The sequence below is a fragment of the Pseudomonas monsensis genome (assembly GCF_014268495.2).
GTDB classification, from domain to species: domain Bacteria; phylum Pseudomonadota; class Gammaproteobacteria; order Pseudomonadales; family Pseudomonadaceae; genus Aquipseudomonas; species Aquipseudomonas monsensis.
The window spans coordinates 4,437,798-4,494,251 of sequence record NZ_CP077087.1 but is presented as its reverse complement, the minus strand read 5'-3'; the positions used below and the strand labels follow the sequence as shown (position 1 = coordinate 4,494,251).

55 protein-coding genes and 1 pseudogene (1 of these 56 cut by a window edge) are annotated in these 56,454 nt (G+C 57.8%); 33 read left to right on the top strand and 23 right to left on the bottom strand.

Annotated elements, in window-relative coordinates; all coding sequences use genetic code 11:
- Positions 1-101 precede the first annotated feature (101 nt).
- On the top strand, positions 102-1,046 hold the full coding sequence (locus HV782_RS19750) for an FAD:protein FMN transferase (protein ID WP_225931031.1): 945 nt from the start codon (positions 102-104) through the stop codon (positions 1,044-1,046).
- 197 nt (positions 1,047-1,243) lie between these two features.
- A complete protein-coding gene (sthA, locus tag HV782_RS19745) occupies positions 1,244-2,638 on the top strand; it encodes a Si-specific NAD(P)(+) transhydrogenase (protein WP_064117858.1) in 1,395 nt (464 codons plus the stop codon).
- A 42-nt stretch (positions 2,639-2,680) separates the two neighbouring features.
- Here sthA and HV782_RS19740 read toward each other — a convergent pair whose 3' ends face one another.
- Positions 2,681-3,403: a glycerophosphodiester phosphodiesterase gene (locus HV782_RS19740; RefSeq protein WP_186748425.1), complete on the bottom strand. Its 723-nt coding sequence runs from the start codon at positions 3,401-3,403 to the stop codon at positions 2,681-2,683.
- Positions 3,404-3,417: 14 nt separating this feature from the next.
- Positions 3,418-3,999 (bottom strand): PilZ domain-containing protein, encoded by a 582-nt coding sequence (locus tag HV782_RS19735; protein WP_128614502.1) that lies wholly within the window; start codon positions 3,997-3,999, stop codon positions 3,418-3,420.
- A 94-nt stretch (positions 4,000-4,093) separates the two neighbouring features.
- Between HV782_RS19735 and HV782_RS19730 the strand changes: the two genes are divergently transcribed.
- The 3 genes from HV782_RS19730 to HV782_RS19720 all read left to right on the top strand — a co-directional run bounded on the left by HV782_RS19730 (position 4,094) and on the right by HV782_RS19720 (position 7,343).
- The gene (locus tag HV782_RS19730) at positions 4,094-5,344 is read left to right on the top strand and encodes a lipoprotein-releasing ABC transporter permease subunit (RefSeq protein WP_123461954.1); all 1,251 of its coding nucleotides are present in this window, start codon (positions 4,094-4,096) and stop codon (positions 5,342-5,344) included.
- Positions 5,337-6,035: a lipoprotein-releasing ABC transporter ATP-binding protein LolD gene (gene lolD / locus HV782_RS19725; RefSeq protein ID WP_123461955.1), complete on the top strand. Its 699-nt coding sequence runs from the start codon at positions 5,337-5,339 to the stop codon at positions 6,033-6,035. Before HV782_RS19730 ends, lolD begins: the two co-directional genes overlap by 8 nt.
- Before the next feature lie 63 nt (positions 6,036-6,098).
- Complete coding sequence (locus HV782_RS19720; RefSeq protein WP_123461957.1) at positions 6,099-7,343, top strand: lipoprotein-releasing ABC transporter permease subunit; 1,245 nt, start codon at positions 6,099-6,101, stop codon at positions 7,341-7,343.
- Between the two features lie 122 nt (positions 7,344-7,465).
- Here the strand turns inward: HV782_RS19720 and HV782_RS19715 are convergent, their stop codons facing one another.
- On the bottom strand, positions 7,466-8,815 hold the full coding sequence (locus HV782_RS19715; protein WP_186748628.1) for a heavy metal sensor histidine kinase: 1,350 nt from the start codon (positions 8,813-8,815) through the stop codon (positions 7,466-7,468).
- Positions 8,815-9,495: a heavy metal response regulator transcription factor gene (locus tag HV782_RS19710; protein WP_128614505.1), complete on the bottom strand. Its 681-nt coding sequence runs from the start codon at positions 9,493-9,495 to the stop codon at positions 8,815-8,817. Before HV782_RS19710 ends, HV782_RS19715 begins: the two co-directional genes overlap by 1 nt.
- Positions 9,496-9,650: 155 nt before the next feature.
- Here HV782_RS19710 and copI point away from each other — a divergent pair, with 155 nt between their 5' ends.
- Both copI and queF read left to right on the top strand, forming a co-directional pair.
- Complete coding sequence (copI, locus tag HV782_RS19705) at positions 9,651-10,184, top strand: copper-resistant cuproprotein CopI (RefSeq protein ID WP_123461963.1); 534 nt, start codon at positions 9,651-9,653, stop codon at positions 10,182-10,184.
- Between the two features lie 61 nt (positions 10,185-10,245).
- Positions 10,246-11,076 (top strand): NADPH-dependent 7-cyano-7-deazaguanine reductase QueF, encoded by an 831-nt coding sequence (gene queF / locus HV782_RS19700; protein WP_186748629.1) that lies wholly within the window; start codon positions 10,246-10,248, stop codon positions 11,074-11,076.
- 106 nt (positions 11,077-11,182) lie between these two features.
- On the opposite strand, the gene HV782_RS19695 is transcribed toward queF, so the two are convergent.
- Positions 11,183-11,446: a DUF4404 family protein gene (locus HV782_RS19695; RefSeq protein ID WP_128614507.1), complete on the bottom strand. Its 264-nt coding sequence runs from the start codon at positions 11,444-11,446 to the stop codon at positions 11,183-11,185.
- Between the two features lie 109 nt (positions 11,447-11,555).
- Entirely contained in the window at positions 11,556-12,176 is a 621-nt protein-coding gene (gene pcrP / locus HV782_RS19690; RefSeq protein ID WP_186748630.1) for an HAD superfamily inactivated hydrolase PcrP, read from the bottom strand.
- A gap of 197 nt (positions 12,177-12,373) precedes the next feature.
- Between pcrP and HV782_RS19685 the strand changes: the two genes are divergently transcribed.
- Positions 12,374-13,063, top strand: coding sequence for an MlaA family lipoprotein (locus HV782_RS19685; protein WP_123461971.1), 690 nt, complete (start codon positions 12,374-12,376; stop codon positions 13,061-13,063).
- A 53-nt stretch (positions 13,064-13,116) separates the two neighbouring features.
- On the opposite strand, the gene HV782_RS19680 is transcribed toward HV782_RS19685, so the two are convergent.
- The gene (locus HV782_RS19680; RefSeq protein ID WP_128614509.1) at positions 13,117-13,416 is read right to left on the bottom strand and encodes a PilZ domain-containing protein; all 300 of its coding nucleotides are present in this window, start codon (positions 13,414-13,416) and stop codon (positions 13,117-13,119) included.
- 274 nt (positions 13,417-13,690) lie between these two features.
- Here HV782_RS19680 and rssB point away from each other — a divergent pair, with 274 nt between their 5' ends.
- Positions 13,691-14,872, top strand: a complete 1,182-nt coding sequence (rssB, locus tag HV782_RS19675) for a two-component system response regulator RssB (RefSeq protein ID WP_123462941.1) — start codon at positions 13,691-13,693, stop codon at positions 14,870-14,872.
- Positions 14,872-15,354 carry an anti-sigma factor antagonist RssC gene (gene rssC / locus HV782_RS19670; protein WP_042560140.1) on the top strand — a complete coding sequence of 161 codons (483 nt, stop codon included), beginning with the start codon at positions 14,872-14,874 and terminating at the stop codon, positions 15,352-15,354. Before rssB ends, rssC begins: the two co-directional genes overlap by 1 nt.
- Before the next feature lie 202 nt (positions 15,355-15,556).
- Here rssC and tal read toward each other — a convergent pair whose 3' ends face one another.
- A complete protein-coding gene (tal, locus tag HV782_RS19665) occupies positions 15,557-16,483 on the bottom strand; it encodes a transaldolase (RefSeq protein ID WP_123461976.1) in 927 nt (308 codons plus the stop codon).
- Positions 16,484-16,691: 208 nt separating this feature from the next.
- Positions 16,692-17,642, bottom strand: coding sequence for a glycosyl hydrolase family 5 (locus tag HV782_RS19660; RefSeq protein WP_186748631.1), 951 nt, complete (start codon positions 17,640-17,642; stop codon positions 16,692-16,694).
- A gap of 290 nt (positions 17,643-17,932) precedes the next feature.
- On the opposite strand from HV782_RS19660, the gene HV782_RS19655 reads away from it, so the two are divergent.
- From HV782_RS19655 to HV782_RS19620, 8 genes are all read left to right on the top strand, one after another.
- Complete coding sequence (locus HV782_RS19655) at positions 17,933-18,373, top strand: low molecular weight protein-tyrosine-phosphatase (protein ID WP_186748632.1); 441 nt, start codon at positions 17,933-17,935, stop codon at positions 18,371-18,373.
- Positions 18,374-18,412: 39 nt separating this feature from the next.
- The gene (locus tag HV782_RS19650) at positions 18,413-20,641 is read left to right on the top strand and encodes a polysaccharide biosynthesis tyrosine autokinase (RefSeq protein ID WP_186748633.1); all 2,229 of its coding nucleotides are present in this window, start codon (positions 18,413-18,415) and stop codon (positions 20,639-20,641) included.
- Positions 20,642-20,672: 31 nt separating this feature from the next.
- The gene (locus tag HV782_RS19645; RefSeq protein WP_123461984.1) at positions 20,673-21,755 is read left to right on the top strand and encodes a glycosyltransferase family 4 protein; all 1,083 of its coding nucleotides are present in this window, start codon (positions 20,673-20,675) and stop codon (positions 21,753-21,755) included.
- A gap of 14 nt (positions 21,756-21,769) precedes the next feature.
- Positions 21,770-22,882 (top strand): polysaccharide pyruvyl transferase family protein, encoded by a 1,113-nt coding sequence (locus tag HV782_RS19640; protein WP_123461986.1) that lies wholly within the window; start codon positions 21,770-21,772, stop codon positions 22,880-22,882.
- A complete protein-coding gene (locus tag HV782_RS19635; RefSeq protein WP_186748634.1) occupies positions 22,879-24,111 on the top strand; it encodes an MATE family efflux transporter in 1,233 nt (410 codons plus the stop codon). The genes HV782_RS19640 and HV782_RS19635 overlap by 4 nt, the downstream gene beginning before the upstream one ends.
- A complete protein-coding gene (locus HV782_RS19630) occupies positions 24,102-25,205 on the top strand; it encodes a hypothetical protein (protein ID WP_186748635.1) in 1,104 nt (367 codons plus the stop codon). Before HV782_RS19635 ends, HV782_RS19630 begins: the two co-directional genes overlap by 10 nt.
- Before the next feature lie 12 nt (positions 25,206-25,217).
- Positions 25,218-26,264 carry an acyltransferase family protein gene (locus HV782_RS19625; RefSeq protein ID WP_128614885.1) on the top strand — a complete coding sequence of 349 codons (1,047 nt, stop codon included), beginning with the start codon at positions 25,218-25,220 and terminating at the stop codon, positions 26,262-26,264.
- A gap of 128 nt (positions 26,265-26,392) precedes the next feature.
- Positions 26,393-27,523, top strand: coding sequence for an SGNH/GDSL hydrolase family protein (locus HV782_RS19620; protein ID WP_186748636.1), 1,131 nt, complete (start codon positions 26,393-26,395; stop codon positions 27,521-27,523).
- Positions 27,524-27,566: 43 nt separating this feature from the next.
- Here HV782_RS19620 and HV782_RS19615 read toward each other — a convergent pair whose 3' ends face one another.
- Together HV782_RS19615 and galU are read right to left on the bottom strand one after the other, a co-directional pair.
- Positions 27,567-27,980 (bottom strand): phosphohexomutase domain-containing protein, encoded by a 414-nt coding sequence (locus HV782_RS19615; protein ID WP_123461997.1) that lies wholly within the window; start codon positions 27,978-27,980, stop codon positions 27,567-27,569.
- 29 nt (positions 27,981-28,009) lie between these two features.
- Positions 28,010-28,843 (bottom strand): UTP--glucose-1-phosphate uridylyltransferase GalU, encoded by an 834-nt coding sequence (gene galU, locus HV782_RS19610; RefSeq protein ID WP_123461999.1) that lies wholly within the window; start codon positions 28,841-28,843, stop codon positions 28,010-28,012.
- Positions 28,844-29,236: 393 nt separating this feature from the next.
- Between galU and galE the strand changes: the two genes are divergently transcribed.
- From galE to HV782_RS19580, 6 genes are all read left to right on the top strand, one after another.
- On the top strand, positions 29,237-30,253 hold the full coding sequence (galE, locus tag HV782_RS19605) for a UDP-glucose 4-epimerase GalE (RefSeq protein ID WP_123462001.1): 1,017 nt from the start codon (positions 29,237-29,239) through the stop codon (positions 30,251-30,253).
- A gap of 232 nt (positions 30,254-30,485) precedes the next feature.
- On the top strand, positions 30,486-30,722 hold the full coding sequence (locus HV782_RS19600; protein WP_007910552.1) for a hypothetical protein: 237 nt from the start codon (positions 30,486-30,488) through the stop codon (positions 30,720-30,722).
- A 90-nt stretch (positions 30,723-30,812) separates the two neighbouring features.
- Positions 30,813-31,928, top strand: a complete 1,116-nt coding sequence (locus HV782_RS19595; protein WP_185015755.1) for a polysaccharide biosynthesis/export family protein — start codon at positions 30,813-30,815, stop codon at positions 31,926-31,928.
- Between the two features lie 11 nt (positions 31,929-31,939).
- Positions 31,940-32,605 carry a YjbF family lipoprotein gene (locus HV782_RS19590; RefSeq protein ID WP_186748637.1) on the top strand — a complete coding sequence of 222 codons (666 nt, stop codon included), beginning with the start codon at positions 31,940-31,942 and terminating at the stop codon, positions 32,603-32,605.
- Positions 32,605-33,363: a capsule biosynthesis GfcC family protein gene (locus HV782_RS19585; RefSeq protein ID WP_186748638.1), complete on the top strand. Its 759-nt coding sequence runs from the start codon at positions 32,605-32,607 to the stop codon at positions 33,361-33,363. The genes HV782_RS19590 and HV782_RS19585 overlap by 1 nt, the downstream gene beginning before the upstream one ends.
- Positions 33,360-35,438, top strand: a complete 2,079-nt coding sequence (locus tag HV782_RS19580) for a YjbH domain-containing protein (protein WP_186748639.1) — start codon at positions 33,360-33,362, stop codon at positions 35,436-35,438. Before HV782_RS19585 ends, HV782_RS19580 begins: the two co-directional genes overlap by 4 nt.
- A gap of 1,287 nt (positions 35,439-36,725) precedes the next feature.
- On the opposite strand, the gene HV782_RS19575 is transcribed toward HV782_RS19580, so the two are convergent.
- From HV782_RS19575 to HV782_RS19565, 3 genes are all read right to left on the bottom strand, one after another.
- A complete protein-coding gene (locus tag HV782_RS19575) occupies positions 36,726-38,120 on the bottom strand; it encodes an undecaprenyl-phosphate glucose phosphotransferase (RefSeq protein ID WP_123462011.1) in 1,395 nt (464 codons plus the stop codon).
- Positions 38,121-38,512: 392 nt separating this feature from the next.
- Positions 38,513-39,172 (bottom strand): winged helix-turn-helix domain-containing protein, encoded by a 660-nt coding sequence (locus HV782_RS19570; protein WP_123462013.1) that lies wholly within the window; start codon positions 39,170-39,172, stop codon positions 38,513-38,515.
- Positions 39,173-39,452: 280 nt separating this feature from the next.
- Positions 39,453-40,193, bottom strand: a complete 741-nt coding sequence (locus tag HV782_RS19565) for a winged helix-turn-helix domain-containing protein (protein WP_186748760.1) — start codon at positions 40,191-40,193, stop codon at positions 39,453-39,455.
- Between the two features lie 589 nt (positions 40,194-40,782).
- On the opposite strand from HV782_RS19565, the gene HV782_RS19560 reads away from it, so the two are divergent.
- A complete protein-coding gene (locus tag HV782_RS19560; RefSeq protein ID WP_186748761.1) occupies positions 40,783-41,616 on the top strand; it encodes an undecaprenyl-diphosphate phosphatase in 834 nt (277 codons plus the stop codon).
- Here the strand turns inward: HV782_RS19560 and HV782_RS19555 are convergent, their stop codons facing one another.
- The 4 genes from HV782_RS19555 to HV782_RS19540 form a co-directional block, all read right to left on the bottom strand.
- Entirely contained in the window at positions 41,617-41,988 is a 372-nt protein-coding gene (locus tag HV782_RS19555) for a DUF2388 domain-containing protein (RefSeq protein WP_186748762.1), read from the bottom strand.
- A gap of 76 nt (positions 41,989-42,064) precedes the next feature.
- Positions 42,065-43,060 carry a tRNA dihydrouridine(20/20a) synthase DusA gene (gene dusA, locus HV782_RS19550; RefSeq protein WP_186748763.1) on the bottom strand — a complete coding sequence of 332 codons (996 nt, stop codon included), beginning with the start codon at positions 43,058-43,060 and terminating at the stop codon, positions 42,065-42,067.
- A 316-nt stretch (positions 43,061-43,376) separates the two neighbouring features.
- The gene (locus HV782_RS19545) at positions 43,377-44,627 is read right to left on the bottom strand and encodes a hypothetical protein (protein ID WP_186748627.1); all 1,251 of its coding nucleotides are present in this window, start codon (positions 44,625-44,627) and stop codon (positions 43,377-43,379) included.
- 251 nt (positions 44,628-44,878) lie between these two features.
- The gene (locus tag HV782_RS19540; RefSeq protein ID WP_186748626.1) at positions 44,879-45,868 is read right to left on the bottom strand and encodes a DUF4062 domain-containing protein; all 990 of its coding nucleotides are present in this window, start codon (positions 45,866-45,868) and stop codon (positions 44,879-44,881) included.
- Between the two features lie 470 nt (positions 45,869-46,338).
- Here HV782_RS19540 and HV782_RS19535 point away from each other — a divergent pair, with 470 nt between their 5' ends.
- Positions 46,339-46,701 carry a DUF6124 family protein gene (locus tag HV782_RS19535; protein WP_186748625.1) on the top strand — a complete coding sequence of 121 codons (363 nt, stop codon included), beginning with the start codon at positions 46,339-46,341 and terminating at the stop codon, positions 46,699-46,701.
- 121 nt (positions 46,702-46,822) lie between these two features.
- Here the strand turns inward: HV782_RS19535 and HV782_RS19530 are convergent, their stop codons facing one another.
- The gene (locus HV782_RS19530; RefSeq protein WP_186748624.1) at positions 46,823-47,227 is read right to left on the bottom strand and encodes a DUF7079 family protein; all 405 of its coding nucleotides are present in this window, start codon (positions 47,225-47,227) and stop codon (positions 46,823-46,825) included.
- A 591-nt stretch (positions 47,228-47,818) separates the two neighbouring features.
- On the opposite strand from HV782_RS19530, the pseudogene HV782_RS29005 reads away from it, so the two are divergent.
- The 3 genes and pseudogenes from HV782_RS29005 to rimA form a co-directional block, all read left to right on the top strand.
- Positions 47,819-48,895: pseudogene (locus tag HV782_RS29005) on the top strand (methyl-accepting chemotaxis protein); the annotation flags it as partial.
- Positions 48,881-49,753 carry a methyl-accepting chemotaxis protein gene (locus HV782_RS29000; RefSeq protein WP_437180222.1) on the top strand — a complete coding sequence of 291 codons (873 nt, stop codon included), beginning with the start codon at positions 48,881-48,883 and terminating at the stop codon, positions 49,751-49,753. The pseudogene HV782_RS29005 and the gene HV782_RS29000, both read left to right, overlap by 15 nt.
- 140 nt (positions 49,754-49,893) lie before the next feature.
- Positions 49,894-50,673, top strand: coding sequence for a S6 modification regulatory phosphodiesterase RimA (rimA, locus tag HV782_RS19520; RefSeq protein ID WP_186748622.1), 780 nt, complete (start codon positions 49,894-49,896; stop codon positions 50,671-50,673).
- Positions 50,674-50,679: 6 nt separating this feature from the next.
- On the opposite strand, the gene pseH is transcribed toward rimA, so the two are convergent.
- Positions 50,680-51,231 (bottom strand): UDP-4-amino-4,6-dideoxy-N-acetyl-beta-L-altrosamine N-acetyltransferase, encoded by a 552-nt coding sequence (gene pseH / locus HV782_RS19515; RefSeq protein WP_123462133.1) that lies wholly within the window; start codon positions 51,229-51,231, stop codon positions 50,680-50,682.
- A gap of 143 nt (positions 51,232-51,374) precedes the next feature.
- Here pseH and HV782_RS19510 point away from each other — a divergent pair, with 143 nt between their 5' ends.
- Entirely contained in the window at positions 51,375-51,590 is a 216-nt protein-coding gene (locus tag HV782_RS19510) for a hypothetical protein (RefSeq protein WP_186748621.1), read from the top strand.
- A 78-nt stretch (positions 51,591-51,668) separates the two neighbouring features.
- Here the strand turns inward: HV782_RS19510 and HV782_RS19505 are convergent, their stop codons facing one another.
- Positions 51,669-52,454: a transporter substrate-binding domain-containing protein gene (locus tag HV782_RS19505; protein WP_186748620.1), complete on the bottom strand. Its 786-nt coding sequence runs from the start codon at positions 52,452-52,454 to the stop codon at positions 51,669-51,671.
- A gap of 93 nt (positions 52,455-52,547) precedes the next feature.
- Positions 52,548-53,192, bottom strand: a complete 645-nt coding sequence (locus HV782_RS19500; RefSeq protein ID WP_186748619.1) for an FMN-dependent NADH-azoreductase — start codon at positions 53,190-53,192, stop codon at positions 52,548-52,550.
- A 102-nt stretch (positions 53,193-53,294) separates the two neighbouring features.
- On the opposite strand from HV782_RS19500, the gene HV782_RS19495 reads away from it, so the two are divergent.
- Positions 53,295-54,149 carry a LysR substrate-binding domain-containing protein gene (locus HV782_RS19495; RefSeq protein ID WP_186748618.1) on the top strand — a complete coding sequence of 285 codons (855 nt, stop codon included), beginning with the start codon at positions 53,295-53,297 and terminating at the stop codon, positions 54,147-54,149.
- 5 nt (positions 54,150-54,154) lie between these two features.
- Here HV782_RS19495 and HV782_RS19490 read toward each other — a convergent pair whose 3' ends face one another.
- Entirely contained in the window at positions 54,155-54,625 is a 471-nt protein-coding gene (locus HV782_RS19490) for a hypothetical protein (RefSeq protein ID WP_123462150.1), read from the bottom strand.
- A 165-nt stretch (positions 54,626-54,790) separates the two neighbouring features.
- Between HV782_RS19490 and HV782_RS19485 the strand changes: the two genes are divergently transcribed.
- Together HV782_RS19485 and HV782_RS19480 are read left to right on the top strand one after the other, a co-directional pair.
- Positions 54,791-55,456: a ribonuclease T2 gene (locus tag HV782_RS19485; protein ID WP_186748617.1), complete on the top strand. Its 666-nt coding sequence runs from the start codon at positions 54,791-54,793 to the stop codon at positions 55,454-55,456.
- A 349-nt stretch (positions 55,457-55,805) separates the two neighbouring features.
- Positions 55,806-56,454, top strand: the start of a protein-coding gene (locus HV782_RS19480; protein ID WP_186748616.1) for a sensor domain-containing diguanylate cyclase. 923 nt of this gene lie beyond the right edge of the window; only the first 649 of its 1,572 coding nucleotides appear in the window; its start codon is at positions 55,806-55,808; its stop codon lies off the right edge, out of view.

The following is a 56,454-nucleotide window of genomic DNA, read 5'->3' as shown; positions in this document are numbered from 1 at the left end:
CCGTCGCGGTTTTACGGAGAGATGAATAATTGTTCACTAGACGGTTGCTTGGGCTTGTGATTCTGGCTGGCTTATTGGCAGGCTGCGGCAATGGCGATTCCATGGAAAGCCTTGGTGGGGCGACCATGGGCAGCACGTATTCAATCAAGTATGTGCGCCGCGCCGGCTTGCCCGAACCGAAGCAAGTTCGCGGTGAAGTGGAGGGGATCCTCGGCGAAGTCGATCGGCAGCTATCCACCTATCGCAACGATTCGGACATCGAGCGCTTCAACGCTTTACCCGCCAATAGCTGTCAGAAAATGCCTGCAGCGGTACTCGAATTGGTCCGCACGGGCGAACAACTGTCAGCGCAAAGCGAAGGCTCCTACGACCTGACTGTCGAACCGCTGATGAATCTCTGGGGGTTCGGCCCGCAGGGGCGCGAAGAGAAAGTCCCTGGCGCCGCCGCACTCGCCGAGGTGATGTCGCGCGTCGGTTATCAGCACTTGCGCATCAATGGCGAGCAGTTGTGCAAGGACGCCGCTGTCGAAGTCGACTTCAACAGCATCGCCGCCGGGTATGCCGTCGACACCATTGCCGCCAGACTCGAAGCCATGGGTATCCATGACTATCTCGCTGAAGCCACGGGCGAACTGAAGGCCAAGGGCAAAAAACTCGACGGCTCGGCATGGCGCATCGCGCTGGAAGAACCTCGTGACGATCAACAGGTCGCCGAGCGCATCATTAATGTCGATGGCTACGGTGTGTCCACGTCCGGGGATTACCGTAACTATTTCCTGCAGGACGGTCGGCGTTATTCCCACACTCTCGATGCGCGCAGCGGGGCGCCGGTCCTGCACAACCTGGCGTCAGTCACGGTGATTCATCCTTCAGCGTTGATGGCCGATGGACTATCGACGCTGTTGCTGATTCTCGGGCCGGAAAGGGCGTGGGACTATGCCGAAAAACATGGGATTGCTGCATTCTTCGTGATTCGTGCCGATACAGGTTTCGTCATCCGCACCAGTCGGGCGTTCGAGCGGCTCAATGGCGCAAAAGTTGACTGAAAACAGTACGAAGGCTGGCGTTGTAGTGCAGGCAAAAGTAGCCTACGACGCGACCAAGGGTTAATGTGCGCGGCGTTGACGCTTCTATAGACTGTGTCCGGGTTCTTCATTGGCCCCCAATTGTTCCTTCGCGCCGCGATTCGGCGTGATTTAGCCGTCGGTGCTGCTGGCATCGCGGCCTGTTCTGAGGAGTACGCATGGCTGTCTACAACTACGACGTGGTGGTGTTGGGTTCCGGCCCGGCGGGAGAAGGCGCGGCAATGAACGCCGCCAAAGCAGGGCGCAAGGTCGCGATGGTCGACAGCCGTCGCCAGGTCGGCGGTAACTGCACCCACCTCGGTACCATCCCGTCCAAGGCCCTGCGTCACTCGGTGCGGCAGATCATGCAGTTCAACACCAACCCGATGTTCCGGGCGATCGGCGAACCGCGCTGGTTCTCCTTCCCGGACGTGTTGAAAAGCGCCGAGAAAGTCATTTCCAAACAAGTCGCTTCGCGTACCGGCTACTACGCCCGTAACCGCGTCGACGTGTTCTTTGGCACCGGCAGCTTCGCCGACGAGCAAACCATCGAAGTGGTCTGCGCCAACGGCGTGGTCGAGAAACTGGTGGCCAAGCACATCATCATCGCCACCGGTTCGCGCCCGTATCGCCCGGCGGACATCGATTTCCACCACCCGCGCATCTACGATAGCGACACCATCCTCAGCCTCGGCCACACCCCGCGCAAACTGATCGTTTACGGCGCCGGCGTGATCGGTTGCGAATACGCCTCGATCTTCAGTGGCCTTGGGGTATTGGTTGAGCTGGTGGACAACCGCGGTCAGTTGCTGAGCTTCCTCGACTCGGAAATCTCCCAGGCGCTGAGCTACCACTTCAGCAACAACAACATCACCGTGCGCCACAACGAAGATTACGATCGCGTTGAAGGCGTCGATAACGGCGTGATCCTGCACCTCAAATCCGGCAAGAAGATCAAGGCCGACGCCTTGCTCTGGTGCAACGGCCGTACCGGTAACACCGACCAGCTCGGTCTGGAAAACATCGGCGTCAAGGTCAACAGCCGTGGCCAGATCGAAGTCGACGAGGCCTACCGCACCTGCGTGCCGAACATCTACGGTGCCGGCGATGTGATCGGCTGGCCGAGCCTGGCCAGTGCCGCCCACGACCAGGGTCGTTCGGCAGCCGGCAGCATTGTCGATAACGGCAGCTGGCGCTTTGTGAATGACGTGCCGACCGGTATCTACACCATTCCGGAGATCAGCTCGATCGGCAAGAACGAGCAGGAGCTGACCCAGGCCAAGGTGCCGTACGAAGTCGGCAAGGCGTTCTTCAAGAGCATGGCGCGTGCACAGATCGCCGGCGAGCCGCAAGGCATGCTGAAGATCCTGTTCCACCGTGAAACCCTGGAAGTACTGGGCGTGCACTGCTTCGGTTATCAGGCGTCGGAGATCGTGCACATCGGTCAGGCAATCATGAGCCAGCCGGGTGAGTTGAATACGCTGAAGTACTTCGTCAACACCACGTTCAACTACCCGACCATGGCCGAAGCCTATCGGGTAGCGGCGTACGACGGCCTCAACCGGCTTTTTTGACGGGCTCCGGCCGGTGGCCTGAGCCGGCCGGGGAGACCGATTTCAGCAATTCTCGAGGGTGGCAGTGGCCAAACCGGGAAAGTCTGTAATCAGGCTGTCAACGCCGAAGTCGGCGAGTCTGCGCATCAGCGCAGGCTCGTTGACGGTCCACACCGACACATGCAGCCCCTGACGCTGCGCCTTCTGCAGGCGTTCCGGCGTACACAGCGTCCAGTTCAGCGCCAGAATCTCACAGCCATAGTTGGCCGCGACCTTCAACGGGTCGAGCCAGGCGTATTCGGCTACCAGTCCGCGTGACACGTCCGGCACCAGGTCCAGTGCCGCTTTCAGCACTTCTCGCGAACTCGAAGTAATGGTCACCTTGTCGAGCAAGCCATGGCGCTGGGCCATTTCGCGAATCGTCAGCACGGTGGTTGCAGCGCGGGTGCGCGACGCACTTTTGACTTCCAGTTGCCAGTGCTCGAAATCACACTGCTCAAACAATTCTTCCAGCGTTGGAATCGGGCACGGCTTGATCCAGCCCGGGCCGCCCTTGCGCGCGTCGTAGGTCACAAGTTCCGCGGCGGTGTGCTCGACGACCTTGCCACGGCGGTCGGTGGTGCGCTTGAGGGTCGGGTCGTGGATGACCATCAACTCGCCGTCCTTGGACAGGTGCAGGTCCAGTTCGCAACGGCGCACGCCGTGTTTGAGACATTCCTGAAAACTGGTCAGGGTATTTTCCGGTGCTTCGCCCTTGGCGCCGCGGTGGCCGTAGATGAGGGTCACGGTGCTTCCTTAAATTAGATGCCAGATTCGTTCTGTTCGCGGGCCAGGCGTCGTTCCTGGGCCTGCTTCTGCAAGATATAGCGCGCGAGCAACTGGCGCTGGGCGTCGGTCAAGTGTTCGAACTCGGTGCCGACGTCGTAGCCGTCGCCCTTGCGATCGCAATGGGTGACGCGGGCGCGCAGCAACAGGCCGAGCGCCTGCGGCATCAGCACCAGTTTCACCGACAGGTGCGCGCCAGTGGCAAGCGCGGTCGGGTGCTGAAAGTCGATCCCGCCTTCGGAGATGATCACCGGTTGCGGCTCGCCGATGTGGCCGAGCACGGTCAGGGCGACCACCTGGCTGAGCAGGTCGATGCGTTTGTTCTGGGATTTGAGGAACGCGGCGATGGCCCGGTCGCGCTCGCTGATCTGGCGCAACAGGTGTTGCGACTCGAATTCACTCAGGTGCAGTTCACTGAGCAGGTTGAAGAGCGGGGAAGCATCCTGCAACACTTCCTGGCCTGCGGCTTCGGGAGCGGACAGGGGCTGAATTTCCAGTGCGATCGTGTCCTCGATACGGTAGTATTCGCGGCGATCTTCTTCATCTAATGTCGACATGGCGAACCCATGGTAGCGGCGGTGGTCTGAGTGTAAAGCTGGTTATCGACCCCCGCCACAAGGACGTTCCTTTTCCCTCCGAACAAGCCCCGACATGTTCAGACCTCTCTTCGTATTTATCGGCACGCGTTATACCCGTGCAAAGCGTCGCAATCATTTTGTGTCATTCATTTCCCTGACTTCGATGATCGGGCTCGCCCTTGGCGTGGTCGTGATGATCGTGGTGCTCTCGGTGATGAACGGCTTCGATCATGAGATGCGCACCCGTGTGCTGGGCATGGTGCCCCACGCGACCATCGAATCCACCGAGCCGATCAACGATTGGCAAGGCCTGGCCGCCAAGGTCAAGCAGAACCCGCAGGTGACGGCCGTTGCGCCATTCACCCAGATGCAGGGCCTGCTGACCAATAACGGTCAGGTGTCCAAGGTGTTGCTCAACGCCATCGACCCTGCGCTCGAGCGCAATGTGTCGATCATCGACAACTTCATGCAGCAGGGCAAACTCGACGATCTGACGCCGGGCAGCTTCGGCATTGTGATCGGCGACAAGGCCGCGACCAAGCTCGGGGTGGGCATCGGTGACAAGATCACCTTCGTCGCACCGGAGGTCAGTCTGACCCCGGCGGGGATGTTCCCGCGTATGAAGCGCTTCACCGTGGTCGGCATTTTCCATGTCGGCGCTGGTGAGCTCGACGGTTACCTCGGCGTGACCAACCTGCAGGATCTGGCGAAGATGCACCGCTGGAAACCTGATCAGGTGCAGGGCATCCGCCTGAAGTTCGACGACCTGTTCCAGGCGCCGCGTGTGGCGTGGAACATCGCCCAGCAACTCGGTGAAGACCATTATTACGCCCGCGACTGGACCCGTACCCACGGCAATCTGTATCAGGCCATCCGCATGGAAAAAGCCATGATCGGCCTGTTGTTGCTGCTGATCGTCGCCGTGGCTGCGTTCAACATCATTTCCACGCTGGTGATGGTGGTCAACGACAAGAAGGGCGACATCGCCATTCTGCGCACATTGGGCGCCACGCCGGGCACGATCATGCGCACGTTCATGGTGCAGGGCACTGTGATCGGCGTGGTCGGCACGGCGATCGGTGCCGTGGTGGGGATTTTCGCCGCGCTCAACGTCAGCGCGGCGATCTCGGCCCTCGAAGGGCTGATCGGCCATAAATTCCTGAATGCCGACGTGTATTTCATTGATTACCTGCCGTCGCAGGTGCAGAGCCAGGACGTGGTCATGGTCTGTGCCGCTGCGTTGGTCCTGAGTTTCCTCGCCACCCTGTATCCCGCCTGGCGTGCCGCGCGCACCCAGCCGGCGGAGGCGTTACGTTATGAGTGAGTCGGGCATGAGTGAACAAGCAATCCTGAGCTGTCGCAACCTGGGCAAATCCTACGAGGAAGGCCCGGAATCGGTGGAAGTGCTGGCCGGTCTGCAACTGGAGTTGCACCCGGGCGAGCGTGTGGCGATCGTCGGCAAATCCGGTTCGGGCAAAAGTACTTTGCTCAACCTGCTCGGCGGCCTCGATACGCCGACCCAGGGCAGCGTCTGGCTCGACGGCGAAGAGTTGTCGGCCCTGAGCGAGAAGAAGCGTGGCCTGCTGCGTAACCGTGCCCTCGGGTTCGTGTACCAGTTCCACCACTTGCTGCCGGAATTCACGGCGCTGGAGAACGTCTGCATGCCGCTGCTGATCGGCAAGACCGCGATCCCTGAGGCGCGCCAGCGCGCCACGGCCTTGCTGGAGCGAGTCGGCCTCGGGCACCGTCTGGAGCACAAACCGGCCGAGTTGTCCGGTGGCGAGCGTCAGCGTGTGGCCATTGCCCGCGCCCTGGTGAACAACCCGGGTCTGGTGATGCTCGACGAGCCCACCGGCAACCTCGACTCCCACACCGCCGAAGGCATTCAGGACCTGATGCTGGAGCTGAGCACGTCGATGCGCACGGCGTTCCTGGTGGTGACTCACGACATGAACCTGGCTCGTCAGATGGATCGCGTCCTGCAGTTGCAGGAAGGCTGCCTGACGCCTATCTGACCGGCTGAAACCCGGTGCCTGTAAAGGCGCCGGGTCTTTTATTTTTATACGGTGCCCCAGCGAATGTTCAGACCGTTATCGATCTTTATCGGCACGCGCTATACCCGCGCCAAGCGCCGCAATCGCTTTGTTTCGTTCATTTCGATGACCTCGATGATCGGCCTCGCCCTCGGCGTGCTGGCGATGATCGTGGTGTTGTCGGTGATGAACGGCTTCCAGCGCGAAATGAGCTCGCGCATCCTCGGCATGGTGCCCCACGCGACCATCGTCGGCGTCAAGCCGATTGATGACTGGCAGCCGGTGGCCGCCGCCGCGATGAAAAATCCCGAAGTCACGGCCGCCGTACCGTTCACCGAGATGGAAGGCATGCTGTCCTACAAGGGCTTGATGCAGCCGATCCAGATCAGCGGCATCGACCCGGCCCAGGAAGGCAAAGTGTCGATTGTGGCGCAGCACATCGTGCAGGGGCGTCTCGATGCCCTGAAGCCGGGCGAGTTTGGTGTGGTGATCGGTGAAATCACCGCGCGGCGCTTTCGCCTCAACGTTGGCGACAAGCTGACCCTGATCGTGCCGGAAGTCAGCACCGCACCGGGCGGCATCACCCCGCGCATGCAACGGCTGAATGTGGTCGGTGTGTTCAAGGTCGGCGCTGAGCTGGATGGCTCCATGGGCCTGATCCACATGGCCGATGCGGCAACCATGCAGCACTGGGAACCGAATCAGGTGCAAAGCGTGCGGCTGGCGGTCAAAGACTTGTACGCCGCACCGAAAGTGTCTTCGGACATCGCCACAGGCCTTGGCGCCGAGTTCAAGGCTGACGACTGGACCCACACCCAGGGCAGCCTGTTCAGCGCCATGAAAATGGAAAAAACCATGATCGGCCTGCTGTTGCTGATGATCGTCGCCGTGGCGGCGTTCAACATCATCGCGACGTTGATCATGGTGGTGAACGACAAAGGCGCGGACATCGCAATCCTGCGCACCATTGGCGCCACGCCCCGGCAGATCATGGCGATCTTCATGGTGCAGGGCACGGTGATTGGCATCGTCGGCACCCTCATTGGCGGCGTACTGGGGGTGATCGCCGCGCTGAATGTCAGTGAGATGGTCGGCTGGGTCGAGCGGGTAACCGGGCAGCATATCTTCAGCTCCGACGTGTATTTCGTCAGCAATCTGCCGTCGGAATTGCAGGGTGGGGATGTGCTGTTGATCTGTTCGGCGGGCTTTATTCTGAGCTTCCTGGCGACGCTGTATCCGGCATGGCGGGCGGCGAAGATCGAGCCGGCTCATGCATTGAGATATTCCTGAGTTTCAAGTCCGTCTTCGCGAGCAAGCTCGCTCCCACAGGTATCGAGTTGAATCACCATTTGTGAACGACCCAAAACCCTGTGGGAGCGAGCTTGCTCGCGAAGGGGCCTGAATGGCCGGCCTCATTTCCCCTTGGGCAACTCGATCACAAACCGCGTCCATCCCGCTTCTGATTCGCAATGAATCTCCCCACCATGGGCCCGGACGATCGATTGCGTAATCGCCAGCCCCAACCCCGCATGCTCGCTGCTGCCTTCCTGCCGCGCCGGATCTGCGCGATAAAAGCGGTCGAACAACCGCGGCAACAGTTCGGCTGAAATCCCGTCACCACTGTTTTCGACCGACACCTGCACGGCGTGCGGCTGATCGACAATGGACAGGTGCACGCTGCCCGCCGCCGGGGTAAAGCGCAGCGCGTTATCCAGCAAATTCGACAAGGCCCGACGCAGCATGCTGCGATCACCTTTTATCTGCGCGTTACCCTCGCGACTCAGCGTCACTCCGGCGTCCTCGGCCAGTGGCGCGAAAAACTCCAGCAACACGTCGCTCTCGTCCGCCAGTTCCAGCGCCTCACGCTTGGGCATCAACAAACCGTGATCCGCCTTGGCCAGGTACAACATGTCGTTGACCAGTTGCGCCATCCATTGCAGTTCTTCGAGGTTACTGTGCAGAGCTTCGCGGTAATCCTCGATCGGCCGTGGGCGGGTGAGGGTGACCTGGGTGTGAGTCAGCAGATTCGACAGCGGCGTGCGCAGTTCATGGGCGATGTCGGCCGAGAATGCCGACAGCCGTTGAAACGAGTCGTCGAGGCGTCCGAGCATGGCGTTGAAGCTGTGGGCCATTTCCGCAAGCTCGGGCGGCATTTGCCCTTCCGGCAGGCGGGCATTCAGCGATTGGGCGGAAATCCCACGGGCCACCGCGCTCATGCGCCGCAAAGGTCGCAAGCCGCTGCGTGCCGCCCAGGCGCCGAGCAGCGCGGTGGCCAGTGCCGAGAGGCCGACGGTCAGCCAGATCAGATGCTGCATGCGTTGCAGGAAGTGTTGGTGGTGGGTGATGTCCAGCAACAGTGTCAGTTGCGGCGAATCGCTTTTGTCCGGGTAGAGCGGGGCGTTGAGCACGCGGTAATCGGTGCCATCCTGATGGAGGGTTGCCAGCCCGGGTTGTTGCGGCAACTCCTTGGGGATGTGCGTCGAGCTGTCGTACCAGCGTTGGCCGTCGCTGCCGGTGATGCGCAGTGACAGATCGGCCTGCCGGCTCATTTCATCCGCCAGCCGCGCTTCGCCGGTGCCCGGTTGGACAGCCTGCAAGGCGCGGCGCAGGCCGATCAGTTTGCCGTCCAGTTGTTGCTGATCGAGTTCGATAAAGTGCGCCTCGCTGGCGCGGTTGAACAACACCCCGGCGAACAGCGAGACCACGGCGGTACACGCGGCAAACAACAGGGCCAGACGCGAACTCAAGGACAAGCGGCGCATCAGGCACCACGCTCTTCAAGCACGTAACCCATGCCGCGCACGGTGTGGATCAGTTTGTTCGGGAACTCATCGTCGATCTTCAGGCGCAACCGGCGGATCGCCACTTCGATGACATTGGTGTCGCTGTCGAAATTCATGTCCCAGACCTGCGAAGCGATCAGCGACTTCGGCAGCACTTCACCCTGGCGGCGCAAGAGCATTTCCAGCAGGGCGAATTCCTTGGCGGTCAGGTCGATGCGCTGACCACTGCGCTCGACCCGGCGGCGGATCAGGTCTAGGCGCAGGTCGGCCAGTTGCAGGCTGGTTTCCTGTGGCGTGGCGCTGCCGCGGCGCAACAGGCTGCGTACCCGGGCCAGCAGTTCGGAGAAGGCGAAAGGCTTGACCAGATAATCGTCAGCGCCGAGTTCAAGGCCGTGCACCCGGTCTTCCACGGCGTCCCTGGCCGTCAGAAACAGGACCGGGGTATCCAGTCCGGCGCTGCGCACCGCTTGCAGAATCTGCCAGCCACTGCGACCGGGCAGCATCACGTCGAGGATCAACAGCGCATAATCACCACTCAACGCCAGGTGCTGGCCGCTGTTGCCGTCGGCCACCAGTTCCGTGTTGAAACCGGCCTCGGTCAGGCCCTGGCGCAGGTATTGGCCGGTTTTCGCTTGGTCTTCGACGATCAACAGTTTCATGGGCGGCTCGGGGTGATAGACACGAAGGTTTTATACCGTGCGCAACGGCAACACGCGCCAACCTGACAAAGTTGTAATCTGCCTGTCAGGTAGATGCCAGCGCAGTCCGGCTAAAGTTTCCCACAGGCTGAACCTTATCTTGTTGGAGTACGACCATGTTTTTGCGCAAATCCCTGGCGCTGAGCGCCTGTTTGTTGGCGTTGAGCGCGCCGGTGTGGGCCGCGCCAGCGCACACCTATGACTTCGGTCAACCGGCACCGGCCGCCAAGGCCACCCGCAGCATCGAGGTGGTGATGGGCGATATGTCGTTCGATCCCAAGGCGATTCAGGTCAAGGCCGGTGAGACCGTTCGTTTTGTGCTGGTGAATAAAGGCCAGTTGCTGCATGAATTCAACCTGGGTGACGCGGCGATGCACGCCAGGCACCAGCAGGAAATGCTGCAGATGCAGCAAAGCGGCATGCTTACGCCGACCGGCATGAAGCACATGTCCCACGATATGGCGGGCATGGATCACGCCGCGATGGGCCACGGCATGAAGCACGACGACCCGAACAGTGTGCTGGTCGAACCGGGTACAACCGCGGAATTGACCTGGACCTTCAGCAAGGCCACCAGCCTGGAATTTGCCTGCAATATTCCCGGTCATTACCAGGCCGGCATGGTCGGCAAACTGACGGTCAGTCAGTAAGCACTCAAAGGCGGGCGCAAAGGCTGGTAGAATCCGCTGATTCTTCAGTCAGGTTTCCGCCATGCATCCCGCAGCCGAACATTCGCCGCTGGGCAAATCCAGCGAATACATCGCCACGTACACGCCGTCCCTGTTGTTCCCGATCCCGCGCACCGCGAAGTGGGCCGAACTGGGCCTGACCGCCGACACCCTGCCGTATGAAGGTGTGGATTTCTGGAACTGCTTCGAACTGTCGTGGCTGCTGCCGTCGGGCAAACCGGTGGTGGCGATTGGTGAGTTCAGTATTCCCGCCGATTCGCCGAACATCATCGAGTCGAAGTCGTTCAAGCTGTATCTGAACTCGCTGAACCAGACGCCGTTCGCCGACATCGCCGCGCTCGAAGCGACACTGGTCAAGGATCTGTCGGCGGCTGCCGGCAAACCGGTAGGCGTGCGGGTGCGCAGTCTGAAGGAGGTCGAAGCGGAAGGTGTCGTGGCGTTGCCCGGCGTGTGCATCGACGACCTCGACATCAGCGTCAGCAACTATGAGCATCCGCGTCCGGAACTGCTGCGTTGCGACAATTCGCGGGTTGTCGAAGAAAGCGTGCACAGCCATCTGCTCAAATCCAACTGCCCGGTCACCAGCCAGCCGGACTGGGGCAGTGTGGTGGTGCAATATCGCGGTGCGGCACTGGATCACGCCAGTCTGCTGGAGTACATCGTCAGCTTCCGCCAGCATTCGGACTTCCACGAACAGTGCGTGGAGCGGATTTTCCTCGACCTGCAGCGCCTGCTGAAGCCGGAGAAACTCACGGTATTTGCACGTTACGTGCGTCGCGGCGGTCTGGATATCAACCCGTATCGCAGTACTGAATCTGTACAACTGCCGAACCACCGTCTGGTCCGTCAATAAACAACCTCTGTAGGCTCACTCCTACATGGGAAAACGTTTCAAATCACGAAAATGAAAAAGCCCTGCCGGTGATGGCAGGGCTTTTTGCATTGCAGTGGGAGGGTGATCAGATCCCCATGCTGCCCAGCGCATTGAAGATATTGCGCAGGGTGCCGGCAATAGTCGGGTGTTCCACTTCAAAGCGTTCCACCGCCAGGTTCACGCCATCAGCGATGCTGGCGTACTGCGTGGCGCTCTCCAGTTTGATTTCCGATTCGATCTGCGCCATCAGGGCATGCAGATCTTCACGCTCTGCTTCGGACAGCGGTGGATTCTGCTCCAGTTGCTCGCGCAGGGTATCGAGTTGTTTCTGCAGTTCTTGAGCGGGCATGACGTGGTTCCTTTTATCTAGAGGCACTGGCATTGACCGCAGCCGCGCGCCAAAGGTCTATGGCTGACCTTTAGATTAATCCACTCGCGTCGAACCTGCATGATCCCGATCAGGGCTTTTCACCTTTGAGGCGACGCAGGCGGATGTCTGCCAGGCAGGTGTCGAGCTCACCCAGATGATCAATCACCGAATGCACCCCGAGGCTGAACAGTTGCACGGTCGCTTTGCCGCGCCGTTGTTCGCGTTCTTTCTGCGTCAGCGCCTGCCATTCGCTCGGCGCCAGGCCGCACAGTGAGCCGCAGGAGGCCAGGCCAATCGTCCACAATCCGGCATTCAGGCCCGCTTGCAGCAGGCGCGGTTCGCCGCTGACCAGCACGCAGCCGTCCAGGCTGGCGACGTTCAGCTCCATCAGCGCTTGCCAGCAAGCGTTGGGCGACGGCCACGGATTGAGGGTTGCCGAGTGTTGTGCAGGTTTGATCCAGGCCGGCAGCGCAGCCGCCAGCGCTTGAGTGAGGGCAGGGGGCAGTTCATCGAGCCACGCACAGGGAATCTGTTGGCGCTGCAAACTGTGCAGGCTGTCGAGCGCACCGGGTGTGGCTTCGACGTGTTCGGGCAGGACGCCGCTGTGTTGTTGCGCGCGGGCACCGAAATCCACCAGGCAACCGCTGAGACCGAACAGGACGGCGGTCAGACCGGGCTCGGCGAAGGGCAAGGTTTCGGCATGTGACATGGCAACGTCCCTGAAATAGCGATAAGGCTAGAGACTGTAGGTGACAGTTGCGTGACGGGTGCGTGAACGGCGGCGCGGGAACGTTCCTACAAGTTTGCACAATTGGCGGACTGCCCAAACGGCCTTTTACGCTTATACTAACGGCCTTAATGCCCGGGCCCCGACGCCCGCGACAGTACAAATCCAAGGAGTTTTCTATGCGCTGGAGCAATCCGCTCGCTCAGCTTTGTGTATGTGCCGGCCTGTTGCTGGCTCCGTTCGCCACTCAGGCCGCAACGGAAGAAGACCCTTGGGAGAGCGTCAACCGTCCGATCTTCCAGTTCAACGACTTCGTCGACACCTATGCACTGAAGCCTTTGGCCCAAGGCTATGAGTTTGTCACGCCGCAGTTCCTTGAAGACGGCATCCACAACATGTTCCGCAACGTCGGTGACGTCACTAACCTGGCGAACAACATTCTGCAGGCCAAACCTGCCGCCGCCGGTGTCGACACCGCGCGGATCATTTTCAACACCACCTTCGGCCTGCTCGGTTTCTTCGACGTCGGCACCAAGATGGGTCTGAACCGCAGCGACGAAGATTTCGGCCAGACCCTTGGCTACTGGGGTGTCAGCAGTGGCCCGTACGTGATGCTGCCGTTGCTTGGCCCGAGCACACTGCGTGACGCACCTTCCAGATACGTCGACAGCTACACCGGCCCGTACCGCTACATCAACGACGTGCCTGTGCGTAACTCGGTGTTCGGCCTGAACATCGTCGACACCCGTGCCAGCCTGTTGTCGAGCGAGAAGCTGATCAGCGGCGACAAGTACACCTTCATCCGCAACGCTTACTTGCAGAATCGCGAGTTCAAAGTGAAGGATGGCAAGGTCGTAGACGATTTTTAATTTCGACCGGTAAAACAGAAAGGCGACCTCAGGGTCGCCTTTTTTGTGTGTAGTTATTTCATCTTCAGGATGCTCAGGCCGAGCTTCTGGCTATCGCCTTCCTGAGCCTTGACCCAGACCACCTCAGTCTCGGCTTCCAGGCCGCTGAGTGCCGCATGGTCGGAATCTATGCGCACGCGCAAGCGGTCGCCGACCGCGAACTGCCGCGGCGCTTCAACCTGCATGCCGCTGCTGGAGAGGTCGATGCACACCGCGCTGATCTGATCACCTTCATGAATCAGCACGACATCGGCATCGACCCGCATGCGGATGAAATCGCGCTTTTCGCTGTAGTCCCGACTGGTTTGACTCATAGGTTCGTCCTTCCATTGGGTTACGGTTTGAGCTGTTCTTATAACTCTCGGTGATTTGACAAGTAAAGTCGTCAAGCGACCATCGGCGCATGCTTGAAACGCTCTGCGGATGGGAGTACCGTCTGCGCCTTAGAAGGGCACCTCTGGTGCAACCGTGTGCAGAGCCAATGCTCTAAAGCGGTGCAGCAGAGAGGCTAGAAAGCGAATCCAGTAGTCTGCGCAGGGCCCGATGCCTGCCCACTACGCCAACCTAATTCTGGCGCCGTTTGCCCACATGCCAAAAACCAGTGCCACGCTGCTGATAATCGATGATGACGAGGTAGTGCGCGCGAGTCTCGCGGCCTATTTGGAAGACAGTGGTTTCAGCGTCCTGCAGGCCAGCAATGGCCAACAGGGTCTTCAGGTATTCGAGCAAGAAAAGCCCGACTTGGTCATCTGCGATCTGCGCATGCCGCAGATGGGCGGTCTCGAACTTATCCGCCAGGTTACCGAGCGATCACCGCAGACGCCGGTGATCGTGGTTTCGGGCGCCGGCGTGATGAACGACGCGGTCGAGGCACTGCGCCTGGGCGCGGCGGATTACCTGATCAAGCCTCTCGAAGATCTGGCCGTGCTCGAGCACTCCGTGCGCCGGGCCTTGGACCGTGCGCGTCTGCTGCTGGAAAACCAGCGCTATCGCGAGAAGCTGGAAAAGGCCAACCGCGAGCTCGAAGCCAGCCTGAACCTGCTCCAGGAAGACCAGAACGCCGGTCGCCAGGTGCAGATGAACATGCTGCCGGAAAGCCCGTGGAGCATCGACGAGTTCAACTTTGCGCACCAGATCATCCCGTCGCTGTACCTGTCGGGTGATTTTGTCGACTATTTCCGTGTTGACGAACGCCGGGTGGCGTTTTACCTGGCGGACGTATCGGGTCACGGCGCTTCTTCAGCCTTCGTCACCGTGCTGCTGAAGTTCATGACCACGCGCTTGCTGTTCGAATCCAAGCGCAACGGCACCTTGCCGGAATTCAAGCCTTCGGAGGTCCTTGGTCATATCAACCGGGGGCTGATCAGTTGTAAGCTGGGCAAACACGTCACAATGGTCGGTGGAGTCATCGACGAGGAGACCGGTTTGTTGACCTATAGCATCGGCGGCCATCTGCCGTTGCCTGTGTTGTACACGCCTGACAGTGTTCGTTACCTGGAGGGGCGCGGTCTGCCGGTGGGGCTCTTCAATGAGGCCACCTACGAAGATCACGTGCTTGAGCTGCCGCCGACGTTCAGCCTGACGCTGATGTCTGATGGCATTCTGGATCTGTTGCCAGAACCCACGCTCAAGGAAAAAGAAGCTGCTTTACCCCAGCGGGTGAAGTCGGCGGGCGGCAGCCTGGATGGTCTGCGGCAAGTATTTGGATTGGCCACGCTAGGGGAGATGCCGGATGATATCGCCCTGTTGGTGTTGAGCAGGAATCTTTAATGAGTACCGGTAGAATCCAGTTCGCCGAGCAGGACGGCACCTTCGTCCTGAAGTTCGTCGGTGAAGTTCGCCTGACCCTGTGTTCGGCGTTGGATGCGACTATTGAGAAAATCTTCACCGCGTTGAATTTCAACGCGATCGTGATCGATTTGACCGAAACCCGCAGCATCGACAGCACCACGCTGGGCCTGCTGGCCAAGCTGTCGATTCTGTCGCGGCAGAAGGTCGGCCTGTTGCCGACTGTCGTCACCACCCACGATGACATCACCCGTCTGTTGCAGTCGATGGGCTTCGAGCAGGTGTTCAACATCGTCAACCACCCGGTGCCTTGCCCGGAGTGCCTGGATGACTTGCCGGATCAGGATCAGTCGGAAGAAGTGGTGCGGATCAAGGTGTTGGAAGCGCACAAGATCCTCATGGGGCTGAACGACTCCAATCGTGAAGCATTCCATGACCTGGTCAATGCCCTGGAAAGACACTGATCTGATGAAGTGATGTTGTCTGGGCCGGCCTCTTCGCGAGCAAGCTCGCTCCCACACTGGATCAGCGTCGATCACCAATCCCCTTGTGGGAGCGCGCTTGCTCGCGAAGGCGTTAGATCAGACGATACATTTTCCATGGCGGACTGAATAAAAAAGGGCGAACCCTCACAGGTTCGCCCTTTTTGCATTTCACCAGCTCAGATCACAGCTTGGCCTGCAACAGCGCCTCAAGCTTCTCCTGATCACGGGCAAACTGACGAATGCCCTCAGCCAGTTTCTCGGTCGCCATCGCATCTTCGTTCGACAACCAGCGGAACTGCGCTTCATTGAGGCTCAGGCGTGCTTCACCGGCGTGGCCAGGGGCGAGTTTGCGCTCCAGTTTGCCGTTGTCTGCCGCCAGCTTGTCGATCAGGTCCGGGCTGATGGTCAGGCGGTCGCAACCGGCCAGTTGCTCGATCTGGCTGAGGTTGCGGAAGCTCGCGCCCATGACCACGGTCTTGTAGTCATTGGCCTTGTAGTAGTTGTAGATGCGCGTCACCGACTGTACGCCCGGATCATCGGCGCCGGTGTAGTCGTTGCCGTTGGCCTTCTTGTACCAGTCGTAGATGCGGCCCACGAACGGCGAGATCAGGAACACCCCGGCGTCGGCGCACGCGGCGGCCTGGGCGAAGGAGAACAGCAGGGTCAGGTTGGTCTGGATGCCTTCCTTCTCGAGGATCTCCGCCGCGCGGATGCCTTCCCAGGTCGAGGCGATCTTGATCAGCACGCGGTCACGGCCGATACCGGCCTTGTCGTACAGTTCGATCAGGCGGTGTGCGCGTTTCAGAACGGCGTCCTGGTCGAACGACAGGCGCGCATCCACTTCAGTGGAAATACGCCCTGGAATCACTTTGAGGATTTCCTGGCCCACCGCGACGCCGAAACGGTCGCTGGCCAGGCCGACATCGCCCTTGCAGTCGCTGACGCAGGCGTTCAGCAGTTCGGCGTAAGCCGGAATGGCCGCGGCTTTGAGCAGCAGGGAAGGGTTGGTGGTGGCGTCGACCGGCTTGACCCGGGCAATCGCTTCGAAGTCGCCGGTGTCGGCAACCACGGTGGTCATCTGTTTGAGTTGTTCCAGCTTGGAAGTCATGTGTGTGCTCTGTCCTGTGGGTTTGACGACATTACCCGAGCGCTGACAGTCACTCAAGGGTATCCGGGCGTATCGACGGCCCCGCTGGCAACAACCTGAGACGGGTTGCTTGATGGGCGGGGCGCGGTAGTGATCAATACGATGCCAAAACCGGTCACAGGTTCAAAGCAACTGACAGCTAACGCCGGTTGAGCACTCAGGGTCAGGGCTAATGCTGGCTCAACTGGGTTCTGACTGCGGTTTCCGCGGGTTTCGGCTGGCCGTCGGCGGTCAGAAGACCGAAATTCTTCTCGCGATCATTGCTGCCGGTGTCGCTGTTTTTCCATTCGTAGATCGACGTCAGTGCAATGTTGCGGGTTTTGATATCGGCGACGAAGGCACTGATTTTACTGGCCTGACCCTCCGTACCCCCGTTGGACGCGAGTGCCGAGATACCCCATTCGCTGATCACCCCCGGCAGATGGAAGTTCTGCTGGATAAACGCTTGGGCATTGCTGATCTGCGTGCCGGTCATGCCATACGGATGATAGGAAATCGCGCTGAGGCATTGCGGGTATTCGCTGACGATACGATTGAGCGCCACCGTGGACGCCGAGCCGGCGGTGGGTGGTCGGGCGAAACCGAAGCCGATTACCGGGGTGGCCTGAGGTTTGTCCTGCAGCGTCTTGCACGCGGCACTCATGAACGGCACGAACGTCGTATCGAAATTCCCGGTCGGCCAGTAAGTGTTCAGATCCGGCTCATTCCATAACTCGATCGCCACCAGTTGCGAACCGTAGGTCGTTGCCAGGCTGGTCAGCGCGTTGGCGTACGCGACGCCGGCGTTCGTCAGATCATTGGCCGGCAACGGCTTGGTCGCGCGCAAGGTCATCAGCACCGGCAGGCCAGCGGCACGGGCCACAGCGAAGGCGTCGCTGATCTGCTTTTGATAGGCCGCGCTGCCCAGGCTGTCAGTCCACACGCCAAAGCGTACGAAACTGAAGCCGGTGCTTTTGACCTTTTCGGCGTCGGCGGCGGAGAAGGTCTGGACCTTGACCTGAACACCGATGGTTTTATTGGCAGGCAGTGCCGGGAACAGTTCATTGGCGTGACTCTGGCCGGTTGCTGCCAGCAGCAACAGGGTCAGGGCGCCGAGTGGTTTCAGAGGTGCTGTTTTCATGTCGGTTCTCCGGGTGAGAAGTGACAACGGCGAAAAGTTTCCAGTGATAACCGATTCGAAACTGACAATCGCACTAAGTGCGCGAATGTTAGTTTTTGTCAGGAAGCCAGAGTCTGAAAATCACAGTTATTTTTAGTCCGGTAATTCCGTTTGGGCGACTTTTGGCGCTGTGGTACTTAATACGCTGGTACTAACAGGGCGAATCTGTTTCTGAGTGCAGGATGATCTAGTGGGTTCATTAAGATTTGTTCTGAGTGTTGGCAGAATGATATTACACAGGAAAGTAAACCTTGTTCAGAAATATCCTGGTTGTGTGCGTTGGCAATATTTGCCGAAGTCCGACTGCAGAACTTCTGTTGCGTAACGCGCTGACCGCATCAACCATCTCGGTGACCTCTGCAGGCCTCGCGGCGCGAGTTGGCGAAGGCATGGAGGCGTCGGCGCGCCTGGTCCTGGAAGACCGCGGCCACAGCGCCGAGGGTTTCAGGGCGCGGCAATTGACCGCCGATATCGTCAATGAATCGGACCTGATTCTGGTCATGGAAAAACAGCATGTAAATCAAGTCCTGAAGATTGCCTCTCACGCCAGAGGCAAAGTGTTTCTGCTCGGCAAGTGGCAGAGCGAGCGTGAAATACAAGACCCGTATCGTCAAGGCAAGGCCGCTTTTGTTCATGCACATGCATTGATTGAAGATGCCGTTAGTTCATGGGCGCAGCGCCTCGGGCATTGATCAATATTCTTCAGAACAGTGAATGGTAAGAACAGACTTATGCAGTTACCGTCAGTAATCGGCACCCGTGACAACGATCAAGACAGTATTGATCTGCTCGGCATATTCGGCAGTCTGATTGACCAGAAATGGCTGATCGGCGCATTCACCGGTGCCTTCATGGCCGCCGGCGTTGCCTATGCGGTTCTCGCCACACCGGTGTATCTGGCGAACGCGCTGGTACAGGTGGAGCCGAAAAAGAACGACATGCTCGGCTTTTCCGATCTCAACAGTATGCTCGGCGGCCAATCGCCGTCGGTGACCGAAATCGGCATCATCAAGTCCCGCGCGGTGATCGGCAAAACCGTCGATGACCTGCGTCTGGACATCGACGTCACGCCCAATACGTTCCCGATGATCGGTGGGTTTTTCGCCCGGCGTTATCGCGGCGAAACCGAAACCAGCGTGGCGCCGCCGCGTTTCGGCCTGAACAGCTATGCCTGGGGCGGCGAGCGTCTGGAGATCACCCGGCTCAACCTGCCCAAAGAACTGCTGGGGAAAAAACTTACGCTGATCGCCGGCGAACAGCAGCACTTCCAGTTGCTCGACGACAACGACAACCTGCTGGCGGAGGGCGTCACGGGTGAAGTCTTTGCCCAGGACGGCGTGGAAGTGCTGGTCGCCCAGTTGGCGGCGAACCCCGGCACCCGCTTCGAAGTGGTGCGCAATCCACGGATCGTGACCATTCAGGGGTACCAGGACGCTCTGGATATTTCCGAACAAGGCAAAGAGTCGGGGATCATTCGTCTGGCGCTGGCCAGCGCCGATGCCGCTGAAGCGGTGAAGATCCTCAACAAGATTGCCGCGCTGTACGTGGATCAGAACGTGCGTCGCACTTCGGCGGAAGCTGCGCAGAGCCTGGCCTTCCTGCAAAGCCAGTTGCCCCAGGTCAAGCGTGATCTGGCCAAGGCCAGCGATGCGCTGAACGCCTATCAGACCCACGGCAAGACCGTGAACATTTCCCTCGAAACCCAATCGGTACTGGGCCAGTCGGTGGCGCTGGAAACACGGATCTCCGAGCTGAAAATGCAGCAGGCGGAGATGGATCGCAAGTTCACCAGCCAGCACCCGGCCTATCGCGCGTTGATGAGCCAGATCGGCGAATTGACTCAGCAGCAGAAGTCGCTGGCAGGCAAAGTCCAGGACTTGCCGGCCACGCAACAGGAATTGCTCAACCTGACCCGCGATGTCGAAGTGGCGTCGCAGATCTACACACAACTGCTGAACAAGTCCCAGGAACTGGACATCGTCCGCGCCGGTGCGGTGGGCAACGTGCGGCTGGTGGACACGGCGGATGTCGACCTGAGCAGCCCGGTCAAACCGAAGAAGGCGCTGATCGTGTTGATCGCCACGTTGCTCGGCGCGTTCGTCGGTGTGGCGCTGGTGTTGCTGCGCAAATCCCTGAGTCGTGGCCTGGAAGGCCCGGAAGCCATCGAGCAACTCGGCTTGCCGGTGTACGCCTCGATTCCCTACAGCACCTTGCAGCAGGAAGAGGACGGCAAAAAGGGGCGCGCCCGCGATGGCGTCGACAAGCCGGCCTACCTGTTGGCCCTGCGCAATCCGACGGACCTGTCGATCGAGTCGATCCGCAGTCTGCGCACCTGCCTGCACTTTGCCGGGCTGGACTCGACCAATAACCGCATCATGATTTCCGGGCCGAGTCCGCAGGTCGGCAAGACCTTCGTCTCCTCCAACCTTGCCGCCGTCATGGCGCAGAGCGGTCAGCGCGTGGTGCTGGTCGATGCCGACATGCGCAAGGGCCATCTGCATAAAACCCTCAACACGCCGATCGCCAACGGTTTGTCGGACCTGCTGGTCAAGCGCTGCAGCATCGAGCAGGCGATCAACAAAATCGAAGGCGCGAACCTGCACTTCATCAGTCGCGGCCAGGTGCCGCCCAACCCGTCCGAGCTGCTGATGCATGCCAACTTCCGTGAGCTGCTGGCGCAACTCAGCGAGCTGTATGACGTGGTGATCATCGACACGCCACCGCTGCTGGCGGTGACCGATGCGGCGATTGTCGGTCGTGAGGCCGGGATCAGCCTGATCGTGACGCGCTTCGGGGTGAACCCGGCCAAGGAAATCGAACTGACCATCCGCCGCTTCGCGCAGAACGGCATCGAGTTGAAAGGTGCGGTGTTCAACGGCGTCGAGAAGCGCGCGGCCAGCTACTACGGCAACGGCGGCTACGGCTACTACAACTACGAATACGCGTCCGACAAATCCTGAATGGTCCTTACATGTTTGAAGTGGGTGAGTTGTGAAAAAAATACTGCACGTGGCTGAGACGATCAAAGGTGGCGTCGCGACGGTGATCCGCACCATTTCGGTTTCGCCCGAAGGCGACGCGGCGCGCTACGAGCTGGTTTACCTGGTGCCCCAGGATCAGGAAAAGGAACTGCACGGCATCGCGCCGCATCAGATCCGCACTTTCGCTCGCAGCGGGCGCAACGTGCCCTCGCTGCTGCGTTTCGCCTGGCGCCTGAGCCAGGTGATGCTCAAGGAAAAACCCGACGTGGTGCATTTGCACAGCACTTTTTCCGGGGTGATCGGCCGCGTCGTGTGCGTACTGTTGCGACCGTGGCGCAAGCCGAAAATCGTCTATTGCCCGCACGCCTTTTCGTTCCTGATGGAAAGCTCGCCAACCAAGCAAAAGGTGTATGCGTGGATCGAGCGAGTGCTGCAGAAGGTCACCGACGTGATCATTTGCGTCAGCCAGTACGAGCTCGATAAAGCGGCGCGATTCGGCATCGAGCGCAAGCGCATGAAGCTGATCTACAACGGCATTCATCAGCGCGACGAAGCGCCGAAAGCCCAAAGCCCCGAGCCGATCCATCTGCTGTTTGTCGGCCGACTCGATTACCAGAAAGGTTTCGACGTACTGCTCAAGGCCTTTGCCAAGGTGCAGCGCAACGACTTGAAACTGACGGTGGTCGGCAGTGCGGTCAACGAAGACTCCGTCGAGTGTCCGCCGATGGACGCCGTGGAATACCTGCCGTGGGTCACGCCAACGGAAGTGCACGCGCTGTACCAGAAGGCCGATGCGCTGATTGTCCCGAGTCGCTGGGAAGGCTTTGCCATGGTGCCGCTGGAAGGCATGGCCATGGGGCTGCCGGTGATCGCCAGCAACTGCACCTCGCTGCCGGAACTGGTCACCGACGAGGTGTCCGGTTACGTCTTTCCCTCCGGTGATCACCAGGCGCTGGCCGACGTGCTGGCGAAAATCCAGAAGCCGCGCTTGCTCGACCTTGGCAACGAAGGTCGCAGCATTGTCCGCGAGCGTTTCAGCGCCGCGTTGATGATCCGCCAGACCTACGACCTGTATTGCGCTCCCACTTATTAAGTAGAACTCAGCTTATGAACGTAACGATTTTGCATGGCTACAGTGCGTCCAACTCCGGTGACGGTCTGCTCGTCGACCTGGCCATTGCCTTGGTGCAGCGCAACTTTGGCGACGACACGGCGATCAGTGTCGTGGCGTCCGATCCGGAGTCTTTCAACTACTTGCCGCACCCGCGTTTCGACGCACCGGTGATGGCAGCCAAGGGGCTGGGGCGGGTCAAGCAAGCGGTGTTCCTCAACCAGTCCTACGCCGGGCTGGCTGATCTGTTGAAGAAAACCGACCTGATCGTTGGCGTCGGCGGCGGCTACATGCGCTCGAAAAGCGCGTTCGAACACATCAAGCTGAAACTCGGCCACGCCAAGCAACTGGAAACCGCGATCCTCAGCAAAGTGCCGTCGGTGTACCTGCCGCAAAGCATCGGTCCGTTCCATGGCGAGAGCCGCAAGATCGTCGAACATTACGCCAGCGCAGACGCAGTGTTTGTCCGTGACAATCGTTCCTCGGCAATGTTTGACGCCTGCGAAAATGTCTACCGCGCACCGGACCTGGCCGTGCAGTCGCTGGCGAGCAAAATCCTTGCGCAACCGAAGTTCACCCGCTGCGCCGCGTCGCCGGCCACCGTGTGCGTGGTGTTGCGCAAGCCGCCGGAGTGGAGCAAGGAAAAGAAAGTCGCCTACGTGGCCAACCTGAAGCTGCTGCTGCAGCGCCTGAAGAACAAAAGCAAAGTGGTGTGCGCCGTACAAAGTGCCGTGCGTGGCAACGATGACGGTGCGTTCTATCGCGAACTGGGCATCACCGAAGACCTGTTGTCGTTGAAGGCGACGATTGCCAAATATCAGCCGGACCTGGTGATTTCCGTGCGTCTGCACGGTGCCATTGAATCGCTGCTGTCCGGCGTGCCGGCGTACCACATCAGCTACGAGCGCAAAGGCTTTGGCGCCTATCAGGACATGGGTGTCGAGGACTGGGTGATCAACGGCGGCGACATCAACGTCGACACCATCATCGACACGGTTTACAAACCGAACGCACTGGCCGATTTCGGCAAGCGCCTGACCGACACCTGCCGCGAGATCGAGGCAAAAACCGTGGCCATGGACGAGATCATCAAAGGTATCGTTCGATGATATTGCGGCTGTTGCTTCGCGGCGGAGCCTTAGGCGCGAAGTTCTTGCTGGTGCTGGCGATCACTCATTACCTCGGTTATGAGGCGCTGGGTTTTTACGGTGTGGTGGTCGCCGCGTCGTTGATCGCGTCGAAGTTCTACAGCGTCGGTTTCAGTTCCGAGATCAACCGGTTGATCAGCGTCGGCGGCAGTTCGCGGCGGGTGGTCGACCGGGTCCTGCTGCTGTATCTGGCGGTGGGACTGGTGTTGTCGGTGCTGACCGTGCTGATTTACTCACTGTTCCAGACGGTGGATGCGACGGTTGCGCTGATTCTCTGCGTGACGCTGGTGCTGCTCACCGAGCACCTGTCATTCGAAATCAACTCCTTCGTCTTTTCCGCGCAGAAAGCCACCGCCGGCGCGTTGCTGTTCTTTATCAAGACCGGTCTGTGGGCGCTGTTGGCGGTGGGCGGGATGATGCTCGGCTGGGTGCCGGGGATCGCCAGTGTGTTGTGGCTGTGGGTCGCCGCCAACGTGCTGGTTATCGTCGCCGGTTACCTGATCGTGGTGAACGTGCACAAGGGCCGCGTGGCCGGGCCGTTGGCCACCGCTACTGTGTGGAGGGCCGGGTTGCCGTTCTATCTCGGCACAGGCTTGATCGCCTTGAGTCAGTACGCCGAGCGCTTTCTGATCGTCGATCTGGAACCCTATGCCAGCCTCGGTAAATACGTGTACGCGTGGTCGGCGGCCAACACCTTGCAAGCGCTGTCGTATGCGGTGGTGGCGGTGGTCGGTATCCCGGTGCTGGCCAAGCGGTTTCAGGCCGATCAGCAGGCGTTCACGCTCCGGCAACTGTTCGTCAACAAATGGGTCGCACGGTCGCTGGTGGTCTCGGTGGCGGTGGCGGTGGCGATTTATCTGTTCTTCAACGTGGTGCTCGATTACGTCGCCACCAGCGTGCCGCGTCCGGATAACGGAATCCTCGGTGTGCTGATCGTTTCCTTCGCCCTGCGCGCGATTGGCGACATCGTCTGGGGCGGTTTGATCGCCTCGAAAAACAGCCGGGTGTCGCTGGCCAGCGCGGCCATTTGCGTGCTGGTGTCGGTGCCGGTCAGCTACCTGCTGATCAAGCACTATTCGATTTACGGCGCGGCGTGGGGCAACGTCTTCGCGATCATCGTGCAACTGGCGGTGATTGCCGTGTTGACCCGCGTGACCGGGGCGAAAAAGGCTGCGCTGTCATGGGCCTGAAATTGCCGTGCATCGAGTTTCGCGGCAAAAAACTCGATTCCTCGCTTTCGTTTTTGATCCTGTTCACCGGGCTGTTTCTGTCGGTGGCCATGCCGTTGCTGATTCCCCGCGATCCGGGCCCGGATGCCATGACCTTGTGGTCGTCCTATGCCAGGGCGGACAACTGCAATTTCTGGAACCCGTTCTCGCCGGATCGCTCGTCCTACGAGTGTTCGGCGTTCCTGCTGCGGCCCACCGGGATCAACCTGACCAACGCCTGGGCCTACGGCATGTTCTGCAACTTTTTCCTCACGGCGATTCCGGTGGTGGTGTTTCGGCGCATGCCGTTGGCGATCTTCGGCACCTTGTGCCTGTGGGGCATTGTTCGTTCGTTTTTTCTGGAGAACCTGACCAAGGAAATCATTGTGTCGGTGGCGGTGTTGAGCATTCTGCTCAGCGCGTTGACGCGCAAATATCGCGGCGGTTTTTTCCTCTCGGCGGTGATCTACGGCGTGCTGATCCGGCCTTACTGGATTCTGTTTTCGCTGTCGTGGGTCGGCGTCTGTGTGATGAAGAAGTACGTGTCACGCACCACGTTTTTCCTGATGTTGTTCCTGTTCTACCTCGCGGTGGCCATGGCGATCCAGATAGCGCTGGGCTTTCCGGTGTCGTCGATTCGCGCGAGCAACAACGAATTGCGCACGGCGGGGGAGGAGGGCTCGAAATCGTTGATCGTGTCGTGGCTCAGCGGCAGCGACTTCGTTTCGCAAGCGCTGGACTCGATGATCATCTTCTTCCGGCTGTCGTTTCCGGTGGAGCTGATTCTGCTGTCCGGACCGGGCCAGGTGATCTTCGTCGCGTTGATGATCATGACCGCGCTGCTGCTGTTCAAGGTCATCACCTCGACTGATTACAAGGGCGCACCGATCCAGACCAAACCCAAGGAACTGATCGCGATTCCGCTGGCGTTTCTGCTGGTGCAGGGCTTGTTCGAGCCGGACTTCGGTTCCTTCGCCCGGCACTTCTCCATGGTGGTGCCGGTGTTGTTCGTCGGGCTCGGCTTGATGCTGCGCGCGAACAAACCGGTGCGGGTTGAATCACGCATTCTGAATTGAGGCAGGTGCTTTATGTCGAGCAAGAAAAAGTCCCTGGAGATCGAAACCCTGCGCGGGCTGGCGTGCCTGTTGCTGGTGCTTTATCACGTCATCGGGCCGCTGGGCGGTGGTTTGAAAATCGACATCGGCTCGCCGTTCCGGGTGATTGCCGACTCGATGGTGTACGTGCGCATGCCGTTGTTCACCTTCATCTCCGGGTACATCTATTCGATCTACAAAATCCGTGGCAATGACTTTTCTGCGTTCTTCAGCGGGAAGGTGCGACGCTTGATCGTGCCGCTGTTTTGCGTCGGCGTGCCGTTTTCGGTGTTGCAGGCGGTGGGCCCCGGGGTGAACAAGGAGGTCGGGGTAGTCGACGCGTTGCTGTCGTTCTGGGTGCCGATCAACCACTTCTGGTTCTTGCAGGCGGTGTTCATCATTTTCATGTTTGTCGGGTTGCTGGAGTGGCGCGGGATGCTGCGCTCGGCGACACGGCTGTATGGGTTGTTCGCGTTGGCGGCGCTGTTGTTTCTGTTGCCACCGTTCAAGCTCGATGCGTTCGGTATCAATGGCGCGATCTACCTGTTGCCGTTTTTTGTGGCGGGGATGATTGGCCAGGAGAACGTCGACGCGCTGAAGCAGCGCTTCAAGGTGATCGGGCCGGTGCTGTTTGTATTGATCTCACTGACGTTGCTGTACGTCGCGGCAATTGATCGTGAGTTGATTGTCGATCGTCGCAGTCTGATCGGTCTGACCGTGGGTTGCCTGTCGTGCATCGCCTTGCTGTCGAGCGATGTGCGCTCGAAGGCGCTGACCTGGCTCGGTGGTTATTCCTATGCGATCTTCCTGTTCCATGTGCTGTTCGCGGCGACGTCGCGGTTTGTGCTGGGGCGGTTGGGGGTGAAGGATGAAAGCTTGCTGGTGCTCGGTGGCTTGAGCTTTGGCTTGCTCGGGCCGGTGGTGTTGTCGATGATTTTCAGTCGATTCAATTTCACTTCTGTGTTGTTTCTTGGCGAGCGGGTGGCGAAGAAGAAACCGGCGGCGCCCATCGTCCCGGTGGTGCAGACGCAAAACAGCTAAGAGCTTCGCGAGCAAGCTCGCTCCCACAGTGGATATCTGCAAGTCATACCATCCCTGTAGATGACCACAATCCCTGTGGGAGCGAGCTTGCTCGCGAAGGGGCCATTCCAGACGGAAGGAAATTTTGCATGTTGGCAGTAGATGATGCGCATCCCGTCGCAGCGTCGGTGGTTCAGGTAGGCGATGCCCGCGAGCGTTTTGCCCAGTGGCGTGAAGGCAAGGCTGGCAAGGTGTTGTCGGTCTCGGTGATCGGCGACAGCTACAGCGCCGGGCAGGATTTCTACCTGAACAAACTGGTGCAGCGCGTGGCAGGGGAGGTGGGTTTTGCCGGGCCGGGTTACGTCGGTTTCAACCACGGTGCGGCGCTCGGCGGCACGCATTTCAAATACACCCGCAGCAGTGACAAGTACTTTGCCGGCGACTGGAAGGTTTCAGACCTGGGACAAGCGAGTCCGGACAGCCGCACGGTGACCGGCCGGCCCGGCGCATGGCTGCAGGTGGATGCGAGTCCGACGCCGCGCATTGATACGGCGGTCACTCAGGCGAAACTGCTTTACCTGGGCAACGGCGAACCCAGCGAGATCCGCTACCGCTGGACGCCTGCGCAAGACTGGCAGCCGTTGACGCTTGAAGGTTCGGGCGTTCAGGAAGTCCCGCTGACAGGTCTCTCGGCAGCGAAAGACTGGTCCTTCAAACTGGAAGTGGTGAAGGGCACACCGAGGTTGTTTGGCCTGTGGATGAGCAACGATCAGAACGGCGTGCGAGTCTCCAAACTGGCGGCATCAGGCGCGGCCTCTGCGGATTTCTATCACCAGGATCCGCAATGGCAGGTGCAGTGGAAAGCTGCCGTGTCGAAGATCCCCGCTGATGTTTACTTGATCATGCTCGGCGGTAACGATCAGGGTTTCGGCGTGAAGCCAGCGCAGTATCTGCAGAACGTTCAGGGGCTGGTGGGGATGCTGCGCGAGATTCAACCGAAGGCGAGCATCAACCTGATCATGCGGCAGGACACCACGCGTTCCAGCGCCTATCCGATGTCAGCCTATGCACAGGTGCTTGAACCTTGGGCGCGCGCGCAGCATCTGGGTTACGCCAATCTGCAATGTGCGTTCGGCCCCGACGTCAAACGCTACGCGGCGGCAATGATCGGCCCGGACAAGATTCATCCGGTGCCGGCCACGGGTGGGAAGGTGATTGCCGATTACTTTTATGGCTGGATCATGGGCGTCAAGGATCGGTGCGACGCCCTCCCGAAATAACCACAAACCCCCTGTAGCTCCTGCAGGGGGAATGGGTCAGGCATCAGACGTCCTGCGTGAAGGCGTCGACCTGCTCGAGCAACTCCGCAATCTTCTGCGGCATCAGCCGAGTATCACAACGGGTTTCCACGTTGATGATGATCGCCGGGTCGTTGCAGCAGATACGCACGCGAAAGCGCCAGTCGCTGAAAATGACTTTCAGACCATCGCGATCATCCATTTCCAGCGCCTGCTCGCCATACAGCTTTTTCAAATGCGCGAGCAGCGGATACGGATCGCGCAGCGGCCGGCGAATGTCCCCGGACGCCGGAAACACACCAATCCGCTCCACCAGCAGAATCGTGCCCAGCCAGGACTCGTTGGCGCTAGGCAACGGCTGATGGCGGGACAACCAGCTCATCACCCCGAGGTTACCCACCTCGCGTTCAATCTCTACGGAATGTTGTGCAATGTTCATGGTGGCCTCGTTGGGTGAAGGGCGCCGTCTCAGCGACCCTTGAGGTAAACGTTTTCGTAGCAGAAGTTGGTCGCCTGCAGATAACCCTCGGCGTCGCCGCAGTCAAAGCGCAGACCTTTGAATTTGTAGGCCAGCACGCAACCGTTCTGCGCCTGTTTCATCAGCGCGTCAGTGATCTGGATCTCACCGCCCTTGCCCGGCTGGGTGTCGGCGATCAGGTCGAAGATGTCCGGCGTGAGAATGTAGCGGCCGATGATCGCCAGGTTCGACGGGGCGTCTTGCGGCGCCGGTTTTTCCACCATGTTGTTGACCCGGTAGATGCCGTCGGACATCAGCTCGCCGGCGATCACCCCGTACTTGTGGGTCTGGTCGGCCGGTACTTCCTGGATGGCAACGATCGAGCAGCGGAATTTCTTGTACAGCTGAATCATCTGCGAGAGCACGCCGTCGCCTTCGAGGTTCAGGCACAAGTCATCGGCCAGAACCACGGCGAAGGGTTCGTCGCCGATCAGCGGGCGGCCGCTGAGAATCGCGTGGCCGAGGCCTTTCATTTCCACTTGGCGGGTGTAGGAGAAGGTGCAGGTGTCGATCAGCTCGCGAGTGCCGGCAAGGAACTTTTCTTTCTCGGTGCCGCGGATCTGGTGTTCGAGTTCGTAGCTGATGTCGAAATGGTCTTCCAGCGCACGCTTGCCCCGGCCGGTGACGATGGCCATGTGTTGCAGGCCGGCGTCCCGTGCTTCTTCAACGGCGTACTCGATCAACGGCTTGTTGACGATCGGCAACATCTCTTTCGGCATGGCTTTGGTGGCCGGCAAGAAACGCGTGCCATAGCCGGCAGCGGGAAACAAACATTTACGAATCATAAAAGTATCCTGGACAGTCATGGAACACAGGCAACAGATGCGCGCACTCATACAGGGCGTGCAAGTTTCAATAATATTGTTGAACGACTGCTTTAATACCTGAGTCAGGTTGTTGATGGCAATTAGTCGTAGCGGTAAAACATGACAATGTTATGAGATGTCGGTAAGTGCGGTATTAGTTATTTTTAGTCGGTATCTGTTGATAGTGATGAGTGCGCGGGGAGTGCTAATAAGTAGCGGGCAATACAGTGTGACCTGCAAAAATATTTATTGCCAGTCATTGAACTAGTTTTGTTTCCGGTTGTTGTCGCCTTATTTATGTGGGTTGTGACACATCTTCAATAAATCAGGCTTGACACGCTACTTGTCACTCATCCAAAGACGGATCGCGCTATGAAGATTCTGGTAACGGGTGGTGCCGGTTATATCGGCTCGCACACCACACTTGCGCTGCTTGAAGCAGGTTATGAAGTTGTCGTACTGGATAACCTTTGCAACAGCAGCGAAGCCGCGTTGCACGCCGTTGAAAGCATTTGCGGCAAGAGTGCCTGGATGATCCGCGGCGATGTCTGCGACCGGGCACTGCTCGAGCGGATTTTCCGCGAGCACACCATCGAAGCCGTCCTGCATTTCGCCGGGCTCAAGGCCGTGGGCGAGAGCGTGCGCAAGCCGCTCGAATACTACGAGACCAACGTCAGCGGCAGCATCAACCTGTGCCAGGCGATGGCGGCGGCGGGGGTGTTTCGCCTAGTGTTCAGCTCTTCGGCGACGGTGTATGGCGAGCCTGAGCAGATGCCGATCCGTGAGGATTTCCCCACCGGCAACCCGACCAATCCCTACGGCCAGTCCAAGCTGATCGTCGAGAACGTGCTGCGTGACCTGAGTCAGGCCGAGCCGCGCTGGAGCATCGCCTTGCTGCGCTACTTCAACCCGATCGGCGCCCACGCCAGCGGGCACATGGGCGAAGACCCCAACGGCATCCCGAATAATTTGGTGCCTTATATCAGCCAGGTGGCGGTCGGCAGCCTTCAGGAGTTGTCGATCTTCGGTAACGATTACCCGACAGTGGATGGCACCGGCGTGCGTGACTACATCCACGTGGTCGATTTGGCGGACGGGCACTTGAAGGCTTTGCAGTCCATCGCCGAACGCACCGGCATTCATACCTGGAACCTCGGCACGGGCGATGGCTACAGCGTGCTGCAAGTGCTCCACGCGTTCGAACAGGCCTGCGGGCAACCGGTGCCGTATCGCATGATGCCGCGCCGTTCCGGGGATATCGCCGAGAGTTGGGCCGATGCCTCCAAGGCCGCCAAAGAGTTGGGCTGGAAAGCCACGCGCAACTTGCAGGACATGGTCACCGACACCTGGCGCTGGCAATCGAACCATCCTCGCGGTTATCTCGAATGATGTCGTTCTAATACTGAATGTTAGTTTCGGTCAGGTGTTAGATATCGTCGGGAAAATACGCTGGAAATGCCTTTTGCAAGTCCGTAGATATAAACCTGCCGTTCGACTTTTATCAGTTGGGTAAGACTGTGAAAGAACAACGGATCTTGTTCGCGCTTTTTGCGGACTTGAACGCTACCACCTCTAACTCAGACCGGTTTTTTAACAGGTCGAATGTTAGAAAGGAGTTGATATGAAAAAAGTAATGGCAGTTGCCCTGTTGACGATGTTGAGCAACTGGGCTGCCGCCGCTGAAGCGCCGCTGACAGCGGTGACCAATGTAGGTGGCAATGTAGCGGCTTCTCAAGCGCCTGCAGCCAGTACTGCAATGGTCGCCAGTGCTGTAGCGGCGTCCAACAGCGGTGGCAGTGCCAACGGCGGTACTACCGGTACCACAGGTACCACCGGTACAACCGGCACGCATAACTAACAGGAACATTTGTTAGTGCAGTACAAAGTCGCCCGACGCAAGTCGGGTGACTTTGTTTTTAGATTCGCCCTTGAATAGCGTAGTGCCATTATGACTCGTAGTGTTTATCTTTTAATGTTGGCAAGTCTCGCTCTGCAAGGTTGCATGTTTTCCCCCGGTCAATATCTGAGCACCGGTGGCATTACCCGCCAGGGTGCCAGCGAAAGCAGCCGGGTCGAGCTGATTCCGATCACGCCCAAGCTGATCTCGATGAACCGCGCCACGCAAAAGCGTGAGTCGTTGCCGCCGGAACTGTTGGCGACGCCCGCCGAGTACCGCATCGGCAACAACGATGTCCTGTACATCACGGTGTGGGATCACCCGGAGCTGACGGCCCCGTCCGGCGCGCAACAACAGATCGACGCCAACGGCCGACTGGTGCGCTCCGACGGCACGCTCTACTACCCGTTTATCAAGGAAGTCCAGGCCGCCGGCCGGACCATCCAGCAACTACGTTCGGACATCGAACAACGCTTGTCGGCGTTTATCGCCGAGCCACAAGTGGACGTGGCGGTGTTGCGTTTCGCCAGCCAGAAAGTCGTGGTCACCGGCGCGGTGGCCAAGGCCGGCCCGCAAGCGATTTCCACCAATCCGCTGAGTGTGGTCGAAGCCCTCGGTTCGGCCGGCATCGACACCAACAATGCCGACTTGTCCGGGCTGTTGCTGACGCGCAACGGGCGCACCTATCCGCTCAACCTCGACTCGCTCAATCAGCAGGATTCGCAGTTGCAGAACGTCTACCTCAAGGGCGGCGACCAGTTGTACCTGCCGTATAACGACAACAAGCGCATCTACGTCATGGGTGAAGTCAATCAGCCGCGCGCGCTGAGCTTCAAGACCGCGACCATGAACCTCACCGATGTCCTCGGTTCGGTCGGCGGCTTGAGCCAGACCACCTCCAACGGCAATGCGGTGTATGTCATTCGCGGCGTGGAAAACCTCGATGTCGAGCCGGCGAAGATCTATCAGCTCGAAGCCGAATCGCCGACCGCCATGGCGCTCGCTTCGCACTTCGAAGTGCGTCCCCAGGACGTGGTGTATGTCGGGCCGGCCAACGTGACTCGCTGGAACCGTCTGATCAGCCAGTTGGTGCCGTCGGCATCGATTGTCGGCACTGGCGCTTCCGCTGCGAAGAACTGGAGCGAATACAGTAACAACAGCAAATAAGGTCGCCGACTTTGAACATTTTGAACGTTGGCCTGTGCCTGATGGCGACCTCGTTGCTGTGTGGCTGTAACCCGCTGATGAGCGCTTCGTTGAATAACCTTAAAGCGGCGGTTGTTGGCCCGGATGAAGTCGACGTGTCAGCGGCCGAAGTGGCCGCGGTCAACTACCCGCAGCTGAAACTGACCACGCCGTCCGGCTCCGGGGTGCTGGCGCTGGTGCGCGAGCGCGAAGACCTGCAGTTCTGGGTCGCCTCGGGCAAACAGGTGCTGCTGCTGCGCAATGGCCTCGCCGTGCGCAGCATTGGCCTGGGCCTGGAAGGCGATCTCGATGGCACGCGGCTGGCCGATGACTCGCCGTTCAAACAAGGCCTGCATCACGTCGCCGACGGTTTCACCACACGGCGCTGGATCGACCTCTACGAGGGCCAGGAAGTCGGGGTGATCGTCAACAGCCGCTTCTCGCGCCGATCCGAACAAACCCTGCAGATTCTCGACAAGGAATACACCGTGCTGCGTGTCGATGAGCAGATTGACGCCCCGGCCATCGGCCTGCGCGCGACCAATCGTTACTGGGTCGACCCGCGTGACGGTTTCATCTTGCAGAGCGAGCAGCAACTGACCTCGCAGTTGCGCGTCAAGGTTGTGCAACTGACCCCTGATCGCAGGCACCTGCCGTGATGCGCCTGAAATTGTTATCGGCCGGCCTGATGCTGGTCGCCAGTGTGAGTCAGGCGGCCGTCACGGTGACGGGCGATGTCGCCAATCCCGGACCGGTCGAGTTGCCACCGGGCGGGCGCTTGCTCGATGTGATCGGTGAAGCGGTGCCGAATGCCGAAGGCTATTGGCTGGCGGGCGGGTTGCTGCGGCAGTCGTTGATTGAGGAGCAGACACGGCTGAAGGTTGGCGTGCTGTTTGACCTCGACGTGCTGCAGCGCATGGCGACGTTGTTTGATCGACCGAGTCGTGTGGCGCTAGCCCGGCGTCTGGCCGAAGACGTGCGGCAGATGCCGGTAACGGGCCGGCAGATTGCCGACCTCGATCCGGTGGCGCTGGAGGTTGGTTTCGCGCGCAACATTCGTCTCGATGACGGCGATCGTCTGGTTTATCCGAAACGTGTCGATGAAGTGCAAGTGCTGGGCGCAGTCGCCGAGCCGTGCCACTTGCCGTATCAGCCGTTGCAGGAGGCGCGTGAATACCTGCAAGGCTGCGCGATTCTCGACGATGCCGAAGCCGATTACCTGTGGCTGATCCAGCCCAATGGCGTGTCGCGGCGTGTCGGCATCGCGCACTGGAATCGCGAGTCCGGGCAATTCCCGGTGGCCGGCAGCAAGATTCTGGTGCCGGTGAAAAATGATGATCTGGATCCGCCTCTTCCTGAACTGAATCAGCAGTTGGCCGAGTTCATTGCCACGCAGTTGGCCGAGGTGGTTCGTTGAAGTTATGTTTTGCAGCTGTTTTGTTATTGCCTTGTGGTCTGGTGCATGCCGAACCGCGCATTACTCAGAACGACTTCGGCGGCACCGGTCTGTTGCAGACGCCGACCGCGCGCATGGCCCCGGCCGGCGAGTTGAGCGTCAACGCCAACCGCACCGAACCGTACAGCCGCTACAGCGTTTCGCTGCAGCCGCTGGACTGGCTCGAGGGCTCTTTCCGCTACACCGCGATCACCAACCGGCCGTACGGCTCGGAGGCCCTGAGCGGTAGTCAAAGCTATAAGGACAAGGCGGTCGACGTCAAAGTCCGGCTGTGGCAGGAGAGTCACTGGCTGCCCGACGTGGCGCTGGGCTTCCGAGACATCGGCGGTACCGGTTTGTTTTCCAGTGAATTTTTCGTCGCCAACAAGCGCTACGACAATTTCGATTTCAGCGCCGGGATTGCCTGGGGATACCTCGGTAATCGCGGCGACATGGACAACCCGTTGGGCTACGTCAGTGATCGCTTCGATACCCGTCCGGCCCTCGAAGGCACCGGTGACGTTAACTCGGGTTCGTACTTTCGCGGCCGGCCGTCGTTCTTCGGCGGCGTGAGCTATCAGACGCCGTGGGATCGTCTCAGCCTGAAACTCGAATTTGAAGGCAACGACTACAAGCACGAGCCGAAGGACAATGAGATCAAGCAGGACTCGCCGATCAACCTCGGCGCGGTGTTCAAGGTCACCGATTCGGTTGATGTCAGCGCGGCGTGGGAGCGCGGTAATACGGCGATGTTCGGCGTGACTTTCCACACCAACTTCGTCAGCCGCAAGGCGCCAGCCAAGACCTACGATCCGACTCCTGAGCCGCTGCCGGCGAAGGCGCCGACCACGGCACCGGATCAGGTCGACTGGGCCAACGTCTCGCAGCGCCTGCAGCAGAATGCCGGCTATAAAGTCGAGCGTATCGCGCAGCGTGATTCCGAGCTGATCGTGTATGGCGAACAGCAGCGCTACTTCCACTCGTCCAAAGCGGTGGGGCGTGCGAGCCGGGTTCTCGATAACAGCGTCAACGACGACATCAACTGGTTCACCGTGGTCAACAAACGCTACGACCTGCCGCTGGAAGAAACCAGCGTGCCGCGTCAGACCTTTCGCGAAGTGATCAACAACGAAGAGCCACTGGAGTCGCTGCACCGCACCACCGAGATCAACCCGGCCATGCCGCACAACGAGAAAACCCTCTACACCGAAGCGCCGCAGCACTTCAGCTATGGCGTGGGGCTGGGCTTCAAGCAGAACGTCGGCGGCCCGGATGGCTTGCTCTATCAGTTGAGTGCCGATGCTGACGCTGAGTACCGCTTCAATCGCAATACCTGGTGGAGCGGTTTGCTCAGTGCCAACCTGGCCAACAACTTCGACAAATTCACCTATGACGCGCCGAGTGGTTTGCCGCGTGTGCGTACGGATTTGCGTCAGTACCTGACCACGTCCAACACGACCATGCCGTTGTTCCAGGTCAGCCATGCCGAGCAGTTGGATAAAGACCTGTATGGCATGGTTTACGGTGGGTATCTGGAGTCGATGTTCGCCGGGGTCGGCGGGGAAGTGCTGTTCCGTCCGACCGGTGAGCGCTGGTCGGTGGGCGCGGATCTGAACTGGGTGCGCCAACGCGATTTCGATCAAGGTTTTGCCCTGCGTGATTACTCGGTGGTGACCGGGCATGTCACGGCGTATACCGATTTGCCGTTCGATACGCTGGCGGCGGTGAGCGTCGGGCGTTATCTGGCTGGGGACTGGGGCGGCACGCTGGATATCTCGCGAGAGTTTTTCAACGGTGTGCGCTTTGGTGCGTGGGCGACGATCACCACCGCTGGTAGTGCCGAGTATGGCGAGGGTAGTTTCGACAAGGGTATCTACCTGTCGATTCCGTTCGACGAAATGATGAGCATGTCGACCATGCGCCGCGCCAACCTGGTATGGGCACCGCTGACCCGTGACGGCGGCGCGCGGCTCAATCGCGGCTACCAACTGCACTCCATGACCGATAGCCGGGAAGGGGACATGTTTTATCGGAATTTCGAGAAGATCACCGAGTAAGCGCGGATCTTCGAAACACCCGAAAACCTGTGGGAGCGAGCTTGCTCGCGAAGGCGTCAGCCCAGTCAGCATCCTAGTTGCCTGAACCAACGCTTTCGCGAGCAAGCTCGCTCCCACATTGGTTATCTGTCGCACCCCAAATCCCGAATCATTCCCGAATCCCTGTGGGAGCTGGCTTGCCAGCGATGAGGCCGGCACCTGCAACATTGATGTTGCCTGACCCGCCGCCATCGCTGGCAAGCCAGCTCCCACAGTTATGTGTCTAGCCATAAGGCCTGAGACAAGCACAGCTTCTCCAGGTTATTTGTCTAGCCGTAAGGCCTGAGCCAAGCACAAATCCCCTGTGGGAGCTGGCTTGCCAGCGATGAGGCCGGCACTTGCAACATTGATGTTGCCTGAGCCACCGATATCGCTGGCAAGCCAGCTCCCACAGTTATGTGTCTAGCCATAAGGCCTGAGACAAGCACAGCTTCCCTAGGTTATTTGTCTAGCCGTAAGGCCTGAGCCAAGCACAAGTCCCCTGTGGGAGCTGGCTTGCCAGCGATGAGGCCGGCACTTGCAACATGGATGTTGCCTGACCTACCGCCATCGCTGGCAAGCCAGCTCCCACAGTTATGTGTCTAGCCATAAGGCCTGAGCCAAGCACAGCTCCCACAGGTTATGTGTCTAGCCATAAGGCCTGAGACAAGCACAGCTTCCCCAGGTTATTTGTCTAGCCGTAAGGCCTGAGCCAAGCACAAATCCCCTGTGGGAGCTGGCTTGCCAGCGATGAGGCCGGCACTTGCAACATTGATGTTGCCTGACCCGCCGCCATCGCTGGCAAGCCAGCTCCCACAGTTATGTGTCTAGCCATAAGGCCTGAGACAAGCACAGCTTCTCCAGGTTATTTGTCTAGCCGTAAGGCCTGAGCCAAGCACAAATCCCCTGTGGGAGCTGGCTTGCCAGCGATGAGGCCGGCACTTGCAACATTGATGTTGCCTGAGCCACCGATATCGCTGGCAAGCCAGCTCCCACAGTTATGTGTCTAGCCATAAGGCCTGAGACAAGCACAGCTTCCCTAGGTTATTTGTCTAGCCGTAAGGCCTGAGCCAAGCACAAGTCCCCTGTGGGAGCTGGCTTGCCAGCGATGAGGCCGGCACTTGCAACATGGATGTTGCCTGACCCACCGCTATCGCTGGCAAGCCAGCTCCCACAGGGATTTGCATTTACCCGCAATCCAGCTCCACTCCCAAATCCCGGGCACAAAAAAGGGGACTTTCGTCCCCTTGCAGTGCGTCGCACCCAATCTCAGTAAATATCCTTCGACAACAACGTAAACGGTGTCTTCACCAGGATCTTCAGGTCCAGCCACAACGACCAGCTATTGATGTACTGCAGGTCAATCTCCACGCGCTTCTGCATCTTGTCGAGGGTGTCCGTTTCACCGCGGCAACCGCTGATCTGCGCCAGCCCGGTGATCCCCGGTTTAATCCGGTGACGCGCCATGTAGGCGAGGATTTTCCCCGAGTAGAAGTGGTTGTGCGCAACCGCATGCGGACGCGGACCAACCAAGGCCATATGCCCCTGCAACACGTTGAACAGCTGCGGCAATTCATCCAGCGACGTGCGGCGGATAAAGCGCCCGACCGCGGTAATACGCGAGTCGTTACGGCTGGCCTGCTTCACGTCACGGTCATCGTGGACACGCATCGAGCGGAATTTCCAGACCTTGATCACCTTGCCATTCCAGCCATGCCGATCCTGTTTGAAAAACACCGGGCCGGGCGAGTTGATCTTCACCGCCAGAGCAATGATCAGCAGGATCGGGCTCAGCGCGATGATCGCCAGCAAGGCCACGGCTTTTTCCACCAGGCTTTTGCTCAACGCAGCGGTCGGGCGACTGGTCAGCGGGCTTTCGTTCAGATAGATCGCCGGCAGACCGTCCACGACTTTCACCGAGTGATTGAGCAGGGTCAGACTGTTCAAGTCCGGCACCCAGACCACATCGACGTTGGCCCCCAGCAAATCGACATACATCGCTTCGATTTTCGCGGCCTCGCACAGCGGCAGGGTGATGTACAAACGGCGGATGTCATGGGCTTCGATCAGCTCCAGCAACTCCTCCTGGGCACCGACGACGCGCGGTGCATCGGCATCCAGTGCAGGCACGTCACCGTTGCTGACCAGGCCAACCAATGGCAGGTTTTCCAGTTGGCTGAGTTTCTTCGCCAGCCCCAGCGCCAGCTCGCCGGTACCGACGATCAGGGTTTTGTGCTCGCTCTTGCGGGTGCGCTGATAGAACTTCGAAAACGCATGCAATGGCGCATACAGCAACGCCTGACCGAGGAAACCGTACACCGCCCAGCTCAGAATCACCTGCCGTGAAAACAGCTCATCGGCCTGGCAGACAAACGCGATACACGCCAACGCTGCCATGGTCATCGACCACCCCATGAACAGCCGTCCCAACCCGCTCAGGTAGTTATCGCGTTTGCGATAAACACCGCTGAACGTGTAAGCCGGCACCGACGCCAGTACCGCCAGGGTGGCGCACATTCGGTAGTAGAACGCGACCGTCCCGGTGTGCTGTTCCGCGAGGATGAACAGCAGCGTCACGACAAAGCCTTGTGCCAGCGCCCATTGGCCCCAAAAGGTCAGTCCCTTGAGGCCCGTGCTTCGATTGATACTAAGAGAAAGATCCATACGATATCCCCAAAAGACGTCCATTCAGGTTTCAACAGTTGAAAACCGAGTTGTTATGCAGACTTATTGTTTTTGTTGTAGCGAGTGTCCTGAGGTAACAACGTCGATATGCCGAACTGTCGTCAGTCAATAGACTAAGTTATTGCCGGGAATGGTGTCTGACGAGTTCTAACAAGATGGCACAGTGCCAACTTTTAATAATTAAATAGAGGGGTGTTAGAAAAGGTCGCAGAGCAGGGGGTGAATAAATGATGTTGCATTTGTTACTGTTTGAGGGGTGGCGGCAGGGAATGTCGAAATTAACCAGGGGAGGTGTAACCAAACAGAGTGCTCTTGTTGTTTTTGTTGTCGCACTGTTTTCTGTTGGTGTTGATCGCGGCGGTCAGTAGCGTTTACGCGACGATTTCCTGGATCAGGCAATAACCGCGATTTCGTACGGCACGAAACAATCGTTCGCCGTTACTGGCGCTTTTGAACTTGTCTTGCAAACGACTCAGGCACATTTCCAGGCCGCGGTATTGCTCCGGCTCTCGACCGATGCTGAGGATCAGTTCTTCACGGCTGACCACACGCTCTTCATGGTTGAGCATTTTCCTGACCAATGCTGTTTCCAGGCCGGTCAGGCTGATCTCGACGCCTTCTTTGATCAATGCACCCTGATCATTGTCGAGTTGCCAGGTTTCGTTGCAAGGCGTGGCGCCTTCGGAAGCCGGCGGCATGTTGCCGCTTTCAGCGTTTATGACCGTAGCACTGTGAAAAGGATTCGCCGCTTGTGCGGCCAGCCATTCCGATTCAAGCGTGGCTAATATGCGCTGGGTATCATGCTCGATACTGCGAGCGACGTTTTTACGACTGATGCTTGGATATGTGAACTCCATCACCATTGGGGCGGAAGAGGGCGAAGCAACACCTTCAACAAACATTTGTGCCTGAGACGTGCCGAACGAGTTGAAACGCTCACTGGACAAGATGCTCTCCAGTTCGCGCTGCGACGTTGTACTGTGAGTCACGACAACAAAATATTTCCTTGGGAGGGTTGTACTAGTTTCCATGTCTCTCTCCTAAATACACACCAAAATTGGCTAAAAGATAAATCGGCAGGCGAGCAATGACTTCCTCGGAAGTAATCGAAAGGCAGGGTCTGGGCCCAATAATGGCCCTCGATAAATTCCACTCGATCTGCTGCTATGTTATGGAGTTTTATTGTTATGGGACGTGTTGACGCGCTCATTCAAGTGCTTGTTATTTAATGGGCGTAAAGCAGAACTGGAGCTATATGGTTGCATTAGACGATCCTTCGTACGTATGCAAAAGAGATTGACTGCCCGAGACTCAGGCAGTCGATATCAGACCCCGCGTCAGGCGATAGCCGTAGCCGCGGATGCTCTGAATCGCGTTTGTACCATACATGTCCTTGATTTTTCCACGCAAGCGGCTTATGGATTTCTCCAGTGCGCGAGGGTCGTAGAAATTGCTGTTGAGGCCCATGATATTGGCGATTTCATCATGGCTCAGAATGTGATTACTGGTTTGCGCAAAGGCTTCCAGGATCTTCATCTCGGCAAACGAGATGTCGAGTTTCTTGCTGGTGCTCAACAGGCAGATACGTGTCGGGTCAAGCGTCAGGTCAATATCGCGTTGCCATTCTTCACTGTTGAAGAATTCGCCAAGCAGCTCGGCGCTATCATCGGAAAGGGTATTGAGCTTGATACAAAAGTCCGCGCCAGCCAGATAATACTTGATCTTGTTGAAAGCGCCGCGCCCGGTAATGACCGCGCAAATGATCGGTTTCAAGTTATCGCTACGCAGGTTTTCCACCAGCGCAAGATTGTCTTCCAGCGCCTGTGGGCTGTCGATAACAAGGAAGATGGCGCGATAGGAACCGAGATGTTCATACTGCTTATATGAACTAGTGTAGGCGTTGGCATCCAGTGCCATATCAGGGCGCACGTGCCGGGCGACCAGTGCTTTAAAATGTTCAGCCACGCCACGGGTTCGACCCAGAGTGAGAACACCGGGTTCGTCGTTTGTCGGGCGCGGACTACTAGTCGCCAAGTTCCCTGAGAGCATCATGCATTGACTCGAATTAGGTGCTGACATCGGGATGTTAAAGCACCGGTTCTCATCTGTGACTGACAATTGGTAACATTCACGCGATTTTTAGACGTGGCTCCCGAGTTTTCTAACAATAATTAAGCTTTTCAAGCTTTTAGTTGATTTTCTCGGGATGGTGAACTAGTGCTTAGATGGTGGCGATATGCAATGGTGCCACTATTTTGAGGTGATTGCGATAGCGTAGTTTGTGTCCTTTGGCCACTGTATGGCCATCCCTGAATAATGTGATTCTGATCACAATTTATCGGCAGAGCAAATTTTTTTTGTACTAAACGCCTAAATATTTTTCGATTAGTTCGTCGGCCGACGATTACTAACATGGCTTGAGTGTGTCTTTTGATAAGTCATATTCTGCCAGCGCAAAGATCATCCGATCGCGGCCCGAATCTTCGGCCGCTCCTACCTTTGAAATGCGTTGGCGTAGGCGCTGCCGAGGTTCGGGCCGCGATCGAACGATCTTTTGATCTTCAATTGTGTAACTTCAGATACTCAACCCCTGAGTGTTATAAAACCGGTCGCTCGCCAAGAGCGCGCCGACGGAGGATTAATGGATTTCTGGACCCTTTTCCAGGTGTTGATATTAGGTGCCGTAGAAGGCCTGACCGAGTTCCTGCCGATCTCGAGTACAGGCCACCAGATCATCGTTGCCGACTTGCTGGAGTTCGGCGGCGAACGCGCCATGGCGTTCAACATCATTATTCAACTGGGGGCCATTCTTGCCGTTGTCTGGGAGTTCCGACCCAAGATCTTCGAAATCGTCAAAGGCCTGCCCACCCAACGTAATGCCCAACGCTTCACCCTCAACGTGCTGATTGCCTTTCTACCCGCCGTGGTCTTGGGCGTGTTATTCGCCGATGCAATCCACGAATACCTGTTCAACCCGATCACCGTCGCCGTGGCACTGGTCGTTGGCGGTATCATCATGCTGTGGGCCGAACAGCGCAGCCATGTGATCAGCGTCGAACACGTCGACGACATGCGCTGGTCTCACGCACTGAAAGTCGGTTTCGTACAATGCCTGGCGATGATTCCCGGCACCTCACGCTCCGGCTCGACCATCATCGGCGGCTTACTGTTCGGCCTGTCGCGCAAAGCCGCCACCGAGTTCTCGTTCTTCCTCGCCATGCCGACCATGGTCGGCGCCGCCGTGTACTCCGGCTACAAATACCGCGACCTGTTCCAGCCCAACGACCTGCCAGTCTTCGCCCTCGGCTTCGTCACCGCGTTCATCTTCGCGATGATCGCCGTACGCGGTTTGCTCAAGTTTATTGCCAACCACAGCTACGCCGCGTTCGCCTGGTACCGGATCGCGTTTGGTTTGTTGATTCTGGCAACGTGGCTGTTTGGCTGGGTCAACTGGACCGCCGCAGCGGCCGCCTGATCACTGAGCGCTGATCAACGCCGCAACGGCGAGATCGTTTAACGTCGAATCCGACGACTCCTGGCGAAAACGCTGCAAGGCCGAGGTGAAATACGCGGCCTGCAGCATGCCGTCGCTGGCGAGGTACAGACGTGCGTCTTCCTGTTCTGCAGCAGAGTAAACACGCTTGTGACTGTCAGTCGTTTCCTGGCTAGCCGAAAAAGGCGCGAGGACTAGAGACAACAGAGTGAAGCCGGACAACTGCGTGGCCTCCCACGGTGTATCGGTGCTCCCGATGCAGAGACCGTCGCAGTGCGCATAAACGTTCGAGGTGACACTTAACAAGGAGAGGAGGGTGAAACGCTGGAAACCAGAGAAATTGAACGCGGGCATAAACAAAAGACATCCTGTCAGTACAACAAAACAGCGGGCAACGCTCATTCGTCGCCCGCGCACTCAAACCATCAAATCAACGACCTTCAAGCAACTCAGCCGCCTGATCCAGCAACGCCAGCGGATCCTTGGCCTTGTGAATATCCACCGACAACAACTGACGGAATTTCCGCGCCCCCGGGAACCCCGTGCCCAGGCCCAGCACATGCCGCGTGATGTGATGCATCGCCCCACCGGCCTGCAAATGCTCGGCTATATAAGGCCGCAACTGCGCCAACGCCTCAGCCCGGCTGATCACCGGCGCTGAACTGCCAAACAACTGCTGATCCACCTCCGCCAGCAAATACGGATTGTGATAAGCCTCACGCCCCAACATCACACCGTCGAACGTCTGCAAATGCTCATGGCAGGCCTCCATCGTCTTGATCCCGCCATTCAGCACAATCTCCAACGCCGGAAAATCCGCCTTCAGCTGCGCTGCCACGTCATAGCGCAACGGCGGAATGTCACGATTCTCCTTCGGCGACAACCCCTCCAGAATCGCAATCCGCGCATGCACGGTGAAGCTGGTGCACCCGGCATCACGGACGGTGCCGACGAAATCACACAGCTCCGCGTAACTGTCCCGACCGTTGATCCCGATGCGATGCTTCACCGTTACCGGAATCGACACCGCATCACGCATCGCCTTCACACAATCCGCCACTAACTGCGGGTGACCCATCAGGCACGCGCCGATCATGTTGTTCTGCACACGATCGCTTGGGCAGCCGACGTTCAGGTTCACCTCGTCGTAACCGTGCTCCTGGGCCATGCGGGCGCAGGCGGCCAGATCCAACGGAACACTACCGCCCAACTGCAACGCGAGAGGGTGCTCGGCTTCGTTGTGACGGAGGAAGCGCTCGTGATCGCCGTTTAGGAGAGCGCCGGTGGTGACCATTTCGGTGTAGAGCAGGGCGTTCTTCGACAGGAGGCGTAGGAAGAAACGGCAATGGCGGTCGGTCCAATCCATCATCGGGGCGACGGAGAAACGGCGGGAGAGTGGGGCGGATGTGGCGGTGATAGGGGACATTGGCGGTTCTGGGTTGGGTGGGGCTGGGAGGTGGGGGTTTATCAGGATTGAGGTTGGGCAGGGCCTCGGCAAGTCAATCCGATGGTGGAGTTCATTCACATGGTAAAGAGGGGATGGAATGTAAATAAATCCTTCCCCTTTTTTCCGTAAACATTGGTGGAGCTGAGAAGTTGAACATGTTGCAGTCGCTGTGCGACCTTCTTTATCAGCCCCACGAGTTGAACTCGTAGAGTTTCTACAGACGTTCATCACTCAAGTGGGGCAGTCACCTTTCAACTTTTTGAAAACGGCATTACTGACTGCGAAGCTGGAGCGTTCATCCTTTAGGGTTAGATTGACTCAGCATATCTTTAAAGGCTTGGCACAGAGCGTCCGGCCCCCCAATATCCGTCGCCTTTAGTATTCGATCGGCCGAGGCGTACTCCAACCCTTGGACATTCATAAAGCAAGCAGCACCTGCAGAAAGAAAACGTACGATCGGTACATGCGGGGGCAGAACAGGGGATTCAGAGTCCCAGTCCTCATTTGATTGTCTATAGTCTTCTTTTTCCCACAGGTCCCTGCCATCCTCAATGATTGAAAGACCATTTTGAAGCCTGTAGTTTTCGCCCTCTTCTAGCGATGGATCGTTACCTTCGGGTGCAATTTTTTTAGAAAAAATGAACACGAGTGGAGACTGATTGTTGTTGATTTTTGGAACGTAAATAACAATGGCATCAAAGCACAGTTCATATATGGTTTCATTGTCCTCGGTAAATATAGCCATTATTCCTTCGGGAGAAATTTCAGCGACTAAAGCGCTGCCGGAGCAATGAAGGTTGACTAGGTCGCAGCCATAATTTATTCCATCACCATGCATCTGTTGTAAGACCGCAAGTGCGGTATTCGGGTCCCGGATAACAAAAGCATCCGACGCTTTGACACCTTTGATCTGATTGTTTTTTAGAACTTGTATCAATCGCTCAACAGTTAGCTCTTTGGTTTTGTTTTCGAGTTTGCCATACACAGCAATCGTCGTGCGGTAGGCCACGTCCAACTCTGTTTTTCCCTGTCCCTCTAAGTACTGAGGGCCAATGGCCGCACCTAAGAACGAATCTAAATTCTCTCTCAAGTCTATCAAGCCTTTGGAAACAGTAGCCTCTTGCAGAAGAACTCCGCTGTGAGTGATTCTGTTTCGCCAACCTTCGACCTGCAGTAATCTATCTTGAAACGTTTTGTCGATAGGAAGGCCGCACACATCCCGAAGTCTCTCGATGGACTCCTTGAATGTTACGGTGTGCACTCCGTCGGCTTCATAAAGTTCCTCTATTTCACCATTTCTTCGTCGTTTAAATGCTGATTTAAGCTTTGGGGAAATGTCTGAGTAGAGCAAAAGCTCGTGCTCTTTTGCTAAACAATATTTGAATAGGATTTCTATGCCATGCTGTACCGAGAGAACGGAGTCTTTAAGTGCTGAAAATCTTACAGGCTCTTCAGAGTTATCAACTTTAAGCTGCATGTAGATCGATAAGTGGTCGTAGCCTTTTCTCAGTGAGTCAAGTCCATTTTCAATTAGTGTGATTTTCATCATTGTTCCTTAAGTGGTGGGACTATCAAGTCCTATGTCTTCACGTAGGGTAAAGAGAACGGGTTTATTAAAATTGGTCAATATTTTCACAGCTCAATAATGCTTCTTGTGCCCTTCGGGAAAGTTCTCAATCCAACCGGGAAAGGGTAGCGAATCTATTTAGAGATGTGGAGGCTTGCTAGTAAATGAATTCGGCCATTTTGTCGTCTATTTTTATCGAGATTGTGATTTTTATGAGGGGTTGACAAATATTAATCTGCTGCTTCTTTCTTTTTCAAAGCTATTTGTTCTTTTTCTATGTGTGCAAGTATTTGTAGGCCAAGTTTTGTTGCGGAGTATCTTCGATATTGGACGCCAGGAACTTTTTCATTTTCGGTTAAGCCGTGTATTTGCAGTTTTGGGCAGATATTAAAGTACAGGAATCTGCTGCTAACATTTCCCGTGCCTGCTGAGTTAGTTACGCCCTGGATTATCCTGCTTCTGTAAGTATAGAAAATATCTAGAAGGCTATGTTCCTCCTCTTTATCAGTTGAGCTGATAGAAAGGGGGATGGCTACAGTTATGTGTTTTAATAACTCCACTATCTCTGAGAGCTTTTCATTGCCGTCGGTCGGTTTTGATGGTAGTGGTAAGGGGCGGCTTTCTAAAGTTTTAATGATTTCTTTTAGTTGAGAGTTTTCATCGGAAAGTTTCTTTATTTCCTCGAATAAAGGTTTCGTGTCAACAATCTCGCTTCCTGATACCCAGCCCGTTAGTTCCGGCCTTCCTGCGTAGTCAGACAAGCTTTCATACACGCAAAGCTTAATGTCTTTGAGGTCGTCAAAAAAAGAAGATATTCTACCGAGTGCTTTATCGCGAAATGCTTTCAGTTCTTTTGGGTTGTCTTTTTCAAGATGGTGCGTTCCGTGGTCTCGCGCTTTTTTCTCTAAAGCATCTTCTTTTATTATGACTGAAAACATTGGTTTGTTTTGCGCCGCTGCATAATCAAATTCAAGTTCGGTGTAACTCAAGTTGGTTGAGCTTTCAATAGAGCCATACCTGCCCCCTAAGATCAACATGTATACATCTGATTGATCTATCCAGTCGTTAATTGTCTCCATTTGAGATCGGTCTCCAGCAGTAAAAAGTTCCATGCCTGCAGGAATATGGCCAGATTTCAGAATCGCACTTACAGCAGCTTGTCGTTCATCAATTAAATCCGTGTATGTGCTAGAAATAAAAATCTGTAATTTTCGCTTCATTCCCTGTCCTTTAAATCCATGAAAAAACAGACAATATCGAAGTGCTAGTATGATGTCCATAAGGTGACATTATTTGGACTGATAGGTGTGCTCAAGGAGCCATTCCAAACAGAAAAAAGCACATTCGTTTAAAAGAAACCTGTTACTGCAGTCCTAAGCCTACACTCCCTTGCGCCTCCCCCTACACCTAAGACAGAATCCCCCGGCTTGTGCCTCTAGCCCGCAGGTTCTATCGTCCCTACGTCACTGAAATCCAGTGATCGGGTTTGGTAGCCCGTCTCCGTCAGAAGCACAAGACTACTGTCTTGCGAGGGCGTTTTTCGTCTTCGTTTTATGGTGGTCATGCGCGGGGCGTCTTCGGATGCGCCGGGGTTCCTGACGACCGGTCTACCAACCTGCGTATGGCCTCCACCCTTCGTTTGGTAGCGAGAGTGATGGCTCCTTTTCGTTCATCCGTCAGGAGTTACACCATGTTCAAACCAACACCGAATCCGCCAGAAACCGACCCCGCATCCCCCTACGAATCCCTCAACTCCAAAAAACTTCACGAAGCCGCCGAGCGCGCCCTCGATCACTATCTCCTTCCCGCCAGCCACATCATGGCCAGCACCAACGAACCCGAGCGCATGTACCTCGCCAATCCGAAGTACGACTCGGAATCCCTGCTGGCCAATGCCAGTGAAACGCTGAGTTCCGCCTCGGAAATGCTTAACAACTTCGCCGCCGCACTCGACCCATCGCATCGCAAAACCGCGTTAGGCATTGCGCAGGTGGTGATGTTGGGGGAGTTGGCGGTGAATCAGGCGTTGGATAAAGTTGAGGTGAAGGCGTAAATCCTGTCCCACCGTGGCGAGCGGCTTGACTGTCGCCACGGTGGGACTGGTAACGTGTTTTGATCGAAGAGGATCACATTGCTCTGCTCGCGGATAACCGGGTTAACGATCACGGCGGCGCTCATTTTCGGTAATGTTTGGAAATCTCTTTCCATATGTATTTGTATCGAAACTCAAGCCAACGAATCAGCAGTTTGTCTAGCTGACGTCTGAAGCGGCTTCGTTCTCGCGCTTTCAATGTTTCTGCGATGTCAGCCTTCAATTGCTCTAGGTTGAATGCAGACCAGATCATCGGGATCACGGTCTCGAGATTCGTATGACACACCGGTGCCACTTCTTCATAGAGGATTCGCTTGATCTCTTTCGGATCGTAATCCTCGGTCTGGCGCGCGATGAATTCGTAATCAACCTCATTGTCGACAAACGCGTCGGATAACGACCAATAGACATCGGAGCGCTGTTTTTCAGTCGCTGATGCCCAGCTTCGTGTGGCGGGGGCGGTGTCAGAGGAGGCTGGTTTTTCCATGTTCGACTTCCTGTCTCAATGGGGGCGAGCGTATCAAGCCTGAGCGACCGACGCCCCGAAACAATCTTTGGAATATCGACGGCAAGGTGGCGGCTCGGAGTGGATGGTCGAAATCAAGCCGTAAACCCCTCGCTCCTCTGTGGCGTGCAGCCACTGCTCGCCGCAGAGGGGCGAGCGCCTGAATCCGCATTTTCAGCCCCGTTTTACGCCAATAGCGATGTGCCACAAATCATGATGGCAATGCGTCATCACACCGCTCGAAAAGTTCAACGATTATACAAAAATATAAAGTTGTACAAGTTTTCGCAAAATTAATAGCATCCCCCCAGACACCTTTGCTGAAACGATAAATCCAGCGTGCAGACGCTCTGTTTGCGACGTGACGGGTTTGTCTGCCGGTGCTCGCGTCGGGTTGTTTTCGACGCTTCACCAGCATCCGTATCCGCATCGGCATTTGCATTTCAGGGACAGCTGGAGCGTCCCGTATTACGCCTTGGATGACGACCCCCGAATGTCTGGACGGTGACTGCGGTTGCCGGAGATCTATTTTTTTGTGCCCGGCGTTTCGCGTCTGGGCGTTTGAGGCTGAATATGGCAGTAGCATCGAATTTCCTGGGTGACATCAAAGTTTCCCGCAAGCTGGGCGCTGGCTTTGGCATTCTTTTGCTGGCTGTTTTGGCGGTTGCCTTCATTGGCTATAACAGCAACGGCGTGCTGGTTGATCGTTTGAGTACGACGCGTCTGATTGGCACGCTGAATGACGCGACGCAAGATATGCGTTTGTCCGAGAAACAGTACGAAGCCGCCGCTGACGCAGCGTTCGCCGATTCCTATAACGCTCAGTTGAATGTCTTGCAGGGCCTGGTGAGCAAGGCGCTGGACACCTTGACCCGCGCTGAGAACCAGCAAGCTCTGAAGGCTTTGCAAGCCACGATTGTTGCCTACGACCAGAAGGTCAAGCGGCTGATCGCTGCCGATCAGTCGACCACGGATGCCCTGAAACCGCTGACGGCGCTGTCGGACAAGTACGCGCAGACCTTTGCCGGCATGCTTGAAGGCACCACGACCAGTGCGCTGGCGTCTGCCGATGGCGAACGCGTGCGGGAGCTGCGCACGGTGGCCGACTTGCGCAATGGCATGACCACGTTTCGCCTGATGTTGCGTCGTTACATTGCGGTGCCCAACGACGTGAATAAAAAACTGATGATGGAGACCATTGATACCTTCCTGGGTGATATCACCAAGGCGCGCACCAGCCTGCCGACGGCCCTGTCGAGCCAACTGGAGGAAGCGCACGCCGGCATGCGTCGTTATCGCGAAGTATTGGTGGAAGTGGCCGGGCTGTTTGAGCAGAAGCAGACCATGCGCGAGCAGGTCGACCAGGAAAGCAAGGCGATGGACAAAATCATGACTGGCCTGATGGACACCCAGCAGCGCCTGGCGCGTGAGGATCAGCATTCGGCCTTTATCCAGATGGCGGTATTGACCGTGTTGGCGCTGGTGATCGGGCTTTTTGCCTCGGTGGTCATTTCGCGTCAGATCACTGCGCCGCTGGCGCTGACAGTTGATCTGGCTCGACGTATTGCCAAAGGCGACCTGACGGTACAGGCCAAGTCTGCGCGCAAGGATGAGTTGGGCGATCTGCAAAATGCGATGCAGGACATGGCGCAGAACCTCAACACGCTGGTGCAAGGTATCGGCAATGGCGTCACGCATATTTCGACCTCTGCGGAAAAGCTCTCGGCCATGAGCGAGCAGACCAGCGCGGGTGTGCGTCAGCAGAAAAGTGAAGTGGATCAAGTCGCCACAGCGATGCACGAAATGGCTTCGACGGTGCAGGAAGTGGCGCGTAACACCACCGATGCCTCCGCTGCCGCGACCCTGGCCGATCAGCAGGCGCGCCACGGCAGTACGGTGGTGAAGCAGGCGACGGTGCAGATCAGCGAACTTGCGGTGGCCATTGAAGAGTTGGGCGGTGCGATGAACGTGCTGACTCAGGACAGCGAGCAGATCGGCAAAGTGATCGATGTGATCAAAGCCGTTGCCGAGCAGACCAATCTGCTCGCGTTGAACGCCGCGATCGAAGCGGCGCGGGCGGGTGAGCAGGGACGTGGTTTTGCGGTGGTGGCAGACGAAGTGCGCTCGCTGGCGCAGCGCACGCAGGACTCGACCAAGGAAATCGAAGCGCTGATCGTCACCCTGCAACAAGGTACGCAAGCGGCCGCGACGTTGATGGCCTCCAGTCGTGAGCGCACCCTCGATACGGTGGCGTTGGCGCAGAAGGCCGACTTGGCAATTACCGAGATCAACCAGTCCATCGGTACGATCCAGGAAATGAGCCTGCAGATCTCGGCCGCCGCCGAGCAGCAAAGTGCCGTGGCCGACGAAATCAATCGCAGCATCGTCAGTGTGCGTGATGTGGCTGACCAGTCGGCTGTCGCCAGCGAAGAGAGTGCGGCAGCGACGATTGAGTTGGCGTCGCTGGGGCAGGACCTGCAGCGAATGACCGCGCATTTCCGCACCTGATCATTTGCACCTAGAGCACGCGGCGCCTTCAACTATTCCGGCGCCGCAGGGCTACAGTTATTGCCTTGTTTGCAGATAACTAAGTCCAGTAGCTGTTTTTTATCACCATGGAAGGTTGCACGCCGTCATCAGAGTGGTTCATGTCCGACTTTCCAACATCATCGACCTCTTCCGCAGGGTGCCACGGTTGTAAAAACAAAGGCGTGCCGGATATGGATTTCGCTTTTGCCTTTCAGCCCATCGTCGATCTGCGCGATCAAACGACGTTTGCCCATGAAGCCTTGGTTCGAGGGGTGAATGGTGAGGGCGCCTTTTCAGTCCTGGAGCAGGTGGACGATCACAACCGTTATCGATTCGATCAACTGTGTCGAGTGCGGGCGATTTCCACGGCGGCTGAGTTAGGGATGACCCAGTACCTGTCGATCAACTTTCTGCCGAATGCCGTGTACCGGCCGGAAGTGTGCATTCGCAGCACGCTGGAAGCGGCGCGTACTTACGGCTTCCCGTTGGAGCGGCTGATCTTCGAAGCGGTGGAAAGCGAGCACGTTGAAAGCAACAAGCATTTGATGAACATACTGCGTGAGTATCGCGAGTTTGGTTTCAAGACGGCGATCGACGACTTTGGCGCCGGCTATTCCGGCCTTAACTTGTTGGCGGATTTTCAGCCGGACTTGATCAAGCTGGATATGGCGCTGATCCGGGATATTCACCGTGACCGAGTGCGCCAGATCATCGTGCGTAACGTGGTGAATATGTGTAGAGAGTTGGGTGTGGAGGTGATCGCCGAGGGCATTGAAGGTGCCGAGGAACGAGATTTTCTCGCCGATTGCGGCATTTACCTGATGCAGGGGTACTGGTTCGCCAGGCCTGCCTTCAAATCATTGGCGCAGATCCCTGCGAGTGCGTGGCTGGAGCGATGAACGCTTTCAGCTCGCACTGATCCGCTCGATCACGGGGACCAGCGTCGGACGTTTGCCAAGCCATTCAGCTTTGGTCATTCCCAACAACACCACATCGACCCGCACCCCGTCCTTTACCACGTTCTGCCGCCGTACACCTTCAACCTCAAACCCGAACTTCTGATGCATCTTCACCACTGCGGTGTTCATCGCCAGCACTTCGCAATTCAGCTTTTCCAGACCCGCGACATCAAACGCGTAATCGAGCAGCCAGAACTCGACCACGCTGCCCAAGCCTTTCCCTTGCAAACCGACATCCAGATAAAACGCCCAATCGGCGGTCTTGTGCAAAGCGTTGATCGCATTCAACGAAACTACGCCCACCGCTTGCTCATCCTTGATCACCACAAACACTTGCTGCCGTGGATTGCCGTGCAAGGACGCTAGCCAGTTGGCATGTTCGTGTTCGCTGATTTCATGCGACGTGTACATGAATTTGCGCACGTCCGGTTGGTTGCGCAGGGTGCGGACGTGGGCCTGGATCGCAGGGGCGATTTCGGTGAGGGGGAGGAATTGCATTCGGCGGTCCTTGTCTCGCAGGGTTTGCAACTGAACCTGCGCTGTCGATCTGTAAAGTTTCATGTTGCCGTTTGAGGCGTGGGCCTAGGATGGTGGCATCAGTCGGTGTTGTCTCGTTTTTTCATCCCCCGGGGAGTCGTGCCATGCGCGTCGATGTCGTCAAAGTGCTGTTGATTGCTGCCGCTGTATCGGCGTTGAGTGCTTGTTCGGGGGCGGGTGGGTTGACCACGACCAGTTGTTTTTCGGCGGATTGTCAGTCGCTGCAGGGGCGCAACAATGCGACGACCCTGAAGTTTGGCGGTAACAGTATTGGCAGCAGTCTTAACCAATACAGCTCCGGGATGTTGCACGACGACTGAAATACGGCGGGTGTTGAGTGGCAAATAGTTTGTGGCGAGGGAGCAAGTTCTCTCGCCACGGAATAGCCTCAGGTTTTTTTACTGCGGCACGGCCAGCCACTCGCCAATGACCTTCTGATACTGGCCGGTAACCTTGCTCAGGTGCAGCCACTGATCGACATACAGTTTCCAACTGATGTCATCGCGCGGCAGCAGGTACGCCTTCTCGCCGTATTGCATGTATTGATGCGGATTCACCGCGCACAACCCCGGTTTGAGTTTCTGCTGATACAGCGCTTCCGAGGCATCGGTGATCATCACGTCGGCCTTGTTGTCGAGCAGTTGCTGGAAGATCGTCACGTTGTCGTGCAGGGCCAGTTGCGCCTTGGGCAGGAAGGCGTGGACGAAGGCTTCGTTGGTGCCGCCGGCGGGTTCGACCAGGCGCACATCGGGCTGGTTGATCTGTTCCACCGTCTGGTACTTGCTGACATCGGCGCAGCGCACCAGCGGGATCTTGCCGTCGGTGTCGAGGGTGTTGCTGAAGTAGGCTTTTTTCTGCCGCTCCAGCGTCACCGAGATGCCGCCCATACCGATGTCGCACTTGCCGGCCTGCATGTCCGGCATCAGGGTTTTCCAGGTGGTTTGCACCCATTGGACTTTGACCCCGAGGCTGTCGGCCAGCGAGCGGGCCATGGCGATGTCGATGCCTTCGAAGTCGCCGTCCGGGCGTTTGAAGGTATAGGGCTTGTAGTCACCGGTGGTGCACACGCGCAACTGGCCTTGTTGCTGGATGCTGTCGAGGTGTGAAGGGCTTTCCTGCGCTTGCACGGCGGCGGCGAATGTCAGCGCGCCGCAGAGCATCATCGTGGTTTTTAGGATTGTCATCGGGACCGGGCTTCTTAATGGGAAGGTGGCCCAGTGTAGTGAAAGGCTTTTGCAGGTGTCATCAAAACCACGACTCCACACCCGCGCCGAATGTCACTGCGGCGCAAGGCGATCAGCCAGATCCCGCGCACGCTGTGAGGCGGCAAGCCGCGACTGACGATCTAGGTCTTCGCCAAGAATCGTTTTCTCGACACTTACCTCATGCACATCGTTGATGCCGATAAAGTCGAGCCATGCGGCCACGTAAGGTTTCTGAAAGTCGAAGCGCGCTGCCGGGGTGGCGGATTGTGCGGAAAAGTCCATCCCGCAGGCGTAGATGGCGACGGCGGTTTTACCTTGCAGCAAACCTTGCAGACCGCTTGCGGGATCGAAACTGAAGAGGATGTCTTTCTGCGACACCAGGTCGATGAAGTGCTTGAGTTTGTACGGCATGCTGAAATTCCACAGCGGCACCGACAGCACCAGAATATCGGCGCGATGCAGATGCGCGGCGAGGTGTTTGAGCTGTTCCCACGCCGTTTGCTGGCGCGGCGACAGCGGTGTGCCATTGAGTCCGGCGTACTTGGCATTCAGCATCTCTTCGTCGAATTCCGGAAGCGGCATGCCCCATAAATCCAGGGTTTCGAGGCGCGTCTGCGGGTGATGCTGTTGATAGCGGTCGATGAACTGGCGCGCGACCTCCAGTGAGGCGGAGCGCTGTTTGCGCGGCGAGCATTCGATGTGAAGAAGAGTGGTCACGTTAAGGCCTCGGCATTCGGTGGGGGAGTGCGAGGCATTGCAACATAGCGAGGATCTAACTATAAATTGTAAATAAATCATCCATTGATCACGTATCTCACTATGTTTGACACCCTGTTGCTCAAGACCTTTGTCACCGTTGTCGATGAGGACGGCTTCAGTCGTGCCGCGGAAAAACTGCATCTGACGCAGTCGGCGGTCAGCGGTCATCTGCGCCGACTCGAAGAGCAAGTCGGCAAGCCGCTGCTCAAGCGCACGACGCGATCGCAACAACTCACCGCCGATGGCGAGCGCCTCATGGCCTATGCGCGGACGATTCTGGCGCTGAACCGCGATGCCTGGGCGCAGCTCACGTGCACGCCGTTTCAAGGGCGGGTGCGGATTGGCGTGTCCGAGGATTTTGTCGAGGCACGGTTACTGCGCGCGTTGCAGGATTGCGCGGCGCAGCATCCGGGCATGGAGATTGATGTGCAGGTGAATATTCCCGGGACCTTGCTGAGCCAGATGCAACAGGGTGATCTGGAAATGGTCATCGGTTCGCTGTGCGAAACCGGTGAATCTGGCGTTTTGCTGTGGCAGGAGCCGCTGGTGTGGGCCTGGGCCGCGCAACCTGTCGCGCATTTACCGACGCCACTGCCGCTGGCGCTGTTTCCAGAGCCGTGTCCGTATCGCGAAGCCGCATTGACGCGTTTGGCCCGGGCCGGCATTTCTCAGCGAACGGCCATGCTGTGTTCGAGCACGGCCGGGTTGCGCGCAGCGGCGGCATCCGGATTTGCCGTGGCGCCGATGCCGGCGAGTCAGTTGGGGCAGGGGGTGGCAGCGCTGGCAGCGGAACAGGGTTTGCCGGCGTTGCCGGATGCGCAGTTCCGCTTATTTGTCGCAGCGCATGCCGATCCGCAGATGCTCGATGCCGTTTCGCAGGTGATCGTCGATTTCTGTTCGACGCGGCGCCAGTAAAAGGCTTACAGACCGAGGCCTTCCTGCACCGCCAGCAAAAGATTGTTTTCGGTCAGGGCGATGGCATCCAGTTGCTGACCTGTTTCAATCGACTGCACCCACCAATGGCTTTCACCGTGTTCATCCACGGTACGCAGCAGATAGGTGTCCGTGGCTGACGGGATGATCTGCACTCGCCCGGCGCCATCCTCGGTAAACCGCGCAATGGGATCGAATGTCAGGGTTTGATGATTGGCCTCGATTACCAGTTGGTCGATGGCGTAATCGTGGGATTCACCATCCGGAGAACGTTCGCAAACGTGGGTCGGATTGCGCCGAATTTTCAGGCCGACTTCGGTGACCGGCTGCAGCCACGCCTCGATGCGGTGGTACAAGTCGTACACCTGCGCCGGCCAGCAATCGATCTCCAGCGCGGCATCCGCGTGGGTGTGCCGGGTTTGCTTGAGTTTGGCGGCGAGTTCGTCTGCTTTACTCATTTCGGATCCCTTGGTTTGATGGCTGCCTGTTAATCGTAGACCTTTCAACGGGGTACGGCGTTGCCTTGCGTCATGCACTTGCAACACAAGCGTGTCGAAATCAGCGCTGGCCAAGTCTGGTCAGGATCGAAAACCACGGACGCAGGCGTCCCAAGGAGCGGGTAGATGAAAAAGCTGTTTACAATTTTGGCGGTGATTGCGCTGACGGCCGGTAGCATCGGTTTGAGTTCGGCGCGTCAGTCGCAGTCGAGCAAGGCCCAGGCGGAATCGGTGGCGGAGGTGTTCGATTACTACCTGCTGACGCTGTCCTGGTCGCCGACGTTCTGCCTGACCCACAAAGATGACGCGCAATGTTCCGGCAAGGGCTACGGCTTCGTGCTGCACGGTTTGTGGCCGCAATACGCCAAGGGCGGCTGGCCGGAATCCTGCCCGCCGCTGACCACCCTGTCGGCTGCGGAAACCAGCAAGGGGCTGACGCTGTTCCCGACCAGGAAACTGCTCGACCACGAATGGTCCAAGCACGGCACGTGCAGCGGCCTCGGCGCGATGGGTTATCTGGATGAGGCGGACAAAGCCGTTGGCGCCGTCAAAATCCCGCAGGCGCTGCAACCGTTCAGTTCTTCGTATTACTTCGAAGCCCAGGAAATCGCTGACCTGTTCCGCAAGGCCAATCCGGGGATTCCGGCTGATGGCATCGCGGTGATCTGCAGCGGCCCGGAACTGTCGGAAGTGCGGGTGTGCATGGGTAAGGATCTGCAATTCGGCGCGTGCGGCAAAGGCGTGAAGACGCAGTGCCGGGCGGGGGATATTCGAGTGCCGCCGTCGCGTTGAACTGATTCAAGGTCGAAAGGACCACACGGACCTGATGGCAAGGGAGTAAGCGCCCTCGCCACAGGTTTTTGGTGAACCCGAGTACGCATCTCCCGGTCAGGCTTTGACCGCCGGCCACCCGCCACGGGTGCATCTGTACAGTGCGATGCGCCGTCTGGCCCTTCACAACGGATTAACCGCAAAGCAGGCATCGAAAATAAATCGGCGAACAGCGATCATCCAAATGCGCTGTGCGCCGATACATCTGGGCGGGAGCGTGGCGTTTGCCCCGTGCATCCCGGTGGGCTACGCTCACAAAATATAAGGGTTACGGGCATTTGCCCTTGTCGTACCTGCCCAGGACACGTTTTTGCCTATCCCCATTCATGATCCGCATCAAGCCCCCGGAGGCGCCCTTAAACGCCTGCCGCTGCGTAAAGCCGCCGCGTGGTTTATCGTTGCGGTGGGGTTGTGCCTGCTCGGTTTACTGTATTTGCAACTGGAACAGTCACGGCGTCAGGATCTGGCGGTGGCGCAGGTGGCCTCCAGCAACCTGACGCGGGCCATGGCGCAACAGGCCGAGGACACCTTTCTGGCGGCGGACCTGGTCATGACCAGCCTGGTCGACTGGATTCAGAATGACGGTTACGGTGCGGCGCAACGGCCTCGGCTGCAGCAAACCTTCGCCCGGCGGGTGCAGCAACTTAACCAGTTGCACGGCATCTTCCTGTTCGATACCCAGGGGCAGTGGGTAATTACCTCGTTTACCGATCTGCCCCGTGGCAATGGCGTGGCCGACCGCGAGTATTTCAAGTATCACCAGCAGAACGCCTCGACGCTGGCGCACATCGGCCCGGCCATCCGCAGCCGCGAGAACGGCGAGTGGATCATCCCGATTTCCAAACGCGTCAATGATCGCGCCGGCCGTTTTCAGGGGGTGTTGCTGTCCGGGATCAAGATGTCGTATTTCGATCACTTCTTCGAAAGCTTCAGCCTCGACGACAACGGCATCATGTTCA

Bases quoted from the DNA above. Each gene is read 5' to 3' on its own strand.
- HV782_RS19750 (WP_225931031.1), top strand. From the start codon at position 102: ATGGAAAGCCTTGGTGGGGCGACCATGGGCAGCACGTATTCAATCAAG.
- sthA (WP_064117858.1), top strand. From the start codon at position 1,244: ATGGCTGTCTACAACTACGACGTGGTGGTGTTGGGTTCCGGCCCGGCG.
- HV782_RS19735 (WP_128614502.1), bottom strand. From the start codon at position 3,999: ATGTCGACATTAGATGAAGAAGATCGCCGCGAATACTACCGTATCGAG.
- HV782_RS19730 (WP_123461954.1), top strand. From the start codon at position 4,094: ATGTTCAGACCTCTCTTCGTATTTATCGGCACGCGTTATACCCGTGCA.
- lolD (WP_123461955.1), top strand. From the start codon at position 5,337: ATGAGTGAGTCGGGCATGAGTGAACAAGCAATCCTGAGCTGTCGCAAC.
- HV782_RS19720 (WP_123461957.1), top strand. From the start codon at position 6,099: ATGTTCAGACCGTTATCGATCTTTATCGGCACGCGCTATACCCGCGCC.
- HV782_RS19715 (WP_186748628.1), bottom strand. From the start codon at position 8,815: ATGCGCCGCTTGTCCTTGAGTTCGCGTCTGGCCCTGTTGTTTGCCGCG.
- HV782_RS19710 (WP_128614505.1), bottom strand. From the start codon at position 9,495: ATGAAACTGTTGATCGTCGAAGACCAAGCGAAAACCGGCCAATACCTG.
- copI (WP_123461963.1), top strand. From the start codon at position 9,651: ATGTTTTTGCGCAAATCCCTGGCGCTGAGCGCCTGTTTGTTGGCGTTG.
- queF (WP_186748629.1), top strand. From the start codon at position 10,246: ATGCATCCCGCAGCCGAACATTCGCCGCTGGGCAAATCCAGCGAATAC.
- HV782_RS19695 (WP_128614507.1), bottom strand. From the start codon at position 11,446: ATGCCCGCTCAAGAACTGCAGAAACAACTCGATACCCTGCGCGAGCAA.
- pcrP (WP_186748630.1), bottom strand. From the start codon at position 12,176: ATGTCACATGCCGAAACCTTGCCCTTCGCCGAGCCCGGTCTGACCGCC.
- HV782_RS19685 (WP_123461971.1), top strand. From the start codon at position 12,374: ATGCGCTGGAGCAATCCGCTCGCTCAGCTTTGTGTATGTGCCGGCCTG.
- HV782_RS19680 (WP_128614509.1), bottom strand. From the start codon at position 13,416: ATGAGTCAAACCAGTCGGGACTACAGCGAAAAGCGCGATTTCATCCGC.
- rssB (WP_123462941.1), top strand. From the start codon at position 13,691: ATGCCAAAAACCAGTGCCACGCTGCTGATAATCGATGATGACGAGGTA.
- rssC (WP_042560140.1), top strand. From the start codon at position 14,872: ATGAGTACCGGTAGAATCCAGTTCGCCGAGCAGGACGGCACCTTCGTC.
- tal (WP_123461976.1), bottom strand. From the start codon at position 16,483: ATGACTTCCAAGCTGGAACAACTCAAACAGATGACCACCGTGGTTGCC.
- HV782_RS19660 (WP_186748631.1), bottom strand. From the start codon at position 17,642: ATGAAAACAGCACCTCTGAAACCACTCGGCGCCCTGACCCTGTTGCTG.
- HV782_RS19650 (WP_186748633.1), top strand. From the start codon at position 18,413: ATGCAGTTACCGTCAGTAATCGGCACCCGTGACAACGATCAAGACAGT.
- HV782_RS19640 (WP_123461986.1), top strand. From the start codon at position 21,770: ATGAACGTAACGATTTTGCATGGCTACAGTGCGTCCAACTCCGGTGAC.
- HV782_RS19635 (WP_186748634.1), top strand. From the start codon at position 22,879: ATGATATTGCGGCTGTTGCTTCGCGGCGGAGCCTTAGGCGCGAAGTTC.
- HV782_RS19630 (WP_186748635.1), top strand. From the start codon at position 24,102: ATGGGCCTGAAATTGCCGTGCATCGAGTTTCGCGGCAAAAAACTCGAT.
- HV782_RS19625 (WP_128614885.1), top strand. From the start codon at position 25,218: ATGTCGAGCAAGAAAAAGTCCCTGGAGATCGAAACCCTGCGCGGGCTG.
- HV782_RS19620 (WP_186748636.1), top strand. From the start codon at position 26,393: ATGTTGGCAGTAGATGATGCGCATCCCGTCGCAGCGTCGGTGGTTCAG.
- HV782_RS19615 (WP_123461997.1), bottom strand. From the start codon at position 27,980: ATGAACATTGCACAACATTCCGTAGAGATTGAACGCGAGGTGGGTAAC.
- galU (WP_123461999.1), bottom strand. From the start codon at position 28,843: ATGATTCGTAAATGTTTGTTTCCCGCTGCCGGCTATGGCACGCGTTTC.
- galE (WP_123462001.1), top strand. From the start codon at position 29,237: ATGAAGATTCTGGTAACGGGTGGTGCCGGTTATATCGGCTCGCACACC.
- HV782_RS19600 (WP_007910552.1), top strand. From the start codon at position 30,486: ATGAAAAAAGTAATGGCAGTTGCCCTGTTGACGATGTTGAGCAACTGG.
- HV782_RS19595 (WP_185015755.1), top strand. From the start codon at position 30,813: ATGACTCGTAGTGTTTATCTTTTAATGTTGGCAAGTCTCGCTCTGCAA.
- HV782_RS19585 (WP_186748638.1), top strand. From the start codon at position 32,605: ATGCGCCTGAAATTGTTATCGGCCGGCCTGATGCTGGTCGCCAGTGTG.
- HV782_RS19575 (WP_123462011.1), bottom strand. From the start codon at position 38,120: ATGGATCTTTCTCTTAGTATCAATCGAAGCACGGGCCTCAAGGGACTG.
- HV782_RS19570 (WP_123462013.1), bottom strand. From the start codon at position 39,172: ATGGAAACTAGTACAACCCTCCCAAGGAAATATTTTGTTGTCGTGACT.
- HV782_RS19565 (WP_186748760.1), bottom strand. From the start codon at position 40,193: ATGATGCTCTCAGGGAACTTGGCGACTAGTAGTCCGCGCCCGACAAAC.
- HV782_RS19560 (WP_186748761.1), top strand. From the start codon at position 40,783: ATGGATTTCTGGACCCTTTTCCAGGTGTTGATATTAGGTGCCGTAGAA.
- HV782_RS19555 (WP_186748762.1), bottom strand. From the start codon at position 41,988: ATGCCCGCGTTCAATTTCTCTGGTTTCCAGCGTTTCACCCTCCTCTCC.
- dusA (WP_186748763.1), bottom strand. From the start codon at position 43,060: ATGTCCCCTATCACCGCCACATCCGCCCCACTCTCCCGCCGTTTCTCC.
- HV782_RS19545 (WP_186748627.1), bottom strand. From the start codon at position 44,627: ATGAAAATCACACTAATTGAAAATGGACTTGACTCACTGAGAAAAGGC.
- HV782_RS19540 (WP_186748626.1), bottom strand. From the start codon at position 45,868: ATGAAGCGAAAATTACAGATTTTTATTTCTAGCACATACACGGATTTA.
- HV782_RS19535 (WP_186748625.1), top strand. From the start codon at position 46,339: ATGTTCAAACCAACACCGAATCCGCCAGAAACCGACCCCGCATCCCCC.
- HV782_RS19530 (WP_186748624.1), bottom strand. From the start codon at position 47,227: ATGGAAAAACCAGCCTCCTCTGACACCGCCCCCGCCACACGAAGCTGG.
- HV782_RS29000 (WP_437180222.1), top strand. From the start codon at position 48,881: ATGCAGGACATGGCGCAGAACCTCAACACGCTGGTGCAAGGTATCGGC.
- rimA (WP_186748622.1), top strand. From the start codon at position 49,894: ATGTCCGACTTTCCAACATCATCGACCTCTTCCGCAGGGTGCCACGGT.
- pseH (WP_123462133.1), bottom strand. From the start codon at position 51,231: ATGCAATTCCTCCCCCTCACCGAAATCGCCCCTGCGATCCAGGCCCAC.
- HV782_RS19510 (WP_186748621.1), top strand. From the start codon at position 51,375: ATGCGCGTCGATGTCGTCAAAGTGCTGTTGATTGCTGCCGCTGTATCG.
- HV782_RS19505 (WP_186748620.1), bottom strand. From the start codon at position 52,454: ATGACAATCCTAAAAACCACGATGATGCTCTGCGGCGCGCTGACATTC.
- HV782_RS19495 (WP_186748618.1), top strand. From the start codon at position 53,295: ATGTTTGACACCCTGTTGCTCAAGACCTTTGTCACCGTTGTCGATGAG.
- HV782_RS19490 (WP_123462150.1), bottom strand. From the start codon at position 54,625: ATGAGTAAAGCAGACGAACTCGCCGCCAAACTCAAGCAAACCCGGCAC.
- HV782_RS19485 (WP_186748617.1), top strand. From the start codon at position 54,791: ATGAAAAAGCTGTTTACAATTTTGGCGGTGATTGCGCTGACGGCCGGT.